At 56.8% G+C, this 52,055-nt stretch carries 41 protein-coding genes (1 of these 41 only partly in view); 11 read left to right on the top strand and 30 right to left on the bottom strand.

The window, feature by feature from the left end:
• Window positions 1-283: 283 nt before the first annotated feature.
• Complete coding sequence (locus ABD76_RS01120; RefSeq protein ID WP_206765476.1) at window positions 284-1,096, top strand: undecaprenyl-diphosphate phosphatase; 813 nt, start codon at window positions 284-286, stop codon at window positions 1,094-1,096.
• 74 nt (window positions 1,097-1,170) lie between these two features.
• Here ABD76_RS01120 and ABD76_RS01115 read toward each other — a convergent pair whose 3' ends face one another.
• The 4 genes from ABD76_RS01115 to ABD76_RS01100 all read right to left on the bottom strand — a co-directional run bounded on the left by ABD76_RS01115 (window position 1,171) and on the right by ABD76_RS01100 (window position 4,971).
• Window positions 1,171-1,662, bottom strand: a complete 492-nt coding sequence (locus ABD76_RS01115) for an 8-oxo-dGTP diphosphatase (protein WP_197253565.1) — start codon at window positions 1,660-1,662, stop codon at window positions 1,171-1,173.
• 152 nt (window positions 1,663-1,814) lie between these two features.
• Complete coding sequence (gene metG, locus ABD76_RS01110) at window positions 1,815-3,818, bottom strand: methionine--tRNA ligase (protein ID WP_197253581.1); 2,004 nt, start codon at window positions 3,816-3,818, stop codon at window positions 1,815-1,817.
• 419 nt (window positions 3,819-4,237) lie between these two features.
• Window positions 4,238-4,510, bottom strand: a complete 273-nt coding sequence (yidD, locus tag ABD76_RS01105; RefSeq protein WP_197253563.1) for a membrane protein insertion efficiency factor YidD — start codon at window positions 4,508-4,510, stop codon at window positions 4,238-4,240.
• The gene (locus ABD76_RS01100; RefSeq protein WP_197253561.1) at window positions 4,507-4,971 is read right to left on the bottom strand and encodes a Fur family transcriptional regulator; all 465 of its coding nucleotides are present in this window, start codon (window positions 4,969-4,971) and stop codon (window positions 4,507-4,509) included. Before ABD76_RS01100 ends, yidD begins: the two co-directional genes overlap by 4 nt.
• Before the next feature lie 162 nt (window positions 4,972-5,133).
• Between ABD76_RS01100 and ABD76_RS01095 the strand changes: the two genes are divergently transcribed.
• Window positions 5,134-5,658 (top strand): GNAT family N-acetyltransferase, encoded by a 525-nt coding sequence (locus ABD76_RS01095; RefSeq protein WP_338124995.1) that lies wholly within the window; start codon window positions 5,134-5,136, stop codon window positions 5,656-5,658.
• 203 nt (window positions 5,659-5,861) lie between these two features.
• On the opposite strand, the gene ABD76_RS01090 is transcribed toward ABD76_RS01095, so the two are convergent.
• Window positions 5,862-6,842: an ABC transporter substrate-binding protein gene (locus ABD76_RS01090; RefSeq protein ID WP_197253557.1), complete on the bottom strand. Its 981-nt coding sequence runs from the start codon at window positions 6,840-6,842 to the stop codon at window positions 5,862-5,864.
• Window positions 6,843-7,071: 229 nt separating this feature from the next.
• Here ABD76_RS01090 and ABD76_RS01085 point away from each other — a divergent pair, with 229 nt between their 5' ends.
• The gene (locus tag ABD76_RS01085; RefSeq protein ID WP_197253555.1) at window positions 7,072-8,091 is read left to right on the top strand and encodes a FecCD family ABC transporter permease; all 1,020 of its coding nucleotides are present in this window, start codon (window positions 7,072-7,074) and stop codon (window positions 8,089-8,091) included.
• Window positions 8,088-9,140, top strand: coding sequence for a FecCD family ABC transporter permease (locus ABD76_RS01080; RefSeq protein ID WP_197253553.1), 1,053 nt, complete (start codon window positions 8,088-8,090; stop codon window positions 9,138-9,140). Before ABD76_RS01085 ends, ABD76_RS01080 begins: the two co-directional genes overlap by 4 nt.
• 880 nt (window positions 9,141-10,020) lie before the next feature.
• Here ABD76_RS01080 and ABD76_RS01075 read toward each other — a convergent pair.
• Window positions 10,021-12,159 (bottom strand): stalk domain-containing protein, encoded by a 2,139-nt coding sequence (locus tag ABD76_RS01075; protein ID WP_197253551.1) that lies wholly within the window; start codon window positions 12,157-12,159, stop codon window positions 10,021-10,023.
• A 319-nt stretch (window positions 12,160-12,478) separates the two neighbouring features.
• On the opposite strand from ABD76_RS01075, the gene ABD76_RS01070 reads away from it, so the two are divergent.
• From ABD76_RS01070 to ABD76_RS01060, 3 genes are all read left to right on the top strand, one after another.
• The gene (locus tag ABD76_RS01070; protein WP_197253549.1) at window positions 12,479-13,102 is read left to right on the top strand and encodes a YhbD family protein; all 624 of its coding nucleotides are present in this window, start codon (window positions 12,479-12,481) and stop codon (window positions 13,100-13,102) included.
• Between the two features lie 15 nt (window positions 13,103-13,117).
• On the top strand, window positions 13,118-13,792 hold the full coding sequence (locus ABD76_RS01065; RefSeq protein WP_197253547.1) for a polymer-forming cytoskeletal protein: 675 nt from the start codon (window positions 13,118-13,120) through the stop codon (window positions 13,790-13,792).
• Window positions 13,793-13,868: 76 nt separating this feature from the next.
• A complete protein-coding gene (locus ABD76_RS01060) occupies window positions 13,869-14,600 on the top strand; it encodes a polymer-forming cytoskeletal protein (RefSeq protein WP_197253545.1) in 732 nt (243 codons plus the stop codon).
• 69 nt (window positions 14,601-14,669) lie between these two features.
• On the opposite strand, the gene ABD76_RS01055 is transcribed toward ABD76_RS01060, so the two are convergent.
• From ABD76_RS01055 to ABD76_RS00980, 16 genes are all read right to left on the bottom strand, one after another.
• On the bottom strand, window positions 14,670-15,575 hold the full coding sequence (locus ABD76_RS01055) for a lipoate--protein ligase family protein (RefSeq protein ID WP_197253543.1): 906 nt from the start codon (window positions 15,573-15,575) through the stop codon (window positions 14,670-14,672).
• A 53-nt stretch (window positions 15,576-15,628) separates the two neighbouring features.
• Window positions 15,629-15,883, bottom strand: a complete 255-nt coding sequence (locus ABD76_RS01050) for a YciI family protein (protein WP_197253541.1) — start codon at window positions 15,881-15,883, stop codon at window positions 15,629-15,631.
• Between the two features lie 295 nt (window positions 15,884-16,178).
• Entirely contained in the window at window positions 16,179-18,095 is a 1,917-nt protein-coding gene (locus tag ABD76_RS01045; protein WP_242069283.1) for an LTA synthase family protein, read from the bottom strand.
• Window positions 18,096-18,154: 59 nt separating this feature from the next.
• Entirely contained in the window at window positions 18,155-19,447 is a 1,293-nt protein-coding gene (locus ABD76_RS01040) for a DUF6080 domain-containing protein (RefSeq protein WP_197253539.1), read from the bottom strand.
• A 40-nt stretch (window positions 19,448-19,487) separates the two neighbouring features.
• Window positions 19,488-19,805 carry an EamA family transporter gene (locus tag ABD76_RS01035; RefSeq protein ID WP_197253537.1) on the bottom strand — a complete coding sequence of 106 codons (318 nt, stop codon included), beginning with the start codon at window positions 19,803-19,805 and terminating at the stop codon, window positions 19,488-19,490.
• Window positions 19,795-20,124 carry an EamA family transporter gene (locus tag ABD76_RS01030; protein ID WP_197253535.1) on the bottom strand — a complete coding sequence of 110 codons (330 nt, stop codon included), beginning with the start codon at window positions 20,122-20,124 and terminating at the stop codon, window positions 19,795-19,797. Before ABD76_RS01030 ends, ABD76_RS01035 begins: the two co-directional genes overlap by 11 nt.
• Window positions 20,112-20,750: an HAD family hydrolase gene (locus ABD76_RS01025; protein ID WP_197253532.1), complete on the bottom strand. Its 639-nt coding sequence runs from the start codon at window positions 20,748-20,750 to the stop codon at window positions 20,112-20,114. Before ABD76_RS01025 ends, ABD76_RS01030 begins: the two co-directional genes overlap by 13 nt.
• An 18-nt stretch (window positions 20,751-20,768) precedes the next feature.
• Window positions 20,769-21,689, bottom strand: coding sequence for a decaprenyl-phosphate phosphoribosyltransferase (locus tag ABD76_RS01020; RefSeq protein ID WP_197253531.1), 921 nt, complete (start codon window positions 21,687-21,689; stop codon window positions 20,769-20,771).
• Window positions 21,690-21,764: 75 nt separating this feature from the next.
• Entirely contained in the window at window positions 21,765-22,169 is a 405-nt protein-coding gene (locus ABD76_RS01015; RefSeq protein WP_197253529.1) for a hypothetical protein, read from the bottom strand.
• 63 nt (window positions 22,170-22,232) lie between these two features.
• A complete protein-coding gene (locus ABD76_RS01010; protein ID WP_197253527.1) occupies window positions 22,233-25,340 on the bottom strand; it encodes a GAP1-N2 domain-containing protein in 3,108 nt (1,035 codons plus the stop codon).
• Window positions 25,337-26,599, bottom strand: coding sequence for a TRAFAC clade GTPase domain-containing protein (locus ABD76_RS01005; protein ID WP_197253525.1), 1,263 nt, complete (start codon window positions 26,597-26,599; stop codon window positions 25,337-25,339). The genes ABD76_RS01010 and ABD76_RS01005 overlap by 4 nt, the downstream gene beginning before the upstream one ends.
• 13 nt (window positions 26,600-26,612) lie before the next feature.
• A complete protein-coding gene (locus tag ABD76_RS01000) occupies window positions 26,613-27,251 on the bottom strand; it encodes a beta-mannanase (RefSeq protein WP_197253523.1) in 639 nt (212 codons plus the stop codon).
• A gap of 19 nt (window positions 27,252-27,270) precedes the next feature.
• Window positions 27,271-28,551, bottom strand: coding sequence for a vWA domain-containing protein (locus ABD76_RS00995; protein WP_197253521.1), 1,281 nt, complete (start codon window positions 28,549-28,551; stop codon window positions 27,271-27,273).
• Between the two features lie 308 nt (window positions 28,552-28,859).
• Window positions 28,860-31,298, bottom strand: coding sequence for a transcription initiation factor TFIID (locus ABD76_RS00990; protein WP_197253519.1), 2,439 nt, complete (start codon window positions 31,296-31,298; stop codon window positions 28,860-28,862).
• Window position 31,299: 1 nt separating this feature from the next.
• Window positions 31,300-34,689, bottom strand: coding sequence for a tubulin-like doman-containing protein (locus ABD76_RS00985; protein WP_197253517.1), 3,390 nt, complete (start codon window positions 34,687-34,689; stop codon window positions 31,300-31,302).
• Between the two features lie 55 nt (window positions 34,690-34,744).
• Window positions 34,745-36,526 carry a vWA domain-containing protein gene (locus tag ABD76_RS00980; protein ID WP_197253515.1) on the bottom strand — a complete coding sequence of 594 codons (1,782 nt, stop codon included), beginning with the start codon at window positions 36,524-36,526 and terminating at the stop codon, window positions 34,745-34,747.
• Between the two features lie 392 nt (window positions 36,527-36,918).
• On the opposite strand from ABD76_RS00980, the gene ABD76_RS00975 reads away from it, so the two are divergent.
• The 3 genes from ABD76_RS00975 to ABD76_RS00965 are packed head-to-tail and all read left to right on the top strand — an operon-like array spanning window position 36,919 to window position 39,748.
• Complete coding sequence (locus ABD76_RS00975; protein ID WP_197253513.1) at window positions 36,919-37,071, top strand: hypothetical protein; 153 nt, start codon at window positions 36,919-36,921, stop codon at window positions 37,069-37,071.
• Window positions 37,068-38,009, top strand: coding sequence for a hypothetical protein (locus ABD76_RS00970; protein ID WP_197253511.1), 942 nt, complete (start codon window positions 37,068-37,070; stop codon window positions 38,007-38,009). Before ABD76_RS00975 ends, ABD76_RS00970 begins: the two co-directional genes overlap by 4 nt.
• Window positions 38,010-38,014: 5 nt before the next feature.
• A complete protein-coding gene (locus ABD76_RS00965; RefSeq protein ID WP_197253510.1) occupies window positions 38,015-39,748 on the top strand; it encodes a hypothetical protein in 1,734 nt (577 codons plus the stop codon).
• A 159-nt stretch (window positions 39,749-39,907) separates the two neighbouring features.
• On the opposite strand, the gene ABD76_RS00960 is transcribed toward ABD76_RS00965, so the two are convergent.
• The 7 genes from ABD76_RS00960 to ABD76_RS00930 all read right to left on the bottom strand — a co-directional run bounded on the left by ABD76_RS00960 (window position 39,908) and on the right by ABD76_RS00930 (window position 49,637).
• Window positions 39,908-41,302: a tryptophanase gene (locus tag ABD76_RS00960; protein WP_197253509.1), complete on the bottom strand. Its 1,395-nt coding sequence runs from the start codon at window positions 41,300-41,302 to the stop codon at window positions 39,908-39,910.
• Window positions 41,303-41,499: 197 nt separating this feature from the next.
• Entirely contained in the window at window positions 41,500-42,351 is an 852-nt protein-coding gene (locus ABD76_RS00955; protein WP_197253508.1) for an EcsC family protein, read from the bottom strand.
• 83 nt (window positions 42,352-42,434) lie between these two features.
• On the bottom strand, window positions 42,435-42,935 hold the full coding sequence (locus ABD76_RS00950; protein ID WP_197253507.1) for a hypothetical protein: 501 nt from the start codon (window positions 42,933-42,935) through the stop codon (window positions 42,435-42,437).
• Between the two features lie 197 nt (window positions 42,936-43,132).
• Window positions 43,133-44,755, bottom strand: coding sequence for a beta-N-acetylhexosaminidase (gene nagZ, locus ABD76_RS00945; protein WP_197253506.1), 1,623 nt, complete (start codon window positions 44,753-44,755; stop codon window positions 43,133-43,135).
• Window positions 44,756-44,811: 56 nt separating this feature from the next.
• Window positions 44,812-46,410 carry a response regulator transcription factor gene (locus ABD76_RS00940; RefSeq protein WP_197253505.1) on the bottom strand — a complete coding sequence of 533 codons (1,599 nt, stop codon included), beginning with the start codon at window positions 46,408-46,410 and terminating at the stop codon, window positions 44,812-44,814.
• The gene (locus tag ABD76_RS00935) at window positions 46,407-48,242 is read right to left on the bottom strand and encodes a cache domain-containing sensor histidine kinase (protein ID WP_197253577.1); all 1,836 of its coding nucleotides are present in this window, start codon (window positions 48,240-48,242) and stop codon (window positions 46,407-46,409) included. The genes ABD76_RS00940 and ABD76_RS00935 overlap by 4 nt, the downstream gene beginning before the upstream one ends.
• A 51-nt stretch (window positions 48,243-48,293) precedes the next feature.
• Window positions 48,294-49,637, bottom strand: a complete 1,344-nt coding sequence (locus tag ABD76_RS00930) for an ABC transporter substrate-binding protein (RefSeq protein ID WP_197253504.1) — start codon at window positions 49,635-49,637, stop codon at window positions 48,294-48,296.
• A gap of 1,470 nt (window positions 49,638-51,107) precedes the next feature.
• Between ABD76_RS00930 and ABD76_RS30790 the strand changes: the two genes are divergently transcribed.
• On the top strand, window positions 51,108-51,338 hold the full coding sequence (locus tag ABD76_RS30790; protein WP_420901903.1) for an isochorismatase family protein: 231 nt from the start codon (window positions 51,108-51,110) through the stop codon (window positions 51,336-51,338).
• A 219-nt stretch (window positions 51,339-51,557) separates the two neighbouring features.
• On the opposite strand, the gene ABD76_RS00920 is transcribed toward ABD76_RS30790, so the two are convergent.
• Window positions 51,558-52,055 carry the 3' end of an ABC transporter substrate-binding protein gene (locus ABD76_RS00920; RefSeq protein ID WP_197253501.1) on the bottom strand. Its footprint extends 1,185 nt past the window's final position, so the window shows 498 of its 1,683 coding nt (coding positions 1,186-1,683); its start codon lies beyond the right edge, outside the window; its stop codon occupies window positions 51,558-51,560.

The following is a 52,055-nucleotide window of genomic DNA, read 5'->3' as shown; positions in this document are numbered from 1 at the left end:
GCTACTGCCGGGCATGGGTTGCCGAAGGGAACAGCCAGCGGGTAAGAAGTGCAAGCGAGTACCGGAGAAACAGACTTAAAAAGTAGATTGGACTACAGGAGTGAAACGAATTTCCCCGAATGGAACCCTAAGTTCCATTGTCCGGAGACATTCGGAAAGTCCAGTCCCAATATTAATTTTCAATATGAAAACTGGAAATTTTGAAGGCATTCCATGTTCCTATAAAGGACTGGAAAAAGACTCAAAACTGCCTTCAGGAAATACTATACGAGGAGTGAAGAGTTTGGAATGGATTGACTGGCTGAAATATGCCATCCTCGGCCTGGTGCAAGGGGTTACGGAGCCCATCCCGGTATCCTCGAGCGGACATCTTGTCATCGTTGAAAAATTATTCGGCTTACATATCGAAGGGCTTGGATTTGAAGTATTCGTCAATTTCGCCTCTTTATTGGCTATTCTGCTCATTTACCGCCAAGATATTGCGCGGCTGGCCGTCAACACCTGCCGCTTTCTGTTCCGCCGCGACCCGGCGGCGAAAGCCGACTTCATGTTTGTCGTCTACCTGGTCCTGGCGACGATCCCGGCCGGCGTCATCGGCGTCCTGTTCAAGGATGTCATCGCGGACACCTTCAAGGGACTGAAAGTCATCGGCGCGACGCTGCTGGTCACGGCGCTTGCCCTGTGGCTGATTCGCAACCTGCGCGGCCGCAAAGGCGACAAAGATTTGTCGTTCGGCGAGACGTTCCTTGTCGGCTTGGCCCAATCGGTCGCCTTGATTCCCGGCATCAGCCGATCCGGCGCGACCATCGTCGCCGCGATGGCGCTCGGCTGGAAGCAGGAGACGGCGCTGCGCTTCTCCTTCTTCCTGTATATTCCCGTCAGCTTGGGCGGCATGATTCTCGAAGGGAAGGATATGTTGAAGGATCCGACGCTCGGGCAGTTCATCGGCCCGTATTTGCTGGCCTTCGTCTGTTCCCTGGTCGCCTCCTACTTCGCGCTCCGCTGGTTCATGGGGCTGATGGCGCGGGGCAATCTGAAATGGTTCTCCCTGTACTGCGTGGCAGCCGGCCTTTTCGTGCTGCTGTTCCTGAATTAATCTGAACGGATAAGCAACGAACGCAATACGCAAAAAGCTTGGCTTCTCGCCAAGCTTTTTGTAATATAGCGCCATTAACCGAGCTGCTTCACCTTCTCATCCGACGGAACCTCTGCATCTTCGTCCCAGACGACCGAGATTTCAAATGTCCCTTCTTCGAAAAAGAGAGGGAATCTGCGCTTGAACCAAGACTGCATGGGCAATTGCAGCGCTTCCTGTATGTTTATCCAGACCAATTCTCCTTCGGGCGGATTAGGCAGCAGTTCCCCTTCATGCCGCTTGGCGAGATAATTGAACACGATATACCGATATTTCGTCTGCGGCACGACATACTCGTCTATTCCTTTAAAAATCAAATCCTCCGGTTTTACGCGCAGTCCGGTTTCCTCCCATAGCTCTCGCACCGCTCCTTCCGCAATGCTTTCAGGAATCTCAACCTTGCCCCCGGGACCGAGATACCCGGGAAATCCAAGCTTGTCTGGACGATTGACCAGCAGCACCCGGTCTTCATCCTGCACAAGACACATCGTATATAACCCGCATTCCACCTTTTGCAATCCTGACATATTGCCCTCCCCAATGTCCCATGGATCATTTTCCAAGCTTTCTTCAACTATATCACAAACAAATGTTCGTTGATACAAGCACAAAAATGGCGTTCAAATTGATTTCCAATCTGAACGCCATTTTGCATGCGGATAGAATCGCCAGCTATACCCTACTTCACGACCGCTCCGTTCGGCATGCTGTCCGGCACGGTAGCTACCGTGAGCTGGCCGTCCTTGGACGCGGCCAAAATCATGCCTTGCGACAAGACGCCGCGCAGCTTGACCGGCTTCAGGTTCGCGACCACAATCACTTTGCGGCCGATCAGCTCCTCCGGCTTGTAATACTGCGCGATGCCGGAGACGACTTGGCGCTGCTCGTAGCCGAGATCAAGCTCCAATCGGAGCAATTTGTCCGCTTTCGGGACCGGCTCGCAATGCGTGACTTGGCCGACGCGCAGCTCGACCTTGCCGAAATCGTCGATATTGATCTCTTCCTTGGCGTCGGCCGGCGCACCTGCCGCAGGCTCCGATTCCGCCGGCGCGGACGCTGCAGGCGCAGGCGCCTCGGCCGGCGCGGCCGAGGCTGCTCCGCCGCTCATGCTCTCCGCGATGAATGCCGCCTCTGCGGCAGCCTCCAGGCGCGGGAAGATCGGCGCCGCCTTGACGACGCGCGTGCCTTCCGGAATGACGCCGAACGTGCGGGCCGCATCCCAATCGGCGCATGACTCCGGCTTCAATCCGAGCTGCTCCCAGATCAGCGCAGGCGCCTTCGTCAAGAACGGCTGCAGCAGAATCGAAGCGACGCGCAGACTCTCCGCCAGATGCGTCATCACCGATGCCAGCTCGTCGCGTCGCGCCTCGTCCTTCGCGAGCGCCCATGGCTGCGTCTCGTCGATATATTTGTTCGTGCGGCTGATGAACTGCCAGATTGCGCTGAGCGCGACGGAGAATTCCATCTTCTCCATGGCCGCTTCCACCTTATCCACCGTCTGGCCTGCCATCGAAGCCAGTTCGCCGTCAAACGGAGTCACCTGCCCTTTGAACGCCGGAATGACCCCGTCGAAATACTTTTCAATCATCGCCACGGTACGGTTCAGCAAGTTGCCCAAATCATTTGCCAGATCATAATTGATGCGCTCGACGAAGCCCTCGGGAGTGAATGTGCCGTCGGACCCGAACGGCACCTCGCGCAGCAAATAGTATCGAAGCGCGTCCAGGCCGTAGCGGTCGATCAGCATGACCGGATCGACGACATTGCCTTTCGATTTGGACATTTTTCCGTCCTTCATCAACAGCCAGCCGTGGCCGAATACCTTCTTCGGCAGCGGAAGCCCGAGCGCCATCAGCATAATCGGCCAATATATCGTGTGGAAGCGGATAATCTCCTTCCCGACCAGATGCACATCAGCCGGCCAAAACTTCTCATACAGCTCCGAATTGTCGGACCCGTAGCCTAGCGCCGTAATGTAGTTCGTCAAGGCATCGATCCAGACGTAGACGACATGCTTCGGATCGCCGGCCACCTTGATTCCCCAGTCGAACGACGTGCGGGAAACCGCCAGATCCTCAAGGCCCGGCTTGATGAAGTTGTTGATCATCTCGTTCTTGCGCGATTCCGGCTGAATGAAGTCCGGATGCTCTTCATAGTAAGCCAGCAGTTGATCGACATACTTGCTCATACGGAAGAAATAGCTTTCCTCCTTCACGAGCTCCACCGGACGTCCGCAGTCCGGACAGTTGCCGTTGTTCAATTGACGTTCGGTGAAGAAAGCCTCGCACGGCGTACAGTACCAGCCTTCATAGGTTCCCTTGTAAATGTCGCCCTGCTGAACCAGCTGATCGAAAATTTGCTGGACGACCTTCTTGTGGCGCTCCTCCGTCGTGCGGATGAAATCGTCATAGGAGATATCGAGCTTCTTCCACAGCTCTTTAATTCCGACGACGATATCGTCCACGAATTGCTGCGGCGTCTTCCCTGCTTCCGCCGCCTTGCGCTCAATCTTTTGCCCATGCTCGTCCGTTCCCGTCAAATAGCGGACATCGAAGCCGCGAAGCCGCTTGTAGCGGGCCATCGCATCGCCGGCTACCGTCGTATACGCATGCCCGATATGGAGCTTATCGCTCGGGTAATAGATCGGGGTCGTGATGTAAAAGGTTTTGTTATTGTTGGCCATCATGCCCATCCTCCTTCATATTCGCTTGCAGCCGCTGGCAGTGAACCCCGGAATGCATGCAAAAAAGCTCTCGTCCACTTGGGACGAGAGCTGAACTCACGCGGTACCACCCAAATTCCTGCCGCCTTCCCTTCCTCTTCCGCAGGGCAGCGGCGACAGCTTCATTGCGGCCGATTCAACCGGCCTGGAACATTCGTTAACGGGAATGAGCCGCCGCAGGCTTGCCTTCTCTCGCTATTCGCGTACAGAAGCTCGCAAGCGGTTCCTCCGGGACCATGTTCGGAAGGGGTCACATACCGGTTCGCAGCAATCCCGGCTCTCTGCGATGCTCATCGCTTCCTACTTATCCGTTCATCGGATGATATATGCAATACTGTCTCCAGCTTATCTCCAAATATATCCCAGCCCTCCGCCACATGTCAAGAGCGCTTGAGCGGAACCGGATCGTAGCCGCCCGGATGGAACGGATGGCAGCGGCCGATCCGCTTGATCGCGAGCCAGCTCCCCTTGATCGGACCGTGAACCTCCAGCGCTTCCAGCGCATAGGCCGAACAGGTCGGATAGAAGCGGCATGTCGGAGGCTTCAGCGGGGAGATGAATTTGCGGTAAAATTTCACCGGCCCCTGCAGCGCCCGCACCGCCCGCGACGGTCGTGAAGCGGTCTGCCGGCCCGCATCTTCGGGCGAGCTCATGGCCGGGCACCGTCCTTGTCCGCGCCGGTTCCCGCTTCGGAGCCGCCCGCATGCGAACAGGCTTCGCAATAGCCGAAAACTTCGAATTTATGCTTCACGACCTGGAACTTATCCGGCACGTCGGTCAGCGGCATAGGACAAAAATGTATCGGGTACGTCTTCTCGCATTGAAGGCAGATCATATGATGATGATGGTGCGCCTCCGCGCAATGAACCCGGAACTTGACTCCGTCCTCGAAGACGATCTGCTCCAGCACGCCCAATTCATGCATGACGCGGAGATTGCGGTATACCGTATCGAAGCTCAGCCCCGAATACCGCTTCCCCATAAAATCATAGACATCCTTCGGCGTCAGGAAGCCGTCCGTATCCGCGAATAATTTGGCTAGCGTGCGACGCTGTTCCGTAATCCGCAGTCCTTGCGCCGCCATTTTGTCCAATATTTGATCTGTGGTCAGCATCGGTGTCCCTCCCGTAGATTCCGAACCTCTCCTATAATAATGAGCTATTGTCCTTCCGTAGTCAAACCTTCTCCCCGCAACCCGCTGCCCGAGTCAGTCCCCCTGCTCACCCAGGCAGTACCCCCTCTGCTCCGGTTCCGGCAGCAAGACGCCCCGACGGATGTGGCGGAACAGCTTATCTCAATGATGCGTCAAGAATGGCCGCAAGTATTTGAAGGCGAAACGATACGCTGGCCGGATAACCTGGACACCAACCCGGTCTCATTCGTCTACCTATCCGATAGCAGCGTACTCAGCCACGTCGCCGTTCTGAACAAGACGCTCCAGCATCAAAGCCAAGCTTACCGCGCTTTCGGACTCAGCGAAGTCCTCACTCGCCCCTCCAGCCGGGGCCTAGGCCTCGGCACGAAGCTGATTCAGGAAGCGGCAGCCTATATTGAGGCGCAGGAACCGGATATTTCCGTGTTCTCGTGCAAGCCTGAGCTGACGTCATTCTACGCCCGGGGCGGTTGGGAACATTTCGAAGGGGCGTGTCTTGTCGGCGGCACAAGACACAAGCCGTTCCGCAGCGATTCGCTGGGGCTGGCCGTCATGCTCCGCCTGCATTCGGCCTCAGCGCGGGAGCGTCGACAAGCTTTCGAGCGTGGGGATCTTAATCTTGAGCTGGGCGAGAACATGTTGTGGTAACGCGTTTTCTGCCGGAATCTTCTTCCCTGCTGCCATACATCCGTTGCCTGACAGTCGCTGCCTCGCAGCCGCTTCCACACAGCCGCTGCCTCACATCCACTGCCTTACAGAAGTTGCCTCATAGCCGCTGCTTCCTCACAGCATAAGAGGCTGCCCCTGCCATGCCTTTCGGCATGCGGGACAGCCTCCTTGAGGTGAAGCGATTATTTTTCCAAATGATACTGCTTGTATAAATCATCGAGCATCAGGTTCGCTGCGCGCACGCCGCCGGCCGTATTCCAGATGGCGTCATCGACGCGGAAGACCTGATTGTTCTTCACCACGTTCAGGTTTTGCCACAGCTTGTCCTTCGTCCATTCTTCCTCCAGCTTCGACGCTTCCTGGTTCCCTGTCTCATAGACGAAGTAGAACATCAAGTCGCCGTCCATTTCCGGTATCCGTTCCTTGGAGACGTCATCCGCGAAGGCGTCTTTTTGCTGAGCCGCCGGACGCTTGATGCCGATCTGGTCGAGAATAATGCCGGAGAACGTCTGCTTGTAGTAAATGCGCACCTTACCTGGCATGAACCGGACAATCGAGACTTCCTTATTGAGCTGATCGCCGGCCTTCGCCCGGAAATCTTCAACCCGCTTGTCGAAGTCCTGAATCAATTGCTCGCCCTCCGCCTTCTTGTTAACGGCATCAGCCCACAGCAGCAAATTCTCTTTCCATTCCCCGCGCAACGTCTCCGAGAAGACCGTTGGGGCAATATCGCTTAACTGCTGGTAGAGCGCTTCGTGACGCATTTTCGTTCCAAGAATCAGATCCGGCTGAAGACTCAGAATCGCCTCCAGATTCGGCTGTCCTTCCTCGCCGAGATCGACGACGCCTTCCATGTCCGCTTTAATATGATCATACCAAGGCTCCCCCGTCCAGGACTTCACGGCTCCGACCGGCTTGATGCCGAGCTCGAGCAGCGCTTCCGTCCCTTCGTTCGTCAGCACGACAATGCGCTTCGGATGCGTCGGAACGTTCGATGTCCCCATCGCGTGCTTGACGGCCCGAGTCTGAGCCTCGCCATCTCCTTCCGCCTTCCCGGCGCCTTCCGTCGTACCGCCTGCCCCGCCATTCGAATTTCCGCCGCAGGCCGACAGTACCAGACCAATCACCAGCACGAGAGACAGCAATGATGTCCACTTCTTCATCGAGTATTTGCCCCTTTCACATCACCAGAGCCATCAATCGGCTCTTCCTTAGAATCATTCCAAACATTCAAAAAACGTTCAAAATTAGATAAAAAATAATTGTTGCAATTGAATCGGCCAGTCCTGATAATGATTATCAGTCGCCGAACAAGCTAATCGTATAGAATGTGCTGCGATTTGTCAACATTTGATTTTTATATCATTTACGTTAAAGAAAGGAATACGCCGCATGAGAACTTCTTGGCTGTCATCCTCGTCCGCCAAATGGATTGGCTGCATCGTTGGCATCTTCGTCCTGCTCGGATGCGTCTGGGCTAGCATCGTCTACGGCGTATTCGATACGAAGCTTCATCACGTATGGGAAGCGCTAACCGATTATCAGCAGTATGCGGGAAGCAATGAGCATATCGTTATCCGCGAAGTCCGAATTCCGCGGGCGCTCATTGCCGCAGCGGTCGGAGCCAGCCTCGGCATCTCCGGCGTCATTCTGCAATCGCTGACGAAGAACCCGCTGGCCGATGCCGGGATTTTTGGAATCAACGCGAGCAGTTCCCTGTTTGTCGTGATCGGATTCATCTTTTTCCAGTTGAACTCGCTGCAATCCTTCACTTGGCTCGCGCTCGCCGGGGCCTGCATCGGTTGCCTGCTCGTCTTCCTGCTCGGTTCGTCGGGCGGAAGACAGATTCATCCGATTCGCATGACGCTGGCAGGCTCCGCCATTGCCGCGCTCAGCAGCTCGCTGACCAACGGACTGCTTATATCCAATCACCGGGCCATGGAGGAAGTCCTGTTCTGGATTGCCGGCTCGGTCGAGGGAAGGAAGCTGGAGGTTCTGATTGACGTGCTCCCTTACATGGTCATCGCCTGGATCGGAGCCTGGGTGCTGGCCAAGCCGATGGATACGCTGAACCTCGGGGATGATGTCGCCGTCAGCCTCGGACTGAAGGTCGCCTATATCAAGTGGGGCATGGGACTGCTCATCGTCATGCTTGCCGGATCTTCGGTCGCTGTTGCCGGACCGATCGGATTCCTCGGTCTCGTCGTCCCGCATATCGCCCGCAGCCTGGTCGGCATCGGCATGCGCTGGCTCGTCGTCTACAGCGGCTTGATCGGCGCGATCGTGCTCCTGCTTGCAGATATCGGCGCCCGCTTCATCGCCGAACCGAAGGAAATTCCGATCGGCGTCATGACCGCGATCATCGGGGTGCCGTTCTTCGTATACGCCGCACGCAAGGGGGTTAGAGGATGAGACAAAATAGCACCCAACGGCAATTTCGCTCCCGCTCGGGCCGCGTCTCCTTCCTGATCGAACGGAAAGGATGGTTTGCGCTGGCCCTGCTCTTCCTGCTGCTCCTGGTATGCATGATCGTCAGCGCCGGCATCGGCACGCTGCGCATCGCTCCGCTCGATGCGCTCCTGGCCTCGCTCGGCTACGGCGAGCCCGTCCATGTGATGACCGTGCAGAAGCTGCGCATGCCGCGCATCGTGACAGGCGCCTTCGTCGGCGCGTCATTGGCGGCTTCCGGCGCCATCATGCAGGGACTAATCCGCAATCCGCTCGCATCGCCGGATATCATCGGCATTACGGGCGGAGCATCGGTTGCCGCCACGGCCCTGCTGACGCTGGCTCCGTCAGCAAGCATCGCCTGGCTGCCTCCGACGGCATTCGCTGGCGCGGCGCTCATGACCTTCATCGTCTACGGCCTCGCCTGGAAGCAGGGCGTAAAGCCGGCGACGCTCGTCCTAATCGGAGTCGGTGTCGGCGCCGCCGCCCAGGCGGTCAACACCATGCTGGTCGTCATGAGCCCGATGTACGTGACCGCCAAGGCCTACAATTGGCTGCTCGGCAGCGTATACGGCGCCGGCTGGCCGCAAGCCAAGCAAATCTTGATCTGGTTCGCCGTCACCGGCCTGATCTCCTTCATCCTGTCAAGGCGCATCAACCTGCTTCAGCTCGGGGACGATGTCGCCCAAGCCGCCGGCAGCAGCGTGCAGCGCGACCGCTTCCTGCTGCTGGGCACCGCGGCCGTCCTTGCCGGCGCCGGAGTGGCCATCGGCGGCCCTATCGGCTTCATCGCCCTGATGGCGCCGCATATCGCCCGCCGCTTCGCCGGCGTAACCTATGGCCTGCTCATACCAATGAGCGCGCTTGTCGGCGCCATCCTTATCGTCATCGCCGATACGGCCGCCCGCACCGTGATGAGTCCGCTCGATATCCCGGTCGGTGTCTTCACCGCCGCCATCGGGGCTCCCTTCTTCATCATCTTGCTGCTCCGGCGGAAGCGGAGCGACGGCTAGCCCATCAACCTCAATCGGATGGCCCGCCTGCGCGGGCCACCGAAACCGGGGCACAGCTCGGACATTGGACATATCACTTACTGCCTCTTACGTGTTCGCTATCCTTATCGCGCAGGCTCAGGTAAGTCACTTTCTGACTCTTATGCTCGTTATCTCCGTCATGCAGGTCGGACAAGGCACTTTCTGACTCTTATGCTCGTTATCTCCGTCATGCAGGTTGAATATGTCCTTGTTTTTAACTCTTCAGCGAAAGCTCCCCTGACCGGTGGGGATTTTGGTTATAAAAAGTGAGTACGGAACAGTAGTCGTGAGATCTGAATCATGGGGATATTGGCTATAAGGAGTCAGTACGGACATTAGCCGTGAAACCTGAGGCGGTGGGATATTGGTCATAAGAAGTCAAGCACGGAACATCAGGCTTGACACCTGAACAACGGGGATATTGGTTATAAGGTGTCAGTACGGACATTAGCCGTGAAACCTGAGGCGGTGGGATATTGGTCATAAGGAGTCAGCAAGGAACATCAACCGTGATACCTGAACCGCGGGGATATGGCCATAAGGAGTCAATACGGACATTAGCCGTGAAACCTGAGGCGGTGGGATATTGGTCATAAGAAGTCAAGCATGGAACATCAGTACGGGCACCTGAACCGTGGGGATATTGGCCATAAGGAGTCAATACGGACATTAGCCGTGAAACCTGAGGCGGTGGGATATTGGTCATAAGAAGTCAAGCATGGAACATCAGTACGGGCACCTGAACCGTGGGGATATTGGCCATAAGGAGTCAAGGTTCAATCCCGCCGCGCCAAAAAAAGAGAGAGCACCGCGGGGGGACCCTCTCTAGCAAGCGTTGTGATGAGTATAGAATGATGGCTTATTCTGCCGGTTTTTCTTTTGGCAATGGAATGAACAGCAGGTTGACCGGCATATTGCTGCCCGCGGCCGGGGTGAACAGAATCTCTACGGTCTCCTCATAAGCTCCGGTCCGGTAGACGACGCTGGCCTCGCCCGTACTGCTCAATCTTCCGTTATTCGGGGTTGTCACGGTCTGTCCGTTCACATACAAACCGCCCGAGTAAGAGCCGCCGCGAGAGTTGAAGGCGATCAGCGTGTGCGGCGCCACATTTTCCAGCTTGACGCGGTACAATACGCCGTAGTTGCCGGCGTTCACTTGGCTCTCATAGGTCATCATATCCGAACCTTCAATGTACGTGTCATTTGTCTTGTCCGCAAAGACGAGACGGGACGCAGTTTCTCCTACCCGCTCGCCGATCGTGAAGACGCGATCCGCATTGTTGAACGTGCCTCGGATATGCTTGCCATCTGGCTTAAGCTCTTTCAGCTTGTTCAGTTCCTTCATAACATCCTTCGAATCTTCCAGAGCTATGACCGAATATTCCAGCGTATTGTCGCCGAAGAAATCGGCGTACATCGTATAGATGTCCCCTGGTCTCATCGCGCGCTCGTTTAATTGCGGTGTCAGTACCCGGGTCTCGTTTGGCTGTAGCACCATCTCTTTGATTTCTCCTGCCTGCTCGAACGATTCCATATATCGAACCGACGCGAGCTTCCCGGTTTGCTGCGGATACGGATTCGGTCCAGCTTGGCCGTAATGCTCCACATAGACGGTTGCCGGATCATCGGATATGTTCTTTGCAACCACATAGAGCTGCATCTTTTTGTCGGTTCCATTTTTGTGATGGAGGAAAATACGGGCACCGCCTGCAACCCGATCTTTGTACACGATTCCTTCCTCAAGCACGGTCTCCGGAGAATTCGTGCGGTACAGTGTCCGTCGCTCTTCCTTTACTTCCGGCTGAAGCAGCTTCATATCCAATACGGAACGTGCGCCAAGCGGGAACACTTCCCCGTACGGAGTGTAGAGCAGGTTGAATTCATCGAAGGTGTACAGTGTTTCATCCGAGATCATGATGGTCTGGGAATACTCATCCGTCAGCCCGAACTTGTTTGTAACCTTGAGCGTAATCGTCTGCGGACCCGGTTGGAAAAACGCCGGCTCGTTGTTGGTCCAAACCCGTTCCGTGATGGAATCCTCTTTGTCCGTGCTCAAGTCTTCGTAACGGATGTATTCCCCCATTTTGTAGGTGGTCTTAGGCGTCTGGAAGTGCGCCTTCGGCGGTTCCTTCGCCGGCTGGACCGTAATATTGACAGAGTACGGTTCGCTTATGTTGCCGCTCTCGTCGACGACACGAAGCGTGATGGTGTAAACGCCCGGCTCATCATAATACTCTTGAAGCCCTTCCCACTGTTCATCGACTATTTTCAACCCGGTTGGACTCGTCGATTCGTTCTTGACCGTCACGCGGGTCTGCGTCGCGAAAATTTCCTCTTCATTTACGCTGAATTTGGCAATCGGTTGCGTGTTCAACTGAATTACGATCCGTTTGTTCTTGCTGTCCCAAGTATATGGATAGCCAAAGGCCTGCATTGCGGACGTTACCGGCACCATGAACGTGTTTTTGACAATATAAGATTCCCCGCTCATCTTGGTCGGGGAACCGTTCACCCGATATTGATCGCTGCCCGCTTTATAGCGCAGTTCCTTGTCTCCGTTCGTAATAATCGTTTCCTTGGTCTTATTGTCGAATCGGGTCTGCAATCCGAACCGATCCACCAAGGACCGGAGGGCTATATAAGAAACGCCCTTTTTGACGGTAATCGGCTGTGGAGAGGTATATTTAACGCCGTTATGATACATCACATTGCTGTTCGCCATCAGGATGAGTTCATCCTTGCCGGCAATGCTGGCTGTTGGATCCGGGGTAACCGTGTCCGGCTCCGTCATGTCCGGGTCCGCTGTATCCGGGTTGTCCGCGCTTCCATCTCCGTCCGGCTCTTCAGATGTAATATCGCCTTGCTGTTGGGATTCGACGGCCGCTTCCGTTCCTCCTGCCGCGCTGCCGTCTCCTTCTGCCGCAGCCAGGACGGGAACCATCGTGATAAGTTGTATTGCTGCCAAGCAAGTAACAAATAGCTTTTTCCAAGATTTCATTTCTGTGCTTTCTCCTCACCCATCGTAATCATTCATGCTCATATCGAATCCTGACCCTTTAATGTGAACATAGTCTTAGACGCAAAAGATTACAAAAAGTTTCATTTTTCGTAACCATCTTCACAGAAAGCCAGCATAGAGAAGTATTCCAGTGATTAAAGAAGAAAAAGGGCGAAATAGAAACCAGGTAAACGATAATTCATCATTTGATCTCCCGAACAGGCAGCAGGCGAACCTCAGGATTGCACTTTTAACAAAACAGTGTTACGATATCAACGTAACACTGTTACACAACAACCAAAGGAGGCTTCCGCTTGGCATGGACGAACAATTGATTTCAAAAAAAGAATTGCTCGATCTGACCGGGATCTCTTATGGGCAGCTATACCGGTGGAAGCGTAAAAATCTGATACCGGAAGCGTGGTTCATCCGGAAGTCTACTCACACCGGCCAAGAGACTTTTTTTCCAAAAGACAAAATATTGGAACGCATCGATAAAATCATCAATATGAAAGAGGATTTGTCGCTAGATGAATTGGCCGACATGTTCTCCCCGCATGTCGCCAGCACTGCATTCAGCAAGTCCGAGATTATCGGCCGCGGTCTCGTGTCACCTATAGCGCTTCAGGTGTACACCGAGCAAATGGGCGATGCCGAAGCTTTTTCATTCGAAAAGCTGCTGCACATCTATGTGCTGGATCGGCTGCTCCAATCCGGCGATATGAGTCTGGAGGAAGGCATGCTGCTGCTTCAACTGCTGCGGGATCATTACGGCAAGTTCGAAGGGAAAGAGTGCGAGCTTGTACTGATCCGCAAGATGGGCATTAGCACGCTGCTGCTCGTCTCCAGCCCGGAAGAAATTTGCGCCGACAGAGGCACGAAGCTCGTGACCCGCCTGTCGCTTGCAGGCTGCCTGCAGGAATTAAAAGTCAAACTTACGTAACGGGAGGAACCCCTTATGTCTCAAGCAACGGGAGATCTTATTATTTCAGGTCTCGGAAGCTCGTCCGGCGGCACGTATCAGCGGGTTCGGATAGATGGTGGCGGCAATATCGATGGAGATCTCGTCTGCTCATCCTTTGTCTCCAACGGGAAAGGCAAAGTAGCAGGCAATCTGAAGGCGGAATCAACCGAGGTTCGCGGGATGCTTACGCTCAAGGGCAACCTCCAATCGGATCATAGCCGAATCGATGGAACGGCCCGGCTGGATGGTCATTGGTCGGGGGACGATATCGAACTGAACGGCACCGTCACAGTCGCTTACGATTGCCAGGCCGAGCGCTTTGTCTCCCGCGGCGCCTTCCATATTGGCGGACTGCTTAACGCAGGCATTATCGAGGTGAAAATGGCTGGCGGCTGCCGGGCACGTGAAATTGGCTGCGAGCGGATTCAGGTTCGACAGGGCGCCGCGTTATCGATCTTCAACAAGCTGTTCTCCTCCTTCATCAACCGCCCTCAGTTGGAGGCGGACACGATCGAGGGGGATATTGTCGATCTGGAATTTACGCGGGCCCGCGTCGTGCGCGGCAATCATGTCACCATCGGTCCCGGCTGCCAGATCGATTATGTCGAATACCGGCAATCCGTACAACTGCATGATGAGGCTCAAGTGAACAGCCATCGGAAGCTGTAATGAACGGGATCCGGGCTGTCCGGGATTTATCCCTTGCGGCACCGGCAAGCCTGAATAAGGAGGAATCAGATTCAACATGGAACAGCGGCGCGATCTGAAAATTATGGGCTCCTCACGCGCGGGCGGGGGAGTATATGACAAAGTAAGCATCATGGGAGACGGCTCCGTGCACGGCGATGTGGACTGCCGCCAGTTCAGCTGCGCGGGAACCGCCCATATCGAAGGCAGCGTGAAGGCCGGCGAAATGAAAATTCGGGGAAACGCCCAAGTGAACGGAAACGTGAATGTGAACAAGCTCTCTATCCAGGGGCATGGCGAGATTCACGGCAGTCTGCGCGCCGGGGAGGCCGATATCGGCGGGATGGCAAGCATCGGCCGCAATCTGCAGGGCGAGCGGCTGAGCCTGAAAGGCTCCGCGACGGTGCAGGGCGATTGCGAATTTGAATCCATCACCGCCAGCGGTTCGCTTCAAGTCGAAGGCCTGCTCAATGCGGGCAGCCTGGATCTTCGTCTTCAGTGGCCCTGTCATGCCCGCGAGATCGGCGGCGACACGATCAAGATCCGGCGCGGCAGCGGACTCGGCAATCTGTTCGGCTTCCTCCCCGGCCTGTTCCACATGGTGCCGGATGCGCGCATGAGCGCCGACCTCATCGAAGGCGATCATATTGAATTGGAGCATACGACGGCACGCATCGTCCGCGGGAACGATGTCATTATCGGCCCGGGGTGCGAGATTGGGCAGGTCGAGTACCGCCGGCAGCTGCACCGCCATCCGCATTGCAACGTGCATCATGTTACTCAATTGTAGCCGTATTTGCTGCCGAATCTTACCCATAAATAAAAGGACGGGATGCTCTCATCCCGTCCTTTTGTTCATTTAATGGCCCTGCACCCCATACCGGCGGCGCAGTTCGGCTGCGGCCGCGCGCACCTCGTCCGGTTCCGGCAGCCGCAGCTTCGCCGCCGCGGCCGCGATTCCCTGCTCCGTCTGCCGCTCGCGGATAACCCGCTTCACGGCCGCGGTGAAGGCCTCCGCCGCATCGGCCTCGCGGCCAAGCCCGGCCGCTTCCTCGAGGCTGGCCGTGCTCTCCTCCGTCACGAGCGGATAATCCCGCTCCGTGCCGCCAGCGGTCGCGCGGGCATAGAATTCCCGCACGAGCCCGGCGCTGTCGCGGCCGGAGCCGCCGGCAATGACGAACGCCTGCACGATGAAGGCGTTCGCCTGCCGGCGCTGGGCGATGCCGCAAAATTTGCGGCCGCCGATACTGAGGTCGAAGTCGCCGGGGCAGTAGGCTCCTTCGACCTCGCCTTTGTCGACGCGGCAGCCGGTATGCTGCAGCGCCCGCCGAATCAAGCGGTACATCCGCTCGAAATCGCCGTGAAAATGCTTGTCGCCCCCCTCCTGCTTCGGCAGGATGAGCGACAGGTTGACGACGCCGGAATCGAGCGGCACCGCGGCGCCGCCGGTATTGCGCACCGCAGTCGCATAGCCGAGCGACTCCAGCCAGCGCAGCGCCTCGGCGGCGCGGGGCAGCCGGCTGTCGCGCTGCCCGAGAATAAAGGCCCGCGGATGGCGCCATAGATGGCAGAGCGGCGGGCCCCCGCGGCCGGTCTGTCTGCACAGCAGCTCATCCAGCGCGAACGGATAAAGCGGATCCGGCTCCGTCCAATCGTTCGTGCGATCCAGCAGCAGCACGTCGTTCAGCTTGCCGAGAACAAGCTCATCAAGGGCCTCGTCCTCCGGCGGCTGACCGCCGCTGACCGTCTCTGATCGGTGATTCATGTCGCCGCCTCCTGCACGGGAAGGGGACAGCAGCCGCCCCCCCTCCCTCCATTCTATATTTTCCACTCGCGAAGGTTCAGATGCCGAACCCCTTCCAAGACATACGGATCGTTCTCCGCCAGCTGCCGCGCTTCTTCCATGGAATCCGCCACATAAATGACCATGCCGCCCGATCCGTCGCCAAAAGCGCCTTTGGCGAACACCTTGCCCTGCTCTTTCAGCTTGTCCAAATAATCCAGGTGCGCTTGACGGTACGTTTGGTTTTTGGAGGCATCCTTCATTTCCAATAAAGCCGCATAATGAGCCATTGTCGATTATCTCCTTTTCCGTGATCAGTTAGTTAAATACGGCAATCCCCGGGCAATGCAACTCCCGCGCAGGCAGACTATAACAGCCTGAGAGTCGCAGGCTCCGCGGCCCTGCTCTTGGCGAAGCGCCGGAAGCGAGCTTTCGCGGAGCATATGCCCGATTTTCATATCTAGCGTACAACAGAAGGCTTCATCAGAAAAGCCGGAACTCGCGGTCGGCTCCCTGTTCGAGAGCGCTGACCGGGCCGTGCGAGCCCTGCCGGACAGCCGCGAAGCAGAGCGGAGCGCCCGGCCGCTACCGCTTGGGCAGCAGCTGGACATACTCATCCGACAGCTTCATTAACGATAAAATATACTCATAATCGCGGCGGTAAGGCTCAAGATCATGCATCGGCTCCAGCGTGCGGAGCGAGATCGCCTCGCCATCTTCGAAGCCCGTTCCCGGCACGAACAAAATATCATTCGTAAAAAATGACCCGGTCGGCAAATAATAGCGCATGCCGATGACATTGTTGTCGGTGTTTAACAGATCGCGGCCGAACGCGGTGAACTGCCGCTCCTCCAGAGAGATGCCAAGCAAATTGGCCAACGTCGGCATAATATCGACCTGGCCCCCGGTAAGCTCCACCGTCTTGCCGCTCTTCTGCCCTGGCACGTGAATAATGAGCGGAATATTGAAGCGGCTTACCTTATTATCATAAGGGATGCCCAACTGGGCGGTAATCTCCTTCCCGTCGGTCTCCGCCGGGTTGACGCCGGAATGATCCCCATAGGCGACAAACACCGTGTTGTCCCATATCCCGTCGGCTTTGAGCTGATCGATGAAGCGGCCCAACGCATAATCGGTGTAATTGATGGCCGTCAAATAATGCCCAAGCTGCGTATTCTCCATCTCGGGAGGCAGCTTCAGCCGGCGCCGATCCGGCGGAACCACGAACGGAGCGTGGCTGGACGCGGTCACGAACTGGGCATAGAACGGCTGGCCGGTTGCGGCCATTTCCGCCAGCTTCTCGCCCCCGACGCGGTATAATTCCTCATCCGAAGCCCCGAAATCATTGAAATGATCGTTCTCGTAATAAGGCTGGTCGAAATAACGATCAAATCCGACGCCGGGATACAACAGATTGCGGCTCCAGAAACGGACTTCATTGACATGGAACGTCGCCGATTGATACTCAAGCTTGTTCAACAGGCGAGGCAGGCTGGGCAGCTCCCTGCCGCCGAAGCCCGTCGACATCGCGACCGTGCCGGTCGGGTAAATCGACGTATTGGACATAAATTCCGCATCCGACGTATTGCCCTGGCCGATCTGCTGATACACATGAGGAAAATAATAGCCTTCTTTCGCGAGCCGATTCAGCACCGGCGTTACCTCTTGGTCGCCGAGCTTCAAATGAATCGGAAAGTTTTGAAAGGCCTCCATCTGCACGACAATGACGTTCATGCCCTTCGCCTCGCCGAAATGCGCCGGCTTTGCGCCCTTCTTTTCTTCCTTGCGGTAAGGATATGTCGATTGCAGCTCGTTCACCCGCCGGATCGTCTCCTGCAGGTTGCCGCTGGCAATCAGATCATTCTCCCGCTTGCTTTTGATGGCCGAGGCGACCTGGTAGTTCAAGAAGCCGAGACGCTCCGCCTGCACCAGTTCATTGTCGATGCGGCTGCCGTCGGCAATGAACTGCAGGGAGACCGCCGCGCTGACGACGAGCGCGAGAGCGGCGGCGATTTTGCCCCGCAGCGTGCCGGTTCGCGGCCGCTCCCGCTGCAGTCCCGCAAGCTCCCGCTTGGACGACCGGCTGAACAAGCGCACCGCTCCGATCGCCAGAGCGATCGCCATATCCGCAAAAAAGAGAAAATGATACGGCTGAATCAACACCGTAATGCTGCCCCGGATTTGCGGCACCTGCCCCAATCCACCAAGCGCCGTATACGTCGGCACCGTATTGAAATGAATCCGGTACAAGGTGGCGGCGAACAGCATCAGCGAAAAAACGGCGTTGATCGCCCAATAGACGCCGCGCTTCCCCCGGCGCGGCAGGACCAGCTCCAGCAAGCTCATAATGGCGAGCAAGGACAAGGCGTCGCTAAGCAGTCCCAAGGCCGTAATCTCGCCGAACAAGAAAACACGAAGCAAGGCCAGCTTCGCCAGCAGCAAAAGAGAGATGCCGGCGATGGGCGATATTCGAAAATGTCGCTTCCGCATTCCTATTTTCATAAAAAATCACTTTCTTTCTAATCAATCTGTTCCATGCGCATCCATTCAGTCATCGGCCGCTACGGTTGAAGCGAAGCCGAACCGATCTGAATATAGACTTGCTGGATCGTGTCCAGTGCGGCCGCATGGCCAATGATATTGCGAACCAAGGTTGCCGCCGCGCAGGCGATGATAACCCCGGTCAGAATGCCGCGCGCGGTCCCGCCGCAGCGGTGGACCCCCCAAGCGCTTAACAGGAACAAGGCAAATAAATAATGTCCGGCGTACAGATACATATCATATTGAAATGCCGCCAAGCCGAAGCCAACGATGATATGCAGCAGAAGCGCGAACAGTGGATAAATGGCCAGAGATTGCACCTCTTTCGACCGATATCCCGTAACGAGAGCCAACAAGGTCAAGACGATGACAACAATGCCGATGAGATGTCCATACAGCGGGAACGGGTTCGACAGATCCGTCACGAACGCCATTACCGAGTCGTCGATCATCGCCAAGTGCGGCGTGACAATCGGGCTCTCGATCATCGAATACAATGCTTTCCAGTGATGGGCGAAGGAAAATGGCGCCACATAGCTGAATCCGCCGGCTTGGATATTATGCTGCCACGTCGTAATCCAGGAACTGCCGGGAAACAGAACGAACTGCAATCCCGTAAGCAGAGCGACAAGCAGCAAGGAGATGCCGGCGATCTTGAGACAAGCGATCCAGTATTGTCTGCTCTTGCGCAGCGTGCTGATGAAGAGCGATCCGACGGCGGTTGCGACGTTGGTCACGGTCAGTCCGAAGTTCAGCGTCAGCAGGATCGAGGCCGGCCATGTCCCGAGCTTCTGATGGTGCCGGCAGTACTGCGCGTAAAGCACCGTCAGCAAAATGATCAGGACCGCGTACGGATAAGAATCCGGGATCAGCGCCGAAAAAATCTGATAGGAACTTGCGCCGAAAAAGGCGGCCGTTCCGATAGACAAGGCGTTGCCGTAGGAATTGCGGCGCAAATAATAATACATCAGGACGACGCCACACGCGTTCATGGCGCTCTGTATCCCCAGAAACAGGCCGTTGCCCCACGTCAGGGAGGCCGCCTGCTTCAACGGCGCCGACAAATAATTGATCAGCGGATGAATCACGGAAGATTGCGGCGCATAATAAAGCGACGGATCGAAATTGAACAGATTCAATGTGAACGGGACCCCATAAAACGGGCTGAGCTCCGTCAGCACCGCCTGATTCCGCTCCATGTACGTAATGAACGGAAGGTTCAGCCAAAAATAGAATAGAAAGAAGCCCAAAAACAGCAGCAGCGCTTTGCGGTTATCCTGCTTCACGCCAAAAACCGATTTCCAAAACTGCATGACCCCATGCCTCCAAACGATAATTTCTCTATCTCCTCCATCATCCTGCGAGAAGAAGCATGCCCGCAAAAATAAAGACAATGCCAGCCGCCTTCGGCAAGCCTATCGATTCCTTGAATATCCATCTCGCCAATACCATCGTCCAGATGAAGGTCAGCGCATTCGCCGGAAGGACGACGGTATAAGGCAAGAACCGCAGCAAATATATATTAAGCAGGGCCCCGGAGCCATAGCACAGGAAGCCGAGAAGAAGCATGCTCCGCTGCTTTCGCGCGGACGATAATTTGAAGCAGGCGCTGCCGAGCGACCCGAACCAGGTCATCACCACAAGGAGGAGCCACAGCCATTCATTTCTCATAGCTGATGCACGCGACGCCGATTATGAGCAGCAGGACGGCGATTCCTTTCTGCAGATTGACCGTCTCGCCCAGGAGAAGTCCGCCATACAGCAGGGCAAAAATATAACTGCATGCCATCAGCGGATAAGCGACGGACAGCTTCTCCAGCGACAGCGACTTAATCATGAGCACGGCCCCGATGCCATAGAACACAAAGCCAATCCCCAAATACAGCAGATTCGCGATGCCCCATTTCCAGAACAATTGCCCCGTCGCGGTGCACCAGGCCGACAAGATCATGAGCGCCTTGCCGGCATGCTTCGACTTCAAGAGCTCCATCTCATGACCTCCAGACCCTCCTGCTTGATCGGGGCGTTCCGGATCAGATACCGCTGCCCCGCCAGCTTCAGCATCGGCAAATCGCTGGTGCAATCGGAATACGCGCAGGAGGCCTCGTAATCGATCTCAAGATGATGGCGCTCCAAATAATCGCGGATGCGCGCTACCTTCTCTTCCGCTTTGCAATTTTTGCCCTCGATCAGATGCGTATAGCGGCCGTTCCGCCGCTGCAGCTCCGTCCCCAGGACCTCGTCCACGCACGCCAGCTTCTTGAAATATTTCATATAGGCGACGGGAGAAGCCGTCACGAGAATGACGCGGTAGCCCAGCTTCTTGCGGCTGCGCATCTCGGCGAGAGCATCCTGATACATTTCCGGCGCCAGGACCCGGTCGTAAAAAGCCTCCAGATCGGTCTCGTCCATATAAGCAATGGATCGAAAAAAGTACTGCTTGGCCTTTTCAGCCGGCACGATCCCAAGCTTATACAGCAGCAGGTTCCAGGCCAGGGCGGGCAAATGGATGACAGAACTCGGCTTCGCCGCAAGCCCGTATTTCAAAAACAAGAACATGGAATCGCGCCGAATAATCGTTTTATCGATATCGAAAAGCGCAACTTTGGCCAGCATGATGTTTGACCCCTTTCCCTATTCAAACAGGATGAATATCGCCAGCACGCTAATCACGTACAAAATGACGGTGACGAAAATATGCTTGTCTTCAAACAGCAGCCGGTCAGGCGCTCCGCCCTTCTTCTCCACATGGATCAAGTATAAATAACGGAAGATGCCGTAGATGACAAAAGGAATCGTCCACATCAAATGCGTCGTCCGCCCGGCGGTAAACGTGAACAGCGAATAGCTGATGACGGTCGCCGTAGCCACGATGCTAATGAGCTGATCCAGAAGCGCAAAGGAATAGTTGTCGAGCACCTTGCGGTGCGTTCCTTTTTGATCCGCCAGTAAAAACAATTCATGTCTCCGCTTGCCTATCGCGAGAAAAAGGGAGAGCAGCATCGTGCACAGCAGGAACCATGGCGTCAACTGAACGTGAATGGCCAGTCCGCCCGCGATGGCCCGCAGCACGAACCCGGCGGCAATCGTCATAATGTCGAGAATGACGATATGCTTCAATTTGAACGAGTAAGCGACATTCAACACAAAGTAAATCGCCAGCACCGCCGTCAATAGCGGATGAATAAAGTAAGAAGTGGCCAGCGAGCCTGCCAGCAGCACCGCGCCGGTTCCGAGTGCGACCGCCGGATTCAAAGCGCCGGACGCCATCGGCCGATGCCTCTTTACCGGGTGGACGCGGTCCGCTTCCCGGTCCGAATAATCATTAATAATGTAAACGCAGCCGGATACGAAACAAAAAAGAAAAAATACGGTCAACGAATGATATACGGCCGACAGATCCACCCGCTTCAACGAAAAGAGAAGCGCGGCGAACACGAGCAGATTTTTGGTCCACTGCTTCGGGCGAAGCTGTCTCCACATCAGCGCGACCACATGACCGGAGCTTGCTGCGGCCGCGGCAGGCTGCGGCGTGTGCTTAAGTTTCAGATTCACAATGAAAAATCCCCCTAGTAACCAGGAAATAGATGTATATTCGAGTCTATATCCCTATCGTTCCATTTCTATTATTTAACTTCTTCGGCGCTGAATCCAATGATAGATCGCCAAGGCCGTCTCGGCAAGTACTCCGCAGCCGTAACCGATAGCGAACAAATACAAAAAAACGAGGACGCCAATCAAATCCTCCCATCCGCCGTGCCCCCGATAAAGAGTAACGATGAACATCGCCGCCAGGCCCACAGCCGCGCCGATGCTGCCCAGCAGCCAGATCCAGCGCCCGCCCAGCCAACCGGACAGGTTTAGGATCGTCGCGATCGCCACGGCGGCCGCCGCCATTCGCAGCGCGGTATCCCATGCCGGCTCCGCTCCCGCCGCCGCATAGCGGACGCCACACAATCCGAGCGTCAGCACGAGCGCATGACACAGCTCCCATCGAATCCATTGGCGGCTCCAGCGTTCCGGTATCCAGCGCATGGCTCACAGCCTCCACTATCATCCGCTTCAGGATGACAAAAAATAGAGGCTGACTTTCAGCCTCTATTTCTCAATATATTCGACTCTCTTCTGATCCACAAGTACTTCACTTATTTTTCCAATCTCGACCTCTTCGCCTAAAGAGACAATCGCTTGAAAGGTTCGCTGCCGGGCCGGCTTCGCCGAATCCGCGCCGGCGCTGCCCGTTGAGCCGCCGGCCGGAGGAGCAGCTTCTCCGGGAGGCGTATCTCCTGAATCTGTGTCACCCGAAGGCGTGTTTCCAAGGGGCGTATCTCCCGGTGACGTGTCTCCCTGAGAGATGCCTCCCCCCGCCGCGTCCGGCGGCGCGCTGTCCCCTTCTCCCACCGAGCCAGTCTTGCTCTCCAAAGAATCGCCTGCTTCTCCGCTCCCGCCGCCGTTCTGATCCTGCTGCTCGGCGCTTGTGGCGGAAGAATCCGCGCCGCCTGCACCCGTCGAGCCCGCGGATCCGGCGGAGCCGCTTTCTGATCCATCAGAGCCGGTCGGCGGCGTTCCTTCCGTACCGGCCCCCGAAGAACAGAGATGCTGCACGGTACGATCCGTATACGTCTGCTCGGCGCCGCCTTCCAGCTTCAATGTAATCGTGCCCGCCTGAAATGTCGCGCATTCCGCCTCCGTCCCGAATTCGAACACAAGCTCCGTCGTCGGCTTCAATTCGCCGTCCACGAAATCCTCGACTTGTCTCGCGTAGACTTGCGGTTCGGGCTTAGCGGCCGGCTCCTCCTGCCGAGGCGGCTCCGGATCGGACGCGGTGTTCTCCGCCACCGCGGGCTTGCCGCTGTCGAAGATGCCGGAGGCCGCCAATCCGCCGGCAATGCCGCCGATGACCAGAAGAATGGCCAAGAACCACACCATCGCTTGCCGGTTGCGCCGCAGCCATCTGACGATGGGCGGCGACAGCTCGCTGCGGGCCTTGTCGTATACGGCCTGAAGCGGCGCGCCCGCCTGCTCGAAATAGAGCTTGCGGTTCGTCCGGTTTTTGAACGCGTCCTGGTCGTATTTTTTAAAATAAGCGACCACCGCCGCGGCATATCCCGGCTCGAGCTTCCTCCCCCTCGAGAAAAAGCGCCGCTTCTCGGACCAGTTCATGAACTGATAGACGGTCTCCCGGTCCGGCGCATGCTGATGCAAATAATGGAGCAGCGCTCCGTATTCGATCAGGCCTTTGTCGGCATCCCGGCAGAACGCCAGCACCAGCCGGCCGAACCGCGCCGGCCCCAGATCCTTCTGCAGCCAGCGGCGCCCAAGCTGCTGCAGCCGATCGAGCTCGGCAGGCGATAAGCCGTCGAAAATCGATTCGTCCGGCTCGTCGTCCTGGAACCAGCGGTAGGCAGACAGCATGACATTCGCCGTGGACCGCACCTGAGGCGGGTAGCGGGCGGCCCATTCCCTCACCTCGTCCGGATGCGCCAGGAATCCGATCTGCAGGAACGCTTCCTGGCGCGTCTGCTCCAGATTCAGATCCGTGAGCAGGAACTCATTCGCCGCGTACGACAACTGCTCCATAAAGAGCAGCATGTCTTCGGCGGGCCGCTCCTCCTCCGCGAGCAGGCGGTCGACCGTGTCCAGCACCGCGTTCACAGCGGACACCGGCTCCGCATCATGCCGCAGCTTCTCGGCGAGCTGCCCGGCGGCGAGCTCGGTGAACTCGGCCTTGCGCAGCAGTACCGGATGCCGGCCGGACCAATGATGAGCCAGCTTCACCAGCTCCTCGGCCCGGACGGTCTCCTGGAATTTCCGCCGCATATACGGGAAGAAGAGGTCTACCGTCTTGCCGCCCCGCAGCAGCGTCTCGAAGAAGGGCCGGCTAACGCGGTCGCTGCCCTCGATGAGCGCATAATAGGCTTCCATTCGCTCGCTGCCCTTCGCCTGATTGGCTTCATGCAAGCTCCGGATCAAATACCCGATCAGTTCGCTGCCGAGCCCCGTTCCGCCAAGGGCTTCAAATTCCATAAAAGATTTTACGATAGCCGGATCAGGAATCTCTCCCTGCTTGACCCGCTCATACTCGCGCTGGAAGCACCCGCGGAACAGCTCCGCGAGCCGCTGCTTCGACTGGACGGCCCCTTCCGGCGCCAAGTAATCGAGCATCGAGCGCAGCGCGCCGACCCGGTTCTGCATATATAGAGAATCGCTGCCTTCCTCGATCTGGAACAAGATAGCCAGCTCATGGCAGCTCGCGATCGCGGTATGCCGCTGCGTGTCCATGCCCTCCAGCATCTGCTCCGCAAAGGCAAAGAAGGCTTCCGCCCGCTCCGGCTGCTCCAGATTGCTCCAGGCGAAGCTCAAGTAAGGCTGCTTCCCCAGGTCGATATCGACATTCGTCACCCGCTTGGACGCAAGATCGAAGGTATAATCCTTGTCGATGTTCCGATCATTCGGGCGCAAGCTTCCTTGCTCGACGAAGGTCAGATGAATCCCCTTCCGGTTCAGCGGCTCCTTCGAGAACGTCAGGAAGCCGAGCGCGCGGCGGTACGCATACGGCAGGCTTCCGTACAGCACGCCGATGAGCTGCAAAGCGGTCTCCGACAACTCCTCCACCGCGACATCGAGCGCGACGAACACTTTGCGTCTCGTGACAACGGACGACATGACGGCGAACAGGAGCTGCTTGAACATCTTCTCGTCGATGCCGAGACTGTCGAGCAGGGCGGTCGGCGAAGCCGGGCGGCGCGCTTCCGCTGCGGCCGGAATCCGCTCCAGCTCGGGCAGCTCCGTCCCCTGCTCGATATCATAGCTTCCGGCGAAGTCCGCGTTCAGCAGCGCTGGATAGTCCTTTACCGCTTCGGCCGCCCGTTCGGCGGGCACGATATAGTTGTGGGTGAAGAAGGCGCTGCGCAAGCCCGTGAAATCCGCCGCCTGATAGATGCTGCGCCCGAGGACGAGCTGCCCCATATCGGCATGGAACAAGTGCAGCGCTTGCGGATAGCGCGCTTCGTCCTTCTCCCCGCGCGAGGCCAGCTCCGCCGGCGCGTCATAAACGCAGAACGGATGCAGCACTTTTTTGATAAATCCGGGATCAAGACCTGCGGACGCCGCGATCGTGTCGAAGCCTTCATTGGAGCGGAAAATGCCGCGCCGCTCCCGCGTATACATTTGCTGCTGGATGCGAGAGGGTCTGTTCGATGTCAATGCTGCTCTCTCCCCTCGATATAATTCAATTGATACAACAGCCAGATGAACGGCTCATCCACCCGGATCGGACTGACAACCCCCTGAAGCTTCTGATTGACCGGGTTGCTGCCCAATGCCGACACGGCGAAATAGGCCGTATTAGAGAAATAGACATCCATCGTTCCTTTGAACGGACGATCCACCTTCTCGATGAAGCGCCGTATCTCGCCGTCGATATTATGGAATTCCGTCAGATCGAGATATTTGCGATGAACCATATTATGGAAAATATTGCTGTTCGACTTGATATAGTCGCCATCCTCATCCTTCAACGCATGCAGCATGTCGCTCTTCGTCAGCACGACCGCCGTCGGAATGTCGGTCTTGTTCTTATCCTGGTAAGCGATGAAGTCGCCGAACAGCGTCAGCACGACATCGCGCGGTTCGTCGTATTGCGGTACCCAATCGTCGGAAGCTCCGCCGTATTGCATGCGTATTTTTTCACGAATCGATCGAATTTGCAGCGGATCGATCATGAACAGAATGCCGGCCGAATTTTTGATATGCTGGCCGTGCAGGCCGAGATAATCCTGATCGACCATCCCTTCCCCCGCGACATCAAAAAACACCAGCGTGAGCGGCGGCTTCGTCTCATCCTTGAAAACGAATTGAAAGATGAACGGCTCCTGCATCTTCTCCTTCTGTGTCGACGCGAGCAGATCGCCGCGTTCGAACAGCGGCTCCTCGTACATCGTGCGGAACTTGCGGCTGATTTCCGCATTGAGCGGCATGCAGGCGGCATCGAAATGATCGGCCGTCGCATGCTGGAGCGTATGGATCAGCGAGGTCATATAGACCGATTTGCCGACCTGGGAGGCCCCGATAATGGAAATAATATTGCTCGGCACCTTCCCTGCCGTCACGGGCAGCTCATTATGGCAGTGCGGACACAGCCTTCTGCGCGTGACGACGCCATACCGGTCATTCAGACCGATAAGCACGTTATCCGAATAGAGATGATGCTCCTCGGGAATATCGCGCGGATCGATGACCGCCTCCATGTCATAGACGGTGTCGAGGCCGAAGCGGTCCCGGTATTTGTTCAGCTTCTCATCCTCCTGCAGCGCATAATTCTCGTCATCCTCGCGGTGATGGGCCGCGCGGAACACGACCTCCTCGGGCGAGAATTTGCTGAAGCAGTAGGGGCAAACGATATCATAGAACGGCGGCCGTTGCGCCGGCTGCGGCTTGCGCTTCAGAAAATCAAAAATCCCCAATGTCTTCTCCTCCTCATTCCGGTATCAACTCATACAGCTGGCCGAATTGGCGGCCGTCGGTGAAGAAGAGCCGAATATAATCGTCCTTCCCGATCTCGATCTCCGGCAGCATGTTCCGGCCCGGGGCGAACGGCTCGACGAACGGATAGACCGTTCCGTCGTCCTTGCCGGCGGGATAGCCGCCATGCTTCTTCACATAGCACAGCACATCCGCAGGCAGCGGCACCTCTGCCGTCACTTGGATTTGCGCCGTTTTGAATTTTTTGAACCAGCCGCCTTTATAGCGGATCGAGTAATAGATTCTCGCCCGGCCGGTGCTCAGCGCGATCCGGTTCCCGCCATCCGGCTGGATGACGAGCTGCTGCTGTCCGTCCTCCTCCAGCAGACAGGCGTAGATGGTATAGACGAGCCGCCCTATCCCTTCAATCCGGTCATGGTAACCGTTGTTGGCTTTGTACTCGTCCCTCGTGTACAGCTTCAGCTCCGCGGCCGGCGGGCGTTCGGCCGCCGTACGATCCGCAGCCGCCTTGTGCACATAGACGGCCTGGATCGTATCGGGCCACAGCCAGCGCAGCGTACACCGCTCTTCGTCAATACTATGTGTCAATCCGCGGATGACCGGCGTCTCCGGACCCGCTTCCGTATAATGCATCTGTCATGGCCTCCCCACACTAGAATCCGCGGCTGCTCCGATCGGACTGCCGTCCGGACAGGCTGCTGCCTTCGCTGTCCGCCGTTCCTCTCCGACGACGGCCTTCCCGCTGCCGCTGGTTCTCCTGCACAGGCACGACCAGCGAGAACAGCGCGATGACGCCCGCCAGCACCAGATCGGCGCCCAGGCGCACGGCTCCGTCCGTAAGCGGACGCCCGGACAAGCCGGTTTCCAGCAGGAGACCGGCCATCAGCCCCGCCGCCGCGCCGCCGATGGCGAAGCTCTTGGCGAGATAGCGGTTGTCGAACACGAGGCCGAGCGACAAGCCGAGCGCCGTTCCGATAAGCGCCAGGGCGATGACATGCAGCGCCATATAATAGCCGCTGTCTTGAAGCGGCCCGGAACGCTCCGTCACCAATGTCCGGTCGCCGATGCTGCTGTATATTTTTTCGAAGACGAACGACAGCTCGTTCGCCTTGGACACGTCATAGTACTGGCCGCCGGTCTCGTCCGCGATCCGGCGCAACAGGCCCGAGCCTTCCGCGTCGACCAGACTAAGGCCAATCGTGTGAACGGCGATATGCTGCGCCTTATAATCGGCGAGCGCTTCGTTCGTATTCACCTCGCTGAAGCCGTCCGACAGCAGGACGACCATCGTGCCGCGCGAATCATCCCGGTTGTCCTTGATATGCTTCATCGCTTCGGATAGAGACAGGCCGATATCCGTACCGCCCTGTGTCGGCTGGAGCGCATCGATCTTGGCGAACAGCTCATCCTTGACAGCCTGATCCTTCAATTGCACGAAAGGCTGAAGCAGGTCCACGCTGTCGTTAAATACAAACACAGCTACCCGCTTGTCCCGATCCATCTCTTCGATCATCCGCTTGGCCGCTTCATACCGATCCTGGTTCGGATCCGTCTGCTCCATGCTGCCCGAATTGTCGATCACGAGCACGATATTTTTAATCGTCTTTACGCCGCCCGCTTCGATCTGGTACACCGCTTCCAGCGCCACGCCCGCGATGAACAGCATGACGAGCGTCGCCGGCACGAGCACCAGCCAGGATGTGCCCGCATACCGCTGCCGCCATGACGGGCCATTCAGCCGGGGCGAGATCATCTCGGCCGTCAGGCAGGCCAGGCCGATGAATAGGGCAACGACCCCGAAGTAAAGCCCGCTCACCACGACGTCCGGCCATTCGCCGAACAGGCGGCCCAGCAGCCACTCCCCGGCGGCCCAGCCGACGGCGCCTCCGATCAGGCTGAACAGCACCATGAGCCAATTCACTTTTCGCTGCATAAATATAGCATCCTCTCACATAATATACGCGGCCCCGGCATCGTCCGGCCGGACGCCAACGACGCGGCGGGCCACCCGTTGTCCTGCCGGCAGGCAAGCCCGCCGCTTCCCGCAGGCCGTCCGCAAGCAGCCCGTACGGAATGTCCGCCGTGCGCTTCCAAGCCGCAGGCCCGGGAATGCCCACCGTCCGCCGTTCGCTTCCTCGCCGCAGACCCGGGAACGGCCGTAATCCGTACAGAGCCCTGTAGCACTCGGCCGCGATCCCGTCTTTCTCCCGGCGCGTATTCAACCGTAACGGTCTTGCCGGTCTAACGGACAGGCGGAAGCCGTTCGGGATCGATCCCATGGAATGAATAACCGTTCTCCACATAGCTCTCATAGTACATTTTGCCGTTCCGGTAATACATGAGATCCTCGACGCGGAAGCCGCCCATAATGTTCAGCTTCTCGACCCCGCTGCTTCGCTTCTCGTGCACGCAGCCGAGCTTGTAGATGCGGGACGTCTCCTCCTCGTTCAGCGCATACCGCATAAATTCGCTCGTCGCGTCGCCGAAGAAATATTTCTCCTCGTAACGGTGCTTATGCGTATAATCGAGCAGGCGGATATGAATGCCGGCATGCTCCTCCAGCGTGCGGTACAGCTTCTTGAACAGCTCGTCCCGCGACAGCACCTCCCGGTTGCTGTAGTCGATCGTCACGTTCGCCCGCTGCAGCAGCTCTTCCTCGAACGTCTGCTTGAACGGAGCCGCGGTCAAAATATGAGCCCGGCACACCTCGCACAGCCGTGAGGCCAGCGCTTCCGTGCCCTGCTCCAGCAGGCGGGAAATGCTGCCCATATATCGCTCTTCGCTGAAGGCGCCCGGCCCCCGCTTCGCCTCGATATCCCGCATGACGTCCGCCGTCACCCGTTCGTAATATTCCATAATATTTTGGCCGATATAGTCATCGGCCTGGCGGATGCTGGCGAGCGCTGCTTCCCGGAGCGTCCGCTCCAAGGACTCCATCTGCTGCACGTACTGCTTGCAGATCGCATGCAGCCGCTCCAGCTCCGCTTCGTATTTGCGGTACAGCTTCAGCTCCGTCTCCAGCCGCAGCACCTCCAGCTTCTGGCGGTAGACGGTGTCGAAGAAGGCGCGGATGAAGCTGCGCACATTGTGCTTGTCCATCAGCGGCAGCCGCTGGAACGATTGCTCCTCCACCGTCTCGCCGTACTTCCGCTCCAGCTCCGCCCGCGCCGCTTCGAGCGCTCTTCCCGCCTCGCGGATGCGGCCGTGCAGCAGCGGCCAGACGCTGTCCGCTTCCTCCGCCTCGTTCGTCCAGGCGTACACCTGATAGAAGCCGGTATCCGCCTGGGCGGCCAGACGCTGCCGGACCGTATATTGCAGCTCGTCGTCCGGAAGCTGCCGGATCGCGCTCTCCGCGGCCCGCTCGTAATTATCCCGGAAAAAAGCGATGCATCCGCTGCCGAACAGCGCATCCTCGGCCTCGCGCAGCGTCATGCGCTTCAATTGGCTGAAGCTGACGCCATGCGTCATAATGCCGTTCATGTCGTGAAGCCGCTCCTCGTCCGGAACCGCTTGATCGACCCGGGCCCCGATCGCTTCCGGGTCCAGCCCGAACCAGGCCAGCTTCTCCGCCGCCGTCCGTTCGGGTCCGCCCTTCATCCGCTCCGTCAGCTCCCGGCAGAAATGGTACAGCACGGCGAGCGCTATCGAGTGATTCGGGCGCTTCACCTTCGAGAATCCCGCCGAGACGAACCCGATTCGGCCGGATTCGGTCATCAGATTGTTGCGCAGGGAGGTGTTGTTGTAGTTGTCCATTCCATGCGCCCCGGCCGAGTCGATCCGCTTCCGGTTTTTCAACAGGTTCATATGGCAAATGATCTCGTAATTATCTTCCTCGTCGAAGGACGACATGCCCCGTTCATTTTTATCCGTCAGCACATAGACGAGATCGAATAACGGCGAAGCGGGATGCGTCACCTCGATCGCAATCCCGTCTTCCGTCACATGCAGGGGGGCCGAGAACGAATAGTCCGGACTCTGCATATAATCAAGCTCGCGCAGGAACGCGACTCCCGCCGAGCTGGCATAACCGAAGGCTTCCGCCTGCTCCCGCTCGCTGATAAGCGCGTACAAGTCCGTCTGGACCGACTTGAACGACTGCTGGAAAATCGCTTCCGCCAGCAGCGTAATTTCCGGCACCAGCACATTGAGCGGATCATCGGCCCGCGTAATGACCGCCAGATGAATCCGATCGAAGGAGGCATAGAGGCGGCCGTACTCCGCAATATCGCCGCTCACCTTCCGCAAGGTGCGGTTCAGCTCAAGCAGGCCGCGCTTCTCCTCGTAGAACCGGCGGTGCGCATCGCGGCGGATCGTCTTGCGGCTGTCGCTCCCGCCGCTGCCGCCGAGCGGAAGCGCGATCCGGGCGACTCTGCCGCCGGGTTCCGCGCCATCCCGTGCGGAAGCGCCGCCGCGGGCGGCAGAACCGTCCGCGTCAGCGCCGGAAGCTTCCGCTCCTTCGATCCGGGCCGTCGCGTGCACGTACATGACGCCGGCGCTGTTATCCCATTTCCGCTCGTTGATCCGGATCATCGGCCCGATGGCGTCCCCCGCCTTGTCGCCGATAAAGAGAAACACCGTCGGATAATGAATGCTGCTCTGGTAGTCGTCCCGGCCGGTGAGCCGCTCCTCGTCGCGCGCATATTCGGTTGCGAACCTTTCCACCATGGTGTGCGTCATCATCTTATTTCAACTTTCTCCGAATGGCGTTCAGCTTGGTCGTCAACTGCTTGTAGAACTGGTACGCATCCTCGCCGTTCGCCAGCTCGATTTTCTCGTATTCCAGCCGCTCGCGCGCATCCAGGAACGCGGCATACAGCTCATCCAGCTTCGCCAGGAGCGGAGCGACATCCTCGGTCGCCGTCATCTCGGCGGCGCGGCGGGCCGATTTGCGCAGCAGCGTGCCTCGGTGCTTCTCATCCAGGCCGCGGAAATGCTCGTATACCTCGTATTCGACATAATCCCGGCTCTTCATCAGATTGGCGAACGGCTCCCACGCTTCCTCTTCCTCATCCCGGTCATAGACGTAAAGCGCGCCTTTTTTGCAGATCGTTCCGGTGTACAGCGCTTCGATGAATTGATCCTGCCACTTCTCCTCATCCTGATGCTGATTGAGGATCTGTTCGAGCTCCGCCACCTTCGCCTCGATCGCTTCGTACTTGGCCAACTCCTCGCGCAGACGCGCGATCAGCTCCGGCGAACGGATCAGATTCTCCTTCGCCAGCCCCTCGTTGATGCTGCCGAAAATATCTTTGGTCTCCACCGGCTCCAAACCTTCTTCCAGCAGCCGCTTCAGATCCAGGTAAGCTCGCTTCACTTCCCCGAGATTCGGCTTCGCGGCCTGGAGCTGCAGATCGTAGCCTTTCAGCATGTCGTCAAGGTTGAACGGCTTCGTGAAGACGACCGCATAGCGGTTGCTCGTATTCTCGTCCATCCCCTTCTCGATGACGGTCTTGAACCGCGCGCCCCGCTCGAACTCGGCGCGGACGCGGGCGTTATAGTTCTGCACCCGTTCGTTCCGGTAGGTATCTCCCCACGCTTGCTCCGGAATCGGGGAAGGAAGATAAGTCCAGTTCGCCTTGTCGGTCTGCACGAGATGGCGTCCGATGCCCTCCTTGTCGAGAATCGTGCGCTCGTAGCTCTCCTCGTATACTTTGAGCGGCGTATAGACGAAGAGCGGCACCCCGTTATGCGTATTCAGCCAGAAGATGCGGTTCTTCACCTCGCTCTCCTTGACGGTGAAGTTCGACTTGCCGACCGCATTGTTCTGATAATTGCGGATCCCTTTGAGAATGCTCGGCGCCTTGACGGGCACGGAGACGAAGCCCCAGCGCGGAAAATGCAAATTGCCCGAGCTGTTGCTCAAATGGAACACCGGAACCGCCTCGTCGTCCAGCTTGCTCGCGATCTGCCGCTCGACGAACTTGTCGATCGACTCGTCGTTACCGAACTTCATGACGAGGAATTCCTCCATCGATTGCGTAATCAGATCGCCGAACTTGTCCGACAGGAAATCCGAGATCGAGCTGACGATATCGAGCTCCTGCTCCTTGATCCACTGGTTCGAGTGGTTCAGCAGCTCCAGCGAGAAGTCGCGGATGAGGTCGTCGACTTCCTTCTGATCCATGATGTTGCTGATGACTTTCGAGATGTCCGGCACGCTGACAATGTTCCAGTAGTAGGTCCGGTTCCCTTTGTGGTCGGCCTGCTCCTCGCCATTGATCAGAATGTCGCCGTTCTTCTCGAAGATCGAGTTGAGCGCGTTCAATATTTCCGTAAATACGCTATAAATGCGGTTGTTCTCCTGGTTCAGCAACTGATACAGATCCTCATAGAACTCGATCATCTGCTCGGTGCGCTCCACATCGGCATGCAGCCAATATTCATGGATTTTGGCTTCGATGTACATATTTTTCTTTTTGTCCTTGGAAATAAAGGCGCTCTTCGCTTCGCCGAGACGCTCGTTCGCCTGCTCCTGCGCCGCTTCGATGTCGCGCGGAATATGATGCAGGTTCTCGCGCAGCGTCTCGATGTAGGAGAGCAGCATTTTCAGCAGGCAGAAGCCCTTTTCCGTGTAGATAAGACGGGACACATAGAATGGCCCCTGCTCCGGATGAAGGAACATCCGCCGAATCTGATCGGTGAAGCTGCCGACGATCTCGCCGGGAAGCTGCTTCTTCGCCTTGATGTATTCCTCGCGCGCCCGCGCCAGGAATGTCTGTTCCAGCTCCGTATCCATATTGACGACTTGCATTTTGATGACATTGTTGTAGCTCAGGCGCTCGCTGTTCTCGTAGCCCGGCAGCGGCTCGGGCACGCGCGATTCGAACGTCTTCACCATCGTGTCGAGATCGACGCCCAGCTTGCGGGCGAACTTCTCGACCTCCTCCTGGCTCGGCGCCTTCTGGAACATCTTCTCCATCTTCTGGAACAGGCGGTATCCGAGATAGGTCGTCATCTCTTCGATCGGCAGGACGGCCGACGACGCGCCGATGATGTTGTATTCGTAATTGGCCGGATACGCCCGGTTCATCTGAGCGATATTCGTGCGGATGTTGCTGATGTAATCATGAATCGCGAACTCCTCGCCGGACTGCTTCTCCTCGCTCGCCATGAAGTTCGTAATGTTCTCCGCCGTCACGTTCATGCAGTAGTCGTAGGCGTTCTCCAGCAGCTTCCCTTCCGTGTTCGTCGCCGAGATCAGATGGCACAGGTTGAACGGCGGCAGCGGGGAATTGACCGTCAAAATATTGCCGTACTTCTGCCGGAAGCGCTCGCCGCGGCTGTCGACGTTCATCCAGTAATCGAGCTCCTTGAGCGCGGCATAGCCGTTCTTCTTGATATACTCGCGCGTATGCTCGCTCAGGCTCTTGTTCGACAGGTTCACGTCCGGCGTGAACAGATAGCCGAGCGTATTGACGCGGTCGATGCCCGCCGAGCCGTAATCCCGTTCGATAATGCCCCGCACGATGTAGGCGATGTCCAGGAAGCAGCCGCTTCCGGTTCCGCCGGACAAGCCGGACAGCAGAAACACCATCAGCTTCTTGTTCGTGCCGACGGACAGCGTCTTAATCTTCTTGTCAATCGCCTGCACGACCTGATTGATCTTGGTGAACAGCAGCAGGCGTCCCGCCTGGCGCACGCCGGCGGCGCCGTTCATCCCGTCGGTGATGCTCAGCTCGGGGGACAGCCACTCCGTAATGTACGGCTCCAGGATGCTGCGGTTCTGCAGCAGCCCGCCGATCTCGGCGTTCGACAGCAGCACGAATTCATTGAGCGGATCGAGCCCGATGCCGCGGTATTTTTTGTTGCGATCCTGTTCGTTCGTCTCGAAGGCCAGGAACTCCACATTGTCCGGCTTCTCGCGCTTCTTCTTGGAGATCGGATCCTCCGGCAGCTTGAAGCGGCGGTTGATCTGGTACTTCAAGCGCAGCAGCGCGTCGATGCCGGTCCCTCCCAAGCCGATAATCAGAATCGGATTGTCGATCGTGTCGACGCGGATCTTATCGCTGACGATTCCACCGCCCAGCGATACGTCCAATTGCTGAATATGCTCTCTGACGATTGGTTTCATAAATGGATGTTCCTCCCTATAAGTTCGAGTTCAAAAACGGGCGTGCGGAACGAGTCTATACAATGTATTCAATCCAGACCGTTTTATCAACCTGCTGCAGCGGCACCGTAATCCGGTCGCCGCTCTTCAGCTCCAGCCCTCGGCTCGCATCGACGGCGCGGCCCGATTTCTCCACCGTTCCGGCCGAGCCGTTCTTGAGCAGGATGCGGTCGTTCTTGCCCGGCATAAAGACCATCTTCTCGGTCTCCTTGAACTCGGGCGCGAGCTGGAGCAGCTGGTGGAGCGTAAATTTGCCCTTGAAGGCAGTCAGCTTTTTATATTGCGGGTAGGTCTTCTCGCCCGTATTCTCGTCGCGGATCTCGATAACCATCTGCCCGACGAAGCCGCGGTTCGCCTTCTTCCATGCCGCAAGCACGAATCCGGCGGCCAGAGCGACGACAATCAGCCCGATGGCCGCGTACACGATCCACATCGGGAACGGCTTGTCCGCCTCTCCTTCGCCTGCCCCCGCTTGACCGGATTCTCCGGCGCCCGCCGGCTTGGCGCTTACCTTGACCGGCTCCGTCTCCCGGTAGAAGCTCTTCTCCTCGGCTCTAACTTTGATCTCGTAATCATGCTGGTCCTGTACCTCGAATTCCCCTTCGAAGCGGTCGCCCGCCAGAGCGAGGGGCAGATCGGCCGTATCGCCGGTATCGAGGTCCTTGACATTCAGCACGGCGCTCATGTTCCGGTACAGCGCATCGTTCTGCAGCGGCTGGCCATTGCTGGTCAAATAGGCGGCGATTTTGATTTTATCGCCTTTTTTATACGTTTTCGCCGGAATCGGGTCCATCGTCAGCTCCAGATCGTAGTTGAAGACGAGGTTAATATCGATTTTGTCCTTGTCCGCCCCCTTGACCTGCAGCTTCCAGTCGCCTTGTCCCGGTTGGATCAGCTTCAGGAGCGAATAGCTCTTCGAACGGGACAACTGGACGTCATCCGAAGGTATCGCGACCTCCTTGCCGGACGGATCGTGCAGCTTCAATTCGACCGGCTTCGAGGACATGATGGAAATATTGGCCTCCATCACGTTCGCGTTCGGCACGTTCACCGTGACGTCCTGATAGCTCCCGTTCCCGGTAATCGACTGGACCGGAACGATTTTCAGCTTCTGATGGCTGGCGAATATTTCGCTCAAAATTTGCGGCAGATCGTCCGCGGACGAGGTGACGAACGATTTGCCGTTCGTCTGCTTCGACAATTCGGCCAGCGCTTCCTTGTTGAGCTGACCGTCGGCGTTCAGCCCGATCGTGTAGATCGGGATGCCCTTTTGCTTCGCTTCTTCGACCGCCGCGCTCAGCTCCCGATCCGACTCCTCCTGCGTGCGGCCGCCGTTCTTGTTCAAATAGTTGTTGCCGTCGGCCAGCAGCACGATCATCGGCTCATGGGCCGGGTCGGCTCCCTGCTGCAAAACTTTGACGGCTTCCTTCACCCCGACCGCGATGTCGGTATAGGCCCCGCGGTTCAATTGGTCGATGAACTGCTTCAGATCCTCTTTGTCCGCCTGGGACCGGATCTCCAGCAGCGCTTTCTCGCGTTCGATTCTATCGGTATACGCGACGATGCCGACTTTGTCTCCCGAGGAAGACAGCATATCGACGAACATCTTCATCGCTTCGTTGCCGATCTTGTCTTTATCGCTCGTATCCATCGAATTGCTCACATCGATGACAAGCATGGCATCGATCTTCGAGGCCGCCTGGGCAGCCTGCGCCGCGGGCATCTTCCCGATCCAGGGCAGCAAGCCGAATGCCAGAGTGAACAACATCATGTAAGCAGCTAATTTTCTCCGAAGCATAGTTGTACTCCTTTATCATAAAATGATAGGTTAATGGCAGGCACACAAGCGCCACGGAAGACGGCACTATATTGTTATACCTTATAGTTCTTAAGATTAGATGAAAATTTTCTGAATTTCCTTTGCTTCCCCGCCACGATATTGTCTGAAATGACAATATATTTACTGATTCTACCACCAATCTGTCATTATGATATAATCAGTGACTATAAAGTTCAACCTTATTCGACACAATGCAATAGGGACAAGGTCATCAGAATGAAGGATATCCTTGTCGAAATTTGTCTAATCAGTATACGATACAAGGATGCGCCGCCTTGATAGCTTGCTTGCTGCGGGCTTGCGGAACATATCCTATTACTCTAGTTTGCAGTTAAAGGAAGGGACTCTCTATGTTAGCATACGGTTGCATTGCAGTTTTGTTTCTGTTTGTCGCCAGCCAGGCCGTCCTCTATTGGGTCCGGCGGAAATCGACGCCTTCGGCGGCGGATATTGACGCCCGGCTTGTCTCGATCGTGAACGGCGAGAGCGGGAGAACGCCATGAAAAAAATACCTGTCTATTTCAGACCGTACCGCAAGCCGAAGCAGATCTATCATCTCGTGCATCGATGCGCCTCGTGCCAGGCGTTCACCGCCCTGGAGGAAGAAGTCTGTCCGGTCTGCGGCAAAGCTTCGCTGCGCCCGATCGAACGGCATGCAGCCTCTCGGGTGAGACGATCGATGCAGACGAAGCGGCTCTTCGCCCTGCTGCTCGGGCTTATCGGCATCCTGCTGAGCGATACATTCGGGCAGATGGCGCTCTGCGCTGCGGCGTCCATTCTCCTGATCGGCCTCCTCTGGTTCGTCCAGCGAAAGGCGATGCGCGCCGAAGCCAGCCGCGAGCTGGACCAGCTGCTGCAGCGCGAGCAGGAACAGCTGGCCCAGGATATCTACCGCGACTGGGAGCATGCCTTCTCGCATTGGGATGACGACAAGCAGCTCACCTACGAGCTGCTGCGCGAGCTGAGGCCGCTGATCCGCAACGATACGATCCGGCTGCAGCAGTTGGCGCTGCTTCATTACTTCGCGCTGCGCAAGGATATGGAGCTGGAACTTGAGCCGCTTCTGCTGGAGCAATATGATCCGCTGCTGGCCGATTACATCGGCGAGATCGCCAAAATCAAGCGGGATCTGATTAAGGATCGCACGTTTCAGTACATTATTCATTACGAGCCGGAAATTCTCGGCCTGGACAACGGCCAGGACATTCTGGCGGGCGTGGCCGGCGCGGCCGTGCGCATGAAGCGGTACGTGCTCGCCTATCCCGGATTGATCCGGCGTTACGCCCATCGTTTGCCGAAGGATCGCTTGCTCCGGCTGCACCGGATGATCCGGCAGCACCCGCATGAGAACTGGGACCGCGTCGCCAACGAGGTGAACCGGATTGTGCGCGAGAAATACGGATGGGATCCTGACTTTCAGGACTCGGCCGGGAGAGGCTGATGTATATGACGATCCGAGACGTCCTGAACCCGCGGAATTTGATGATCTTGTTATGCGCCGCCGCGGTGGTAATGATTGGATTCAAGGGGATTCATATTATAGAAAAGATCGATGCCGTCAAGGAGGCGGATCGGCTGTATGCCGCTCATGATCTTGTCGCCGCGGAAGAAGCGTACCGTCAAGCCAGGAACAACCGCTCGATACGCTATCAGGAAGACAAGCTTGCCGAGCGGCTGCGCGAGCTGGCGCCGATTACCGAGATGAAGCGCGAACTGAACGAGGTGATGTCCGAGGCAGACGCCGCGGCGGCATCGCTTCGCTTCGATGCGTTCCTCAAAATACATAGCCGTTATCAGCAATTGCGTTCGACTTATTTGAAGTCGGGCGGCTCGTATGCCGCTGAGTTCAAGGACATGCTGGCCTCCATGCGGGCCGCAGACCGGATGCAGGAGCATTTCGGCCGGTTCAAGGCCCGTTTCGAGGCGGAGCTGGAGGAAGGCAGGCGGGAGGGCGGAGGCGACGAATCGTTCAAGGCAAACCTGCTGGCCATTCCGGCTTCGCTCTTCGGCGGGGCAGACGAGAAGGCCGGGCACTTGACGCGCCTGTTCCGCTCCTATGACGAAGCCAAGCTGGCCCGCCTGGCCGGCCAAGGAGAGTTCCGGCTAATGCTGGACGAGGTTCTGGCCATGCGCGAAGCGTACCGGAAGCTTGACATCGAGGCCGCATGGCTGCAGAGCAAGTCGGAGGAGCTTGCCGAGGCGATGCTGCGGAAGGATGTCGAGCAGAACAATGCGAAGGCGTTCGCCCTTCACGCTTCCGCCATTGCGGCCTATGTGGACGCTTCCGGCATCCCTTCGCGGCTAAGCGGCTATCTGGAACGCGAGATGGAGAACTGGATGCGGAAGGCGGACCGCCATGTGGCGGCCGGGGAGTACGAAGCGGCGATCGGCCTCTATGAGGCGCTGGACGGCTTCCGCGACACGTCCGCGAATATCGAGGCCGTCCGCATCGCTTGGGCCGCGGCGGATCCGTCCCGTCTGCTTCCGGATGGGGACTATCCGCTCGTCAGCGGCGGCCGGGACCGCTTCGGCGCCAAAGTATACGCCCTGGCGCTCGATTCGGAGCGGCGCGTGTACTATGCGGCTTGGGACGGCCAATCGCGGCCAACGGTGCTGCGCAGCCAGCCGCTTCCGACCGGAGCCGCCGTGCGCCGCCTCGCCGTCGAGGAGCGGTTAAGCGCCGGCGGGCAGCCCGTCCTGCTCGTCGAGGCCGAATCCGATGCGCGCGCGGCCTCATACACCGCCTATGCGGTCGCGAACAACCGGCTGCAGCCGCTGTTCGCGTTCGAGGCGGACGGCTACGAGGTCGGGGCGGACGGAGACTTGCTTGTGAAGAGCCCGAACGAGCAGGGAGCCGAAGGCAGGACGGCCCGCTATGCGATCCAGGGCGGCAGCTATCAATTTGCGGGGCTCGTTCCCGATTCGGATTATGCCGATATCCGGGTGGAGCAATTGCCCGAGCATCCGGGCGAGAAGGTTCGCTTCGCCTGCGAGATCGCGGCAGTCAGCGAAGAAGGAGCCTACGCCCGCATGGGAGACAGCTATGTTCTGCTGCAGGGCGCACTCTCCTTCCAGGAGGGTCCGGTTACGGTCATCGGCGTTTTCAACAACTATACGAATGTATATATCGGCGGCGAGGTCGAGGCGATTCCGGTCGTTGAGGTCGAAGCTGCCGAATAGCGAGGGCATTACGGGGTTACGGGTCCCTTACCCGCTTCCCTTCTCCTGCTCGGCAAGGAGGGGGCGCTTCGCCCCCTCCTTCTCCCATCAACGCATATGCCGTTCGGCAAACGGTGTCCTGCCGGCTTCACATTCCCTGTTCAAGCTGAACGGGATAGCTTAGCGGGACGGGACTTCTGACTTGATCGGCCGAAGACGCGCAGTGAAATGCCGCAATATCGGCGGTTCGTACGTGAACTCCAATCCTGTCAACGTGCTTGCCCGGTCCTTGATAGCAATCAGGGCATCCGCAATGACATCCATATGGTTATTCGTATAGACGCGGCGCGGAATCGTCAAACGCAGCAATTCAAGCTTGCTCTCCAACTGTTCGCCTGTCGAGGCGTCACGTCCCAGCAGAAAAGAGCCGATTTCGACTCCTCGTATCCCCGCTTCAAGATATAACTCGTTCGCCAGCACCTGGGCCGGGAACTGCGCCGCGGGAATATGCGGCAGCATCTTTTTCGCGTCTACGAATACGGCATGGCCGCCCGTGGGCGTCTGGAAAGGGATTCCTCCCTCCTCGAGGCGTCTGCCGAGATATTCGATCTGGCCGATGCGATAAGCAAGATACTGCTCGTCGATGCCTTCGCGCAGCCCGCGGGCAAGCGCTTCCATATCGCGCCCGGTCAAGCCGCCGTAAGTCGGAAAGCCCTCCATCGGCACCGTCATCGAACGCGCTTGCGTAAATAACGCTTCATCCTCTTTAAAGGCCAGCAAGCCGCCGATATTGACAAGCCCGTCCTTTTTGGCGCTCATCGTGAACCCTTCGCCATAAGAGAACATTTCACGGACGATATCAATGATTTCTTTATCCTCATAGCCTTGCTCGCGCTTCTTGATGAAGTACGCATTCTCCGCATAACGCGCGGCATCGAAAAAGACGCGAATCCCGTTCTGCTTCGCAATGGCGGATACCTCGCGAATATTTTCCATGGATACGGGCTGGCCGCCGGCGCTGTTGTTCGTCACGGTAATAAGGATAAATGCGATGTTTTCCGTTCCTTTTTCCGCAATCGCATGGCGCAGCTTATCCGTATCGAAGTTTCCTTTGAACGGATAAGGCGTCGTCGTATCATAGGCTTGTTCGGTTACAAGATCAACCGCAATTCCCCCGGCCAGATCGACATGCGCGCGCGTTGTATCGAAATGCCAATTGCTCAGGACATACTGCCCTTTTTGAATAAGCAGCGGAAACAGCACCTTTTCGGCGCCCCGCCCCTGATGCATCGGAATCACATGCTGATAACCTGTAATGTGCTGCACCGTGTCGCACAGATGATAATAATTGCGGCTGCCCGCATACGACTCGTCGCCCAGCATCATGCCGGCCCATTGGTTGTCGCTCATCGCGCTCGTGCCGCTGTCGGTCAACAGATCGATATACACTTCATCCCCGCGCAGCAGAAATGGATTGTATCCCGCCCGTTCCAGGGCCCTCTCCCGCTCTTCCCGTGAGATGATGCGCAGCGGCTCCACCATTTTGATTTTAAACGGCTCTGCGAATCGCGCCATTCAAACACCCCCGTTATTCATAGAAAAATTTTCAAACGAACAGCTTCGAAATTTTCCTTCGCGTTCCAATATTTTGAAGGCGACTTCATTATACTGGAAAAATATAACGGTTTCAATAAAGGTTCCGCTCTGGTTCACTGGCCATCCCATTGCTCTGTATCCATATACAGTATCGCAGCGGACACGCAAAAAACAGGCTACTCTAAAGCAGCCTGATTCTTCACCGCTTGCAGGCGCGCGAGAATGGCCCGTTTGCGGTACAAGTATTGTCCGGTCTCCGCCATATCATGGATTAAAGAGCGGTTGCTGAAGGAGCCGAATACCATGCCGACGACCGGAATCGTCTGGAACAGCTTCTTCCAGCCGAAGCTGTCGGTGAAGGAAGCCATCGTCTCCCGCCAGCCCTGCATCTCCGACAGTCCCGCCCGTTCCCGCTCGGGATTGTCATAATCGGCCACATCCTTCAGGATCGCCTGCTTGCCTACGACATCCGAGGTCGTGAACTGCATGCATTTGACGATGAAGACCCGCTCGCGCGGATCATCCGGATCGAAGCCGTAGCAGATGGCGGTCTCCTGCAGCGCCTTCAAGGCCAAGCCGAGCACGGCCGGAATGTCGACCGCCAGCGTGAACAATCCGCCGAAGCCCGTCGTCGCTCCTTGGGCGAACGCCACCTTCTTGTTCGCCTCCATGACCTCGGCCGCAGCGGCATCGCATATGGCAAGAGGCAGCGATTGGGCGAGCGCAAGATCCGGTTCGCCCCGCTGCCCGGCCGCCGCCGGGTCCAGCTCGGCCCGCTTCGCCTGCAGCTTGTTCAGCACATGCTTTTTCTGAATCAAATATTTGCCGCCCGTTTGCAGATAGGCTCCCAGCTCATCCAGCAGCTCGGATATTTTGCGCTGGAGCCCCGCAGGCGTGAACCGCTCGAGCAAGGTGAAGGGCAGGCGGCCGATTTTATCGAAAAAGGATAGATCCTTCTGCTCCCGCTCCCACTTCTCTACTTCCTGCAGCGCCTGCTCCAGCTCCGCATATTGTTCCTGATTCCTCATCCAGCCGCCTCCCTTATTATTTGCTGCATCACCTGGATGCTGTCCTTGCCTTGAATGCGAAGGCAGCCATGCCTTCGCGGCAGCTATAGCGGCTTGCCGTAGATCAGTTCCTTCAACGACTGCGCGTCCGCCTTCTCCCGCTCGTCGAGCAGACCGTCGAATTCATAGACGTAAGCGCCGTTATCGGCGATTTTCAGAATGGCCGCCTTCTCCTTCACGAAATGCTCCAGCAAAGCGCGCGCCTTCTGCACGTCGATGCGGGCATCCATCGCCAGTTCGGCGGCCGTCAAGCGCCCTCCCTTCCGGGCAGCGATCGACAGCGCCGCATTTTCCAGCTCCGCCAGCTTGCGCTTTCTCTTTCTTTTCCACGACATATAGCACAGCCAGCACCCCGCGGCAATCGGCAGCAGGGAGAGCAGCGCCAACAGCGCAAAATCGTTCTCTCCCGAGGACTGTTGCTCCTCTGACGCAAGATAGCCAGCCATCATCACCAACCCGAACAAGCCGACGACAATTCCGGACGCCATGAACAGCGTTTCCGTAATAAGCTTGCCGTAACGGGCCGAAGGCACATTCTCCCTCATAAGCAGCTTCTCTCCTAATCGCAACGATTCTTATTCCAATATAGCCTGATCCGCCTCATAAATCCATCGGATATTTTCACTGCGGCTGAACCGTGCGCGCAGCAAGCAAAAGGCCGTTCCCCTCGTCAGGTAGACGGCCGGGGAACAGCCTTATGATGCAATCATCGGCCCGAATATCTTGCCGATATTATAGACTTCTACGCCTGATGCCCGAACGGATATTCCGGCGAGATCGTGACCGGCAGCCTGCCGCGCGCTTCCTGCTTGCCTGCCAGCACGGCCGCCAGCGCCTTCATCGTCGCCGGACGATTCTCGTAGCAGCACAGATAGACCGGCGCTTCCGGGAACTGGTTCAAATCATACGGATTGCGCGTCGAGGCGACGATAACCTGCGCATCCGGGCGGCCGATCAAGCCCTGTACAATTTCGACCTGGCCGGGATGGAGCGTGGAAACCGCATTATAGGTCAGCACGACAATCTGCTTGAAGGATGCGGCCTTCTCCAAGGTCGCCTTCACTTCGTCCGCTTCCGGATACGTGCCGATCCGCCATTCCTCCACATGGTCTACGTAAGGCGTCAGCGCGGTCGCCAATGTGTAGGACTGTTCGATCGGCTCATCGACCTCCGTACGCTGGCGCACTTCCGGCCAAATGACGAGCGTCGGCTCTTCCTTGCGCAGCGGAAGGAACCCGCCTTCATTTTTGACCAGCGTAATGCTGTTCTCGCAGATGCGGTCGACGACCGCCTTGGAGGCGTCGGAACCGAACAGCGCCGCGAATTGAGGCGTCACTTCCGGCAGGGCGTCCATGCTGCGCTTCGCCTTCAGCGCCAGCAGCCGATCGACCGACTCGTCGATCTGCGACTCCGGAATCCGCCCGCTGCGCACCGCCTCGACCAGCGCCGCGATCGCCGCGACCTGCTCTTCGTACGTATGGCTCACGAGCACCAGATCGGCGCCGGCTTCCACTGAGCGCACGGCCCCCTCAGGAATGCCGAATTCTTTGGAAATCGCATGCATCTCCAGACAGTCGGTGACGATAACGCCGTTATAACCGAGCCGCTTGCGCAGCAGATTCGTCAGCACATTGCGCGACAATGTCGCCGGAATCGGGTTCGGCTCGAAGGCCGGGAACATGACATGTGCCGTCATAATCAGATCGACGCCTTCGCGGATAGCGCGAATGAACGGCGCCAGCTCGATCGCGAGCAGCCGCTCCTCGTCGTGGTTGACCGCCGCCAGTCCGTGGTGGGAATCGACCGCCGTGTCGCCATGACCCGGGAAATGCTTCGCCGTCGCCGCGACATTCGCTTCCTGCAGACCGCGGATCTGAGCCGCTCCCAGCTCGGCCACGAGATCCGGGCGCTCGCCGTACGAACGCACCCCGATGACCGGGTTCAGGGCATTATTGTTCACGTCCACGTTTGGCGCGAAGTTCATATTGATGCCCATATGCAGCAGCTCTTCGCCGCAGATTCGGGCCGCTTCATACGCGTCTTCGGCGCTGCGCGCCGCCCCGATCGCCATATTGCCGGGAATGAGCGTAATATCGTCCCAATCGATGCGGGCGACCATGCCCCCTTCCTGGTCGATACAGATAAAGAGCGGAATATCGGTGTGCTTGCGCGAGATGAGCTGCAGCTCCCGTGACAACCCGCATACCTGCTCCTTGCTCTGCACATTGCGGCGGAAATAAATAATGCCGCCAACATGATGCTTCTCAATCAGCGTGCGGATATTGTCGTTGACAACCGGGCCGTGGAAGCCGCACATGACCATTTGGCCGATTTTCTGTTCCAATGTCAGTTGCTGTTTACCCATGCCTCTCGTTCCATCCTCTCTGTCGTAAAAATTGAGCGCGGATGCCGCCGCGCTCTCTATTCGGCCGTGACCCGGGACTCCCGGTATTCGGAAGGAGTCATTCCCGTATACTTCTGGAATACTCTCGAGAAGTACCGGCGCTCGGTATAGCCGACGAGCATGCCGATCTGCGCGATGCTCTTGTCCGTCATGCGCAGCATCGACATCGCGAGCTCCATGCGCTGTCTTGTGACGTATTCAACGAACGTCTCCCCGAAATAATTTTTGAACAGCATGCTGAAGTAGCTGCAGCTGATGCCGAGGTAATCGGCGAGCTCCTCGATGCCGATATCGGAGCCCAAATGCCGATGAATGTAATCCTTCGCCGAAATCATGAGCAATTCGCCCGATTTCTTGTTCATGGCGTGTTCCTTCGTATTGCCGACCAGGTCCGTGATGACGTTCATCAGGTCCTTCACGGTCAAGCTGTGCTGCAGCTTGTTCCACACTTCCTCCTCCTGCTGGGCCTGAATGAATTCCAGTTCCCGCATTTCACGCAGCAGATGGATAACGACATAATGCAGAAACTTCTCGACCCGCATGATCGACTGCTCTGACATGCAGGACAGACTCGTCTGCAAGGAATGGAGCCCTTGCTCGACATTGCGCTTGTCGTTCTGCTTCATCCCGGACACGATCTCTTCGACGAGATGCCATTCCGATACCGACGCGACTTGACGGGCCATCGAGCCTTCATCGACCGAGAGCAGCTGCTCGTCTTCCGATGCCCATATGAGCACGCGCTGCAGCCGTTTGTAAGTGTGGGAGAGCGCGGCCATCGGCACCGGTCCCTGATCCCAAGCAAGGCTTACGGTCATCTTGACATGCTCCCGCACCGCCTGTTGAATATCTTGGGCCCAGCACACCATCTCCGAAGTCGTCGCCTCCGCGCGGTCCGGGCCGAACTGAATGAGAACCGCCCATTCCCCTTCCCGCATTTGCAGGACGGCATAGGTCAGTCCGTCCTCCTGGATGGCCTCCTGAAGCACATTGCGAACGGCGAAATTCCACAGCTTGCGCTCGCTATCTACCCATGATACGGTACGCTGGGCATATCCGTCCAGATCGACGAGCAGGACCGCATAGGTCAACCGCTCGGCCGGAATGTCCCCTTCCTGCATCACCAGCGGGGAAGGACCGGATGAGAAGCCCATCAGCACATCGAACAGCATTTTCTCAAAGGCAAGGCGGATGACCTTTCCCCAGCGCCGCTCCTCCTGCTTTTTCTTCTGCTTGCGGGAGCGGACCTCATCGGCCAGCTTGCCTACGGTCTGCTGCAGCTCTTCATAATTAATCGGCTTCACAATATAATCTCGCACCCCGTGCTGCAGGGCAATGCGGGCATATTCGAATTCCTGGTAGCCCGTCAGCATCAGCACTTCCGCTTCGACGCCCATTTTACGGATTTCCCGCAAAAATTCCATACCGTCCATCACAGGCATGCGGATATCGCACAAAATAATATCGGGCTCATGCGCGCGCACCGCATCGATCCCTTCGGCCCCGTTGCGCGCGGTGCCGACGATATCGATCTGCATCTCATTCCAGGGGATGACGATCTTCAGATTGTTCACAATCGGCGCTTCATCGTCAATGAGCAACACCTTCACGTTCATTTCGCTTCCCCCTGTTCATATTTTGGTATCGTTATCTGGATGACCGTTCCCATCTGCGGCGCGGAGCAGATGAACAAGCCGTAGCGCGGGCCGTAGCGGATGCGGACCCGATCGGCTACGCTGCGCACGCCGAGACCGCAGCGCTCCGTATTGTAGCTGTCGGGCAGCTCCGGATTCGAAGGCTGACACTCATCGGATTGCATATATTGGAAGCGGCTGAGCTGCTCATTCGACATCCCGATTCCGTTATCTTTCACCCGCAAATAAATGCATTCGGCATCCTCGGAGGCGGTGATCCGGATTATCCCGGGATGCATGATGCCGTCGAAGCCGTGCTGAATGCAGTTCTCGACGAGCGGCTGCAGGGTCAGCTTCAATATTTTGGCGTTCATGATTTCATCCGGGACGCTGATTTCAAAGTTGAACACATCCTCGAAGCGGAATTTCTGAATTTCCAAATAACTGCGCGTATACTCCAATTCCTCGCGGATCGTAATCTCTTCCTTGTCCTGGATGCTCGTGCGCAGGATATTGCCCAGTCTGATCACCATCTGGCTTACTTTGCGCCCCTCGTTCTGCACGGCAAGCACATTGATCGATTCCAGCGTATTGAACAGGAAATGCGGCTTGATCTGCGCTTCGAGCACCCGCATCTCCGCTTTGTTCTTCTGCTGCTGTTCCCGCTTGACCTGCTGCAGGAGGACGCATACCTGATCGATGAGGCGGTTGAAGCCGACAGCGAGCGCCCCCAGTTCATCCCGATCCTTCTCGTCGACCCGAGCGTTCATCTCGCCGGACTCCACCCTGCGCATGAAGCGGACGATTCGGTTGATGGAATGAGTAATCCGGTTCACGAACAGCAGATTGAACAGCACGGCGGCGGCTACGCAAACGAGCAAAATTATGGCGACCCACATCCCGAAGCTGATCATCTCTTTGGTCAGCATTTTCCAGGAAGTCACCGAGACGATATGCCAATCATAATCCTTCAGCTTATACATCGAGACGATGCTCTCCTGCCCGTTGAACGGCGTCTTGAAGCTCTGATAGCGCAAGGTATCCGACAGCTTGGCGGAATCGAGCATCCCGGTCAACGAGTCACCGTTCGCCAGCTTGTCGCTGTCATACAGAATCATGCCCGCATTATTGACGAGCAGGAAGCGCGTGTCATCCTCCTCCTCCCCTTGGTTGCGGCGGAAATCATTGAATATCGACTCGATCTCCCAGTTCTTGATCTGCACGACAAGAATCCCGATATTGCGCAGGCTGCTTAATTCCTTGACCACCCGAATCTGGGTAAAAACCGGTTCCTGGCCGGTCACCTCCGGGTATTCATACGGGCCGACCCATTTCGGAGCGCCGTTCAGCTTCAGGACTTGCTCGTAGAGCGGGTGCTTTTTGAACTGATCGAACGGAAGCGCCATAAAGCCTTCTTTGTTAAAAATCGAGATGACCTGATTTTGCGGCAATGTGCTCCGGTAATTATAAAGAAATGCGTATCCGATAGACGGATGGCTGTACAACAGCAGGCGGAAATTGCGCTGATTCTCGTTTAACTGCAAATAATTCGCGTTGGCCAGATTTTCGCTCGATCCGGCCGTCAGCGCGTTCTGGAATACGGAGCTGCTGATGCCGGTGTCCGTCACCCGGTTCATTTCCGAGAAGAAATAGCTGACGCTCTGCCCGATCGCTTTGAGCGAGAACTCCGCCTGCTCGCTGTACTTTTGCGCGAACAATTGAAAGGTAATATAGAATACGAGCGACCCCAGCAAAAGGAGGGGAATGATGATCAACGTTACGAATCCAGCCAACATTTTAAACCGCAAATTCATGCCCGTTCCCAGCTCCGTCCGTATATATTGCGCCAACGAAAGGAACATTCCTTATCTTATGGTCATGTTCGCTTCGTCCTGGACCTTCTGCACGGCTGCCAGCATATCGGCCGGCTTGACATCGCCTTCCATGACGCGCTGAATGCCGATGCGCAGCTCCGTATCGACCTCGGCCTGGATTAGCGCATCGAACGCTGGCCATCGGTAACGAACTTCATTGGTGCGCTTGATAATCTCAAGAATAAGGCCGCTGTCGACCACCTGCTCCATCTTTGCCTGCTCCATCTTCAGAGACGGCAGCACGCCGTCTTCCATCAGACCCAGCAATTGAATCTCTTCATTATAAAAATTGAGGATGAACGACTTGACCGCCTCCAGCTTGCGCGGATCCTCCGCCACCTTGGCCGAGAACGCATACCCGTTGTTTGTGTCCACCATCGCGCTTATTCCATCCCCTTCCTTGAGCGGAGGCATCAGGAAGAAGCCGAATTTGCTCTTGCCGTCTGCCGTCTTCTCGTCTGTCAGTCCGGAAGATCCCCAAGTTCCGTCGAACATCATGATCGCTTCTCCCGTCAGAAGCTGTGTGCGCTGGTCCGCATATTCCAACCCGAGCTCGCCGCGCTTAAAGTAACCTTTGTTCACCCATTCCTGATGCTTCGATATCGCTTCCACCATTCGCGGGTCGGTCCACTTCGATTCCCCGGTTTTGAAGCCTGCGGTGAAATGAGGTCCGGTATAGTAAGACCACAGATTATTAATCGTCATGAGCGGAACCCAGGCATCCTTCGAAGCCCGGGCGAACGGGATTTTGCCGTCGGCTTTGATCTCGTCCGCGATCGCCTCCAGATCGGCCAGCGTCTTCGGCAATTCCAGCCCCTTTTCCGCAAAATACTGCTTATTATAAAAATAGCCTTCAATGGATCCGCCGTTCGGCAAGCCATAAATCTTCCCGTCATGCGTCCACGGCTCCAGGTTGAGGAACTTGTCCTTCAAACCGAGCTCCTCCAGAATCGGCGCGATATCCAGCACAAGGCCTTCCTTGGCATACAGACCGACATCCGGACTGCCGAATGTATCGAAAATGTCCGGCGGATTGCCAGCCGCCATCTCGCTTCTCAGCTTATCCTTGCGGTTCACCTCGCTGTCTACCCCATCCAGCCTGATCGTAAGGCCCGGATGCTGCTCCTGCGTCTTCTTCACGACCGCTTCGAGACGAGCAAGACGGTTCTTATTCGCGTCTCCGAGCTGAATATGCCGCAGCTTCAGATCGAACGGCTCATTATTTTGTGATTGTCCGGACTTGGAACCGTCTCCGCCGCCAATCATGCCGCAGGCGCCAATCACCGTCGCCCCTATCACGATCAGCGTGAGAAGAAGAACTGCCTTTCTTCTCATGGCAAGACCTCCCCAAGGAAAATAATAGTGTAGTCCATACATAATCAATTATAGGTCTATCGTCCGTATCCGTTAAGGACGAATATCTACGATCGGGGGATAAAATCCTCTACTCCCGATTGTACGATTGTATCCCTGCCAATTGGGGGCAAGCCTAACCCTCAGAAGATAAATCCGATCGTCGGACATCTGCGTCGCACCTCTACCCTTTGCGGTACTCTCCCATCGACTCCCTCTAGAGGCAGCGCTTTTCACTCAGGAATATTTCGGATTGACCCCGTCCCAAGTTCTTTTGACCAATATCCCGTTCGGTCAGGCGCTTCCTCTGCCGGCCTGCACATTGCACCATTCTCCCATTGAGTCAGGTAGCCAGGTGGGCCCCTCTCGAGTTCTTTTGACCAATATCCCATTGAGTCAGGCGCTTCCTCTGTCCACCTGCACATTGCACCATTCTCCCATTAAGTCAGGTAGAGGCAGGCGGGCCGCTCAAGAGTTCTTTTGACCAATATCCCGGTTAGTCAGATGCTTTCCTCTGTCCATTTGCACATTGCACCATTCTCCCATTAAGTCAGGTAGAGGCAGGCGGGCCGCTCACGAGTTCTTTTGATCAATATCCCGGTTAGTCAGATGCTTTCCTCTGTCCATTTGCACATTGCACCATTCTCCCATTGAGTCAGGTAGAGGCAGGCGGGCCGCTCACGAGTTCTTTTGATCAATATCCCGGTTAGTCAGATGCTTTTCTCTGTCCATTTGCACATTGCACCATTCTCCCATTGAGTCAGGGAGCCAGGCGGACCGCTCACGAGTTCTTTTGATCAATATCCCATTCAGTCAGAGGCTTCCTCTGTCCACCTGCACATTGCACCATTCTCCCATTGCATCAGGTAGAGCCAGGCTCACCCCTTACGATCCCTTTTGGGGGTTTTCCTGCTAAACCAGCCCCTGTCATATCCAAACATACCAAAGACTCCTGAACAAATTCTTCACCCCACATGACAGTATGGGGTAGCTCTTGCATGACTCAATTTTCAAAAGAAATCATGTAAATATACCTTTCTGAGTGGTTGGGAGTTTGAACGTAAGAGGATCGGGCACATATTGGCCCACCTGACTGACGGGGAGATTGTACATAAGAGACCCGACATACTTATTGGCCCTCCTGACTGACGGGGAGAGTGCGCATAAGGGACCACACATACATATTGGCCCACCTGACTGACGGGGAGATTGCTCATAAGCGACCCGGCATACTTATTGGCCTTCCTGACTGGCGGGGAGATTGTACATAAGAGACCCGGCATACTTATTGGCCCACCTGAATGACGGGGAGATTTCACATAAGAGCCCCTCCACCTGTTTTCTTTCTGGACTACTGGAGAGATTGATTGAAGAGGCACGCTCACATATGCTTGATGAGTGGCTGGATGATAGGTAAATCAAAAGGGGAGGCATTATATGAAATAAACGGCTCTGAGCGTCAGTGATGTCCAAAACGGGATGTTTTCGGTTGAAAATCCTGTCTTTCATTGGGAAAAAATCCTTTTCAATGTAAAGCATCTTATTGCAAGCGCCCGCCATCATCATATTCCGATCTTTTATATTCAGCATAATGAACCCGCGGGAGAGGCATTAGAGCAAGGAAGTGAGGCATGGGAGTTTCATCGTGACATCACCCCGAACGCATCAGATATCATTATTTAGAAGACCATGCCGGGATTGATTTTATCGCACGAATTTGAACGAGGAATTGCAAAAGTTAGATATCGAACATCCTAGTGCTCGCTGGCATTCAAAGCGAACTATGCGTGGATAACACTCAGGATATTACGTTCATCTAGCTTCAAAAAAAGCTACCCGGGATAACACCCCGGATAGCTTAACATGATCTTGGCGTTGATGTGATGCGGGACTGCCTGCGGTTTATTTTTTGCTGTCGTAGGCGGTCTGGTAAATCTCCAGGAAGCGCGGGAGGTTCATCCCTTCGAGGGTCTGGAGATAGGTATCCCAGTCTTTGTCCAGATCCGCGTCGCCGATGACGAAGCGGGCCATCATCTCGTCGACATAGTCGTTGATTGTCTTCGACAGGTCGGACAGCTCGGCGGCCTGTTCATCGGTGAAGAACAGCTGCGGCACGGCCATATCCGCGCTTGGTTTATATGGATCGTAGTTATTTTTCGTTTCATTGTAGAGGAGCACTTCGAGACTCGGTTCGCCGTTATTTGGCACGGCCGAGCTCAAGCGAAGCTCGTTCGAGCGGTTCGTCGGGGCCGTCTGCTCCCAGTGGACATTCTGAATTTGTCCGTATTCCTTCAGCTTTGCCCACTTGGCCGGCTTGCCGTTGATGCCGATTTCGCCTTCCTTCGCTTCGCGCCACTCCTCGCCCGGACGCCCAATCGTCGTGCGCAGCGATATTTCTTC

It is taken from the genome of Paenibacillus dendritiformis (genome assembly GCF_015845845.1).
In the GTDB taxonomy this organism is placed as follows: Bacteria; Bacillota; Bacilli; order Paenibacillales; family Paenibacillaceae; genus Paenibacillus_B; species Paenibacillus_B dendritiformis_C.
Note: the sequence above shows the minus strand (reverse complement) of the source record. Positions and strands in the feature narration are given on the sequence as shown.

Bases quoted from the DNA above. Each gene is read 5' to 3' on its own strand.
- ABD76_RS01035 (WP_197253537.1), bottom strand. From the start codon at position 19,805: ATGAGAAATGAATGGCTGTGGCTCCTCCTTGTGGTGATGACCTGGTTC.
- ABD76_RS01065 (WP_197253547.1), top strand. From the start codon at position 13,118: ATGTCTCAAGCAACGGGAGATCTTATTATTTCAGGTCTCGGAAGCTCG.
- ABD76_RS00980 (WP_197253515.1), bottom strand. From the start codon at position 36,526: ATGCTTCGGAGAAAATTAGCTGCTTACATGATGTTGTTCACTCTGGCA.
- ABD76_RS01050 (WP_197253541.1), bottom strand. From the start codon at position 15,883: ATGGCTCATTATGCGGCTTTATTGGAAATGAAGGATGCCTCCAAAAAC.
- ABD76_RS01100 (WP_197253561.1), bottom strand. From the start codon at position 4,971: ATGCTGACCACAGATCAAATATTGGACAAAATGGCGGCGCAAGGACTG.
- ABD76_RS00985 (WP_197253517.1), bottom strand. From the start codon at position 34,689: ATGAAACCAATCGTCAGAGAGCATATTCAGCAATTGGACGTATCGCTG.
- ABD76_RS00990 (WP_197253519.1), bottom strand. From the start codon at position 31,298: ATGATGACGCACACCATGGTGGAAAGGTTCGCAACCGAATATGCGCGC.
- ABD76_RS00935 (WP_197253577.1), bottom strand. From the start codon at position 48,242: ATGAATTTGCGGTTTAAAATGTTGGCTGGATTCGTAACGTTGATCATC.
- ABD76_RS00930 (WP_197253504.1), bottom strand. From the start codon at position 49,637: ATGAGAAGAAAGGCAGTTCTTCTTCTCACGCTGATCGTGATAGGGGCG.
- yidD (WP_197253563.1), bottom strand. From the start codon at position 4,510: ATGAGCTCGCCCGAAGATGCGGGCCGGCAGACCGCTTCACGACCGTCG.
- ABD76_RS00975 (WP_197253513.1), top strand. From the start codon at position 36,919: ATGTTAGCATACGGTTGCATTGCAGTTTTGTTTCTGTTTGTCGCCAGC.
- ABD76_RS00950 (WP_197253507.1), bottom strand. From the start codon at position 42,935: ATGAGGGAGAATGTGCCTTCGGCCCGTTACGGCAAGCTTATTACGGAA.
- ABD76_RS00995 (WP_197253521.1), bottom strand. From the start codon at position 28,551: ATGCAGCGAAAAGTGAATTGGCTCATGGTGCTGTTCAGCCTGATCGGA.
- ABD76_RS01040 (WP_197253539.1), bottom strand. From the start codon at position 19,447: ATGCAGTTTTGGAAATCGGTTTTTGGCGTGAAGCAGGATAACCGCAAA.
- ABD76_RS00970 (WP_197253511.1), top strand. From the start codon at position 37,068: ATGAAAAAAATACCTGTCTATTTCAGACCGTACCGCAAGCCGAAGCAG.
- ABD76_RS01090 (WP_197253557.1), bottom strand. From the start codon at position 6,842: ATGAAGAAGTGGACATCATTGCTGTCTCTCGTGCTGGTGATTGGTCTG.
- ABD76_RS00960 (WP_197253509.1), bottom strand. From the start codon at position 41,302: ATGGCGCGATTCGCAGAGCCGTTTAAAATCAAAATGGTGGAGCCGCTG.
- ABD76_RS01015 (WP_197253529.1), bottom strand. From the start codon at position 22,169: ATGCGCTGGATACCGGAACGCTGGAGCCGCCAATGGATTCGATGGGAG.
- ABD76_RS01060 (WP_197253545.1), top strand. From the start codon at position 13,869: ATGGAACAGCGGCGCGATCTGAAAATTATGGGCTCCTCACGCGCGGGC.
- ABD76_RS01045 (WP_242069283.1), bottom strand. From the start codon at position 18,095: ATGAAAATAGGAATGCGGAAGCGACATTTTCGAATATCGCCCATCGCC.
- ABD76_RS01115 (WP_197253565.1), bottom strand. From the start codon at position 1,662: ATGTCAGGATTGCAAAAGGTGGAATGCGGGTTATATACGATGTGTCTT.
- ABD76_RS00965 (WP_197253510.1), top strand. From the start codon at position 38,015: ATGACGATCCGAGACGTCCTGAACCCGCGGAATTTGATGATCTTGTTA.
- nagZ (WP_197253506.1), bottom strand. From the start codon at position 44,755: ATGGGTAAACAGCAACTGACATTGGAACAGAAAATCGGCCAAATGGTC.
- ABD76_RS01030 (WP_197253535.1), bottom strand. From the start codon at position 20,124: ATGGAGCTCTTGAAGTCGAAGCATGCCGGCAAGGCGCTCATGATCTTG.
- ABD76_RS01080 (WP_197253553.1), top strand. From the start codon at position 8,088: ATGAGACAAAATAGCACCCAACGGCAATTTCGCTCCCGCTCGGGCCGC.
- ABD76_RS01055 (WP_197253543.1), bottom strand. From the start codon at position 15,575: ATGAATCACCGATCAGAGACGGTCAGCGGCGGTCAGCCGCCGGAGGAC.
- metG (WP_197253581.1), bottom strand. From the start codon at position 3,818: ATGGCCAACAATAACAAAACCTTTTACATCACGACCCCGATCTATTAC.
- ABD76_RS01000 (WP_197253523.1), bottom strand. From the start codon at position 27,251: ATGCATTATACGGAAGCGGGTCCGGAGACGCCGGTCATCCGCGGATTG.
- ABD76_RS01070 (WP_197253549.1), top strand. From the start codon at position 12,479: ATGGACGAACAATTGATTTCAAAAAAAGAATTGCTCGATCTGACCGGG.
- ABD76_RS00940 (WP_197253505.1), bottom strand. From the start codon at position 46,410: ATGAACGTGAAGGTGTTGCTCATTGACGATGAAGCGCCGATTGTGAAC.
- ABD76_RS01025 (WP_197253532.1), bottom strand. From the start codon at position 20,750: ATGCTGGCCAAAGTTGCGCTTTTCGATATCGATAAAACGATTATTCGG.
- ABD76_RS00955 (WP_197253508.1), bottom strand. From the start codon at position 42,351: ATGAGGAATCAGGAACAATATGCGGAGCTGGAGCAGGCGCTGCAGGAA.
- ABD76_RS01075 (WP_197253551.1), bottom strand. From the start codon at position 12,159: ATGAAATCTTGGAAAAAGCTATTTGTTACTTGCTTGGCAGCAATACAA.
- ABD76_RS01085 (WP_197253555.1), top strand. From the start codon at position 7,072: ATGAGAACTTCTTGGCTGTCATCCTCGTCCGCCAAATGGATTGGCTGC.